The sequence below is a fragment of the Acinetobacter terrae genome (assembly GCF_013004375.1).
In the GTDB taxonomy this organism is placed as follows: domain Bacteria; phylum Pseudomonadota; class Gammaproteobacteria; order Pseudomonadales; family Moraxellaceae; genus Acinetobacter; species Acinetobacter terrae.
The window spans coordinates 115,343-170,242 of the sequence record NZ_JABERI010000025.1; the positions used below are offsets into that span (position 1 = coordinate 115,343).

The following is a 54,900-nucleotide window of genomic DNA, read 5'->3' on the forward strand; positions in this document are numbered from 1 at the left end:
CACATTACCGAAGGTCATCCTGTTGCAGATGACACCCGTGAATGGTTATAAGCTAAGGTTTTAAGGCTTCATCTAAAACCGTTAAAATTTGTTTCTTGGTCTGGAAATAGCGACTAAACAAACTCGAAACCGAACCCATAATGGAAACATGTCCTGTACCCGGAATGGTAATTATCTGGCTATGATTGCCCTTTTCCTGCAAAATACGATGCAAATCTTCTGAATTATTATGACCCACCACTTGATCATTCGATGCCAAGAACAGGTAATGCTTCACCGTATTCGATTCAATAAAATAATATGGCATCACATGTTGATAAGGGACGCTCTGATCAAATGCATCGGCACATAATGGATCATCTTTATAATCAAAATGATAAGGTCCAGATAATCCAATAATCGCTTGAATTTGGGCACGGCAGTTTAAGGTATACGGCTTCGGATGATACAAAGCCGACATGACATTAAATGCACCGGCCGAATGCCCCATCAACACGATTTTTTCAGTGCGTATATTCAGTCTAGATTGATGCTGGGTCAGATAGTTTAAGGCCAGGCTCAGGTCATCAATATAACTGGGAAATACATGTTCGGGTGCAAGATGATAATTGATCACCGCAACGTCATAACCCTCTTTAGCAAAGGCTTCACCGACAAAGCGATAATCTTTTTTATCTCCATGTAACCACGCCCCGCCATGTACAAATACAATTAAGGGACGCTGTTCACGTGGAGTTTCGGCAGTAAAAATATCCAGGCGTTGCCGTGCTCTTAAGCCATAAGCAATGTTTTCAACGACTGAATAACCTTTTTTAGGGGTTAAACGATTCAGGGCATAACTACCAAAATCGTAAAGGCGAAAATCCTTGTAAAACATTTTCACCAATGCGACATTTTGTTGCAGTTTCTTTTTGACCACTTGAGTTACATTATTGAGCATTCGTAGGTTCAGCTTGGTCAGGATCAATGGCTACAGGCGTTTGTTCAATCGGTTGTGCATACACCACAGGACTGCTAAAACTTGAAGTCACTGCACGTGATTGTTCAACATTATCAATCAGGGTAATGATTTTAGTGACATTACCGACTTGCTCAAGCACCTGATTCAGATCTTTAATCTCGGCACTATTTAAACGCCCCATCACATATAAAATGCCATCTTCAGTATGAATGCGGACTTTACTATCTGATACTACGACGGCTTTCATCACCAGCCCACGCGTGTTCGCTGTGACCGTGGTATCTTGCATAATGGTGGCATAACCGATTTGGTTACCCACTTTAATATAATTATGTACAGTTTTGACATCGCTCATGGCACGCACATTATCTTCAGCCAATTGCTTTAAATGTGCATCTGGCACTTGGCCGGTCAATAAGACATTGCCATGAAAACTTTCAATATTGACACGAGATTGTTTAAATCGTGTATCTAATTTATATAAATTAATTTTAGCGGTACGTTCTATAGAAGAGTCAATAAACACCTGTCCAAGTGAACGAGCACCACTCTCTGTTCCTACTGGGGCTGATCCTGTGCCACCAGAGATGAAACTTGCACAACCAGATAAACTTGCTACACACAGTAACGTCATTGCAATACGGTTAAACACTCAGCAAGACTCCTAATCGTTAATTTCAATTCTATTTTATTTCAGCATTTATGCTCTGATTTTGTTCAAAGATTAATAAACTCTTGCTCAAAAGTAAAAGCATTTTCAATCCATTGTTGATCATAAGTGAATTTAGAAAAATCTTGCTGTATTGTTTTTGCAAATTGTTGAAAAAAATCAAAACAAATCACATCAAAACGACAATAAAACTGTTGGAATTGTGGATGAGTATTTAAAAAGCATAAAGCAGATTTCATAATCTTCTTTTGTTTAGATAATGAAATCGTTTCACATGATTGTGCATATTGAGTCGCAGAGCGTGCTTTCACCTCCACAAATATCAATTCTTGATCCTTTTGGACAATCAGATCAATTTCCCCATATCGACAATGATAATTCGTGACAATAAGCGCAAAATCTTGAGCTTGTAAAAGTGCTAAGGCCTGTTGTTCTGCCCATTGTCCTAAATTTAAATTTGCTTGCATATTCTTTTCCATTACAAGCTCTTAATGCCTTTTCTAGTATTTTCATAGCAATGTGGAATACGCTGAATATGATTATTGCTGATTTTAATCAACCCTGTACGCCCCTCAAATTCAATACTTTTTAAATTCGGTTCATCTAAATATTGTTGAGCAATATGCCAGGTATCACCGCCAAAGGCCAATAGTCGTTGATACGGCATGGAAACAGGATTGTGTTGATAGGCTTTAATCACATCTGACCATCCCGGATCATATAAAGCGGGTGCATCACAAAACCTCGCACCTTTGGGAATCGGTTGATGCTGTTCAATGGCATTCGCTAATACATAAACATTTTTACTCGGCAGCTTAGCCAGACTATTGAGCCATTCGTTATTTCCAAGCAGTAATAAACTGCTTTGTTTATTCAACTTTTCAGGTATTTCCTCGACAAGAATTAAGGGATAATCAATTTGTGAAACTAAAGACATGAGAAAAAGTTCACTGTCGACTTCTGTTCCCGGTTGGCGAAAAACATAAAGTTGTTTAATTTTGTCTTTCTGCAAAATTTGATTCAGCGCATAAGCATCATCTTTCTTGGATAGACTGAATTGCCAGACATTATCCGATTGATCAGTCACTTCATTTAAAGCCAAAACACGAACTTTGGGTTTGCTTTTAATTAACCCTTCTACCTCATTGCGTGCTAAAGGCCCAATCACCATTTGGGTTTTTTTATTTACATTTATTTTTAGTAGCTGGGAAATTTGTTTTTTATCCGAGTTTACAAATTTAATCGGAGTTTTCTGACCTGATGCTTGATAAGCACTCATAAAACCCTGTTTGACACTCAATCCGGCTCGCGCCATAGGACCCGATTCAGGTAAAATGACCAATACTTCGGCTTGTGCTTGGTTAAAAATGCAATACAGGATGAAGCCCATCAAATTATTTTTATTATTCAACATTGGAGAAACCTTATGAGTGCTCAGTTATTTGTTGTAGCGACCCCAATTGGGCACTTAGATGACATCACTTATCGTGCAATTAATGTTTTGAAGTCTGTAAGTATTATCGCGGCAGAAGATACGCGTACTTCCGCTCAATTATTAAAGCACCATAATATATCAACTCCCCTGACTGCGTGTCATGAGCATAATGAAAGTAACAAAATTGATATATTGATCCAAAGATTGCTGAATGGCGAAAATATGGCCTTGATTAGTGATGCAGGTACGCCGCTGATTAGTGACCCGGGTTTTAAACTGGTTCGTGCTGCACAAGAGCATAATATTCGCGTGGTTCCTGTACCAGGTGCTTGTGCTGCGATTGCCGCACTCAGTTCTGTCGGTTTGCCGAGCGACCGTTTTAGCTTTCAAGGCTTTTTGCCTTCGCGTCAATCTCAGCGTCGAATTCAGTTAGAAAAATTAAAAGATGAAACTCAAACTTTAATTTTTTATGAAGCACCGCATCGTATTTTAGAGTCAGTTAAAGATATGGCTGATATTTTTGGTGCAGACCGTCCGGTTGGTTTTGCCCGTGAAATCACTAAAACTTTTGAAACCATCAAAAAAATGACTTTGGCAGAGTTGATTCAATTGATTGAATCTGACCATAACCAGCAAAAAGGTGAAATTGTTTTAGTCATTGGTGGTGCAACGGTAGAAAAGGATTTAGATCAAGAAAAACTGGATCAGTTATTGACTCGTTTATTGCAAGATCTCTCGGTAAAAGCAGCTTCGCAATTGGCAGCCGATTTGACTGGCATCAAAAAGAAAGTGGCCTATCAACGTGCTTTGGAACTCAGCAATCAAGATTAAAAATGAGCCAGTAAAAACTAAAAAAGCATCACTTCTGTGATGCTTTTTTATATCCCTTACAAAAAACAAGCAAAGGCAGGATTAGTCTTTTGCAGATTCATCCGCAGGGACTTCAACAATGCGACCACCACGTGCAAGGAACGCAGCAACTTCATCTTCCAAGGCTTGACGCTGTTTCAGTTTAGCAGTCACGGTTAAAGTTTCTGCTTCAGCCAAATCGCTATCAGTTAGCGCAGGTTCACTGGCAGATGCCCCTTTTTCAGCAGCCTTCGCTTCATCCTCATCTACCGCAGTTTCTTCTACTTCATCGTAGTCATTCATATCTGTCATCTCTATTTCTCCCCACAAATGACTTCTATAGTTCCAATGTGAATTGGTTTTGAATTAGGAAGAAATTTAGCAATCTCTGATCGTTTCGCATAGAGTTAAATGCAAAAAAAACGTATCTTTTTTAATCAAAAAAGTAAACTTATATGAATATTTGTACAAAAATCAGCTTTTCAGTCTCAAACTGCATAACAAGTGTCTTTTAAGACCTGTAATCCGTTGGCTTGAGACATAAAGGCATCTTTTAAGGCTGCGTGTTGCTCCACTTGTTTTAAGCCGAAATTTCGCGCCCAGACTACAGGGAAAAGTTGTGTGGTTTCCATCCAGCCAATCGCAGACATGCTATGCATCATGGCATCATTCTGTCCTTTGCGATGGTGTTCATAGCGCAGTAAAGTTTGTTCATGTGCCCATACGCCACGCTTTTTGTCATGCAATAATGCATCACATAAAATGGCAGCATCTAAACAGCCAATATTTACCCCTTGCCCAGCAAGCGGATGAATTACATGTGCAGCATCGCCAATCAGGGCTAAGCCCGCTTTCACATATTGCTGTGCAGCACGTGCTTTAAGCGGGAATTGTGCCCGTGGTGTAGCTTCTAATACCTCACCTAGCATGTGATGACTCTCACGCGTTAAAAGTGCAGTAAAAGCGGTATCATCAAGAGCTGCATATTGTTCTGCATAATCGTCAGGCAATGTCCAGACAATCGATTGCCAATAGCCGTCTTGTTCCGGCTTTAAACTGGCCATGGGTAAAAATGCCAATGGTCCGGTTTCAAGGAAAATCTGACGTGCCACATGCTGATGCGGCTGTGCAGTTCGAATGGCGCAAGTCAAACCTGCCTGCTTGTAATCAAGGATATCCAGATCAATAAAGGCTTGTTCCCGAACAAATGAGTTTGCGCCATCGGCACCAATCACCAGTTTGGTTTTAAGCGCTGTACCATCCGCCAAGTGAATGTGCCAAACGCCGACACCTTGTTCTACGCGTATGACTTTGACTTGAGTGCGGTAATCTTGCAGCTGTTGCAGCATTTTTTGCTGAATGGCTAAATTCAAAACACTCGGCTCAACCATCGAACCTAACGTATGTTCAGCACTGGGTGTGTTTTGGCTAGATTGTCCAAAATTAATTTCACCGTAACCATTTTTATTCCACACCTGCATGCCGCTATAGGGCATCTGACGGGCAAGATTTTCCCAGACATTCACCGTTTTAAGCAAATGAATGGTGGCTTGGCTCAGTGCCAAAACACGCGGATTTGCAACAGAAAGAACTTTTTGTTCATCTAAAATAGGTGCAGCATCGAGTACAGTCGCCTGAACACCACCTTGCGCAAGCAGCAATGCGGTTAAACCACCCACCAAGCCACCGCCAATAACAACAACATCTAGAACATCACTCATGCTTTTAGCCCCATTGCGTAATTTGCCACCAATGGCTTCCCGCCCGGAATCATGTCAAAAGCAAGTAATCCAGTATTACGGATCAGTTTGAGCACAGGGTTTTGGTTACTAAAGCCACGTACCACAGTGTCACAGAACTTGATCACACGTTGTTGATCGGTTAATCGTGCCTGCTCGTAAGCAAGCAACATGCTTGGTTCACCAATATCTTCAGATTTAGATAATTGCTCTGTCAGAGTACGAACCAGCACATAAGCATCACGCATACACAGGTTAAAGCCCTGCCCGGCAACGGGGTGAATGGTATGTGCAGCATTACCCATCAATACCACACGCCCGACTGCCTGTTTTTCGGCAAGGACTTGGGACAATGGGAAACTAAAACGGCGACCGGTTTTTTGGAACTTGCCTGCTCGGTCACCGTAAGTTTCTTGTAAGGCATCCAGGAAATGTTGATCGTTTTCTTCACCGAGCCATTCATACTCTGTCCCTTTTTTCACAGGCCAAACTACTGAACGACGATATTCACCCGGTAAAGGTAAAAGTGCCAAAGGCCCAAGCGGACTAAAACGTTCAAAACCGACGTGATGATGTGGCTTCGATGTTTGTACTGTGGTCACAATCGCGACTTGATCATAATCATGTTCATCTGCCCCAATGCCTAAAGCTTTACGGCAGAATGAATCACGACCATCGGCAGCGATCACCAGTTTGGATTTTAAAGATAAGATTTCTTCACCGCGTACAGCTTCAATATGGGCTTGATCAGCATCTTGCGTGAGTGAAGTGACTTGTACACCATCAATCAATTCAATCAGCGGCTGTTTTCTAACTTCCGTTAGAAGTACACGACCGAGCCAGGCATTTTCAATGACTTGACCAAAGCTTTCGACTTTTTCTTGTTCAGCTTTTAGTCGAGCCTTACCAAAGCTGCCTTGCTCTGTAATATGGACTTCAAGAATTGGCGTTGCGTGTTCTTGCAACGCATTCCACAAACCGAGTTCTTGATAGATTTGAACACTGCGACGTGATAACGCACTATTTCGCGCATCAAAACTGGAGTGATATGGGGCAAGATTGGCATCATCATAATTTGGGTATTTGATGGCTTCGAGCAGTTTGACTGCAATATTTGCTTTGGCTAACATCAAAGCGAGGCTTAGCCCCACCATACCACCACCAACAATGATGACTTCTTGCTGCATGTTTTGATCCTTTCTATGCGATATCTAAAACGTCTAGATATTTATAATCTTGATTGATTTTATATTAGCTCAAAAATTTTCATTTTTATAATGAATTAGAGCTTGGCTTATAAATGATATGAAAGTTCGGGTAAATTTCGATTCTACAACTTTCTATTGATGAAAAACTTTCAACAAGAATACATATGAACTGCAATGTCTCATCATAAAAAAACGGAGCTTAAGCTCCGTTTTTTATAAGATCAATGAGGTCAGCAAAATAAGCCGATAATATAAATTACGGAAAAATCGGCTTAATGAGGATTGAAGTTGATGTATTCCGATCGTTGTCTGTTAACGCACAATTCTTGTCTGAGGCTCATGATGTACTGATTTACTTAATTTAGTTCCTGTATAGATCAAATAAAGTGCAGACAAACCAACCAAGACATAAACAATTCGAGATAGAGTGCTCATTTCACCAAAGATTGCAGCGACCAAATTGAAGTCAAACGCACCAATTAAGCCCCAGTTGATGCCACCAATAATGGTTAAAGCATAAGCAATCCAGTCTAGAGTATTTAATCTCATAATTTTTCTCCCGCTCTTCTTTAAGTTTATTTGAGGATCAGAGAAAGTATGAGAAGAAAAGCAGGTTTAATATGTTGCTTTGATGCTAAAAACCGATTTTCTATGTTGAATTAGTGTGATGTTATAGAATTTAAATTTTAACTTGGTTAGTTTTATTTGAGTTATTCGCGATCAACGTAAATTAAATCACCTCTCGTCTTCAATGAGTATCAATTCGAGTTGCATTAAATATTTGCAATTCTTCCTTAATCTCGTCGCAGAAGAATTAAAACGTCTCAAATGACCATATCTATTAGGAAAATCGTTATGACGAGTAACACGTGCATCCTATCCATTCACTGCATGAATTAGGTTGATTTCTAATGAAACATCTAAAAGCCTTGCCCCAAGGATATTACATCTTTAATAAAAAAGCCGGTCATCTGACCGGCTTTTAATACTAAAAAATCGCTTAGGCTACTTTCGCTTTCGCCATCAACGCTTCAATATCTTCTACTGTTTTGACAACATCTTTGGTGAGTACCAGTGGGCCGTTTTCAGTGGCTACCACATCATCTTCAATACGGATACCAATACCACGCCATTTCGCATCTACAGTTTCATCATCTGGTGCAATGTACAGACCTGGCTCAACGGTGACAACCATACCTTCTTCATAGGCGCGCCATTCACCATCAATTTTATATGAACCAACATCATGCACGTCCATACCCAACCAGTGACCAGTGCCATGCATATAGAACTGACGGAAAGATTCAGTACGGATAATTTCTTCAATGTCGCCTTTCATTAAGCCAAGCTCAACCAGACCTTCAACCATAATACGAACAGCAACATGATGCGGTTCCTTGTATGAATTGCCGATACGTACAGCATCAATCGCTGCAAGTTGAGCTTTTAAAATAAGTTCATATAACGCTTTTTGTTCAGGACTAAATTTGCCATTGACTGGAAAAGTACGGGTGATATCCGATGCATACAATTGATATTCACATGCTGCATCAATCAGGACTAAATCCCCATCGTTTAGCGCTTTGTCATTTTCCACATAATGCAGAATGCAGGCATTTGCTCCGCCACCAACAATGCTGTTATAGGCAGGCACACAACCATTTTTACCGAAGATATAATTGATTTCTGCTTCAAGTGCATATTCCATCATGCCCGGACGCACAGTTTGCATGGCACGGGTATGGGCTTCGCTACTGATGTTCGATGCAAGTTGCATCAACTTAATTTCTTTTTCGGATTTGTGCAAACGCATTTCATCTAAAATACGATCCAGCTGAATCACATTTGCAGGTGCAGAGGTACCTCGACGTGATTCACCATTTGCTTCAGCAATCCACTTTGCCACACGCGCATCAAAATCAGCGTGCTGACCAATACGATAGAACAATTTCTGTTTATCGAGCAATTTCTCGATAATTTCTTCATCTAACAGATCGATCGCGTAAGCTTCATCTGCCTCATAATCATCTACTGCACCATCTACACCGGCACGGTAACCGTTCCATATTTCCATTTCACGGTTACGCTCGCGGCAAAACAAGCTATAGGTATAACCTTCATCAATCGACTCAAACGTCTCAATGACAGCCACTGCTTCAGGTTCAGCAAATCCCGTCAGGTAGAAAAAGCTGCTGTCCGCACGAAATTTATAATCTGCATCACGGTTACGCATAGCCACCGGACTGGTGGCAATAATCGCAATACTGTGCGGACCCATTTCTTCTGCCAGGCGGTCGCGACGTTCCTGAAAATCTGCTTGAGTCAGTTTCATCATTAAGTTTACTTTTGTCTTTTATGAGTGGAGGTTATAACTTTTTAAATAGCCTGTTGTTGAACCAGAATCGCCCGAATTAGCTCGGACGATGTGGTGTAAACATTTCTACAACACTGCTTGCATCTGGTGAAGATGTATTTTTCAATTGAGGTTGAAGTTTTTTCAGCAATGGGGTTTCTGCAATTTCTACTTTCTTGCGTCCCAATGACAGGCTAACAGGAATCAAGCGCACAAATTCATACAGTTCCTGATAGCTTGCTTCGCCCTCTTCATCATCGTCAGATTCTTCAAACTCGACTGCTGCAACATCTTGAAGATGTTCAATCCATTCGACTTCATCTGGACGGATATGACCTGAAGCCAAACCGAAACCAAGTACAACCCCGGCACACCAATCTGCCAATGCTTGTACACGATCCGCAAGAACGTGTTCGTCATCGGGAAGCAGTGGTAAATAGTCCAGTTCATCGTCTGATAAAGCATGAGAAATATCTTCTGCTTCATCTGCGAGCAAATTCAGCACTTGTTCATCCAATGCCGGAATTTCAAGGGTTGCTAAAATTTGTTGCCATTCATCGCTGGTGGGTGCCTGAGTAACACAAACAATACCCGTAAGTAATCCATGTAACTCACTTGGGCTTGAAATCTCTTCAATTTTTGAAAAATTGTGGTGCCATTCCGACCAACCTGAAATATCGTCTTGCATTCGTTTATCCAATCTCTATACTTCGTATATATTACCTTTGTTTGCAATACTGTGCGACTACCATATGTTAGAAGAATTACAGCGTCTACAGGCGCATATTGGCGTTTTAAAAACGCGACTTACGCATTATGAAAGTGAAAATAGTGCACTCACCGCGGCAAAAGAAAATTCTGCCGAGCATCATCATGCCCAAATTGTGCAAAAGAACGGCATCATCACCAAGAAACAAGAAGAAATAGATGATCTTAGCGAGCAATTAAGCGATGCACGCTCCCAGTTCAAGCAATTGAACACGGATGCGACTTCTTTGGCTGATCGTTATAGTCGTTTGGAAAAAAGTTGTACCGATCTTAAAAATCGTTTTCAGGAAATTCTGGCTGAACGTAATGAATTACGTGTCATTAAAGAAAAAATGCAAAATGAACAGCGTCTTGCTCAACAGGAAATTCAAGCTTTGCAGCAGGAACGAGAAAGATTGTTACAAAAAAATGAGCATGCCAAGGCCAAGGTTGAAGCGATTATTCAGCGCTTGTCTATTTTAGGGACTGCTCAAGATCAGCACGCGCAAGAAATTCAACAACTTGCTCACCCAACAGAAGCCAATGAGGACATTTAAGCATGAGTGAACAAATTGCTGTTGAATTGCGTGTATTGGGACATAATTTTCGTTTAGCCACCACCGAAACTGAAAAAGCTGATTTGGAACGTGCAGCTGAATTATTAAATGAAAAATATGATGATTTCCGTCGTAAAGCCCCACGTCTAGAGCCGACTAAACTGATTATTATGGTCGCTTTGGAGCTGATGCAAGAAGTACTGGCAATGAATAAATCATTACAAGAGTATGCTCACTGCGAACGCTTACTCGCGACCATTTTAGAAGATGTGGATGATTTGGCTTAATTTTTGTTAAAATTGGGTAAAGTATCGGCAGTTGAAATCTAAGTTTACAGTTCCTGCACACGGATGATTTGCCAATACGTGATTATTGGTTATACTTACTGCATCTCTGAGATGTTCGCCAGCGAGTCAGATTCCCCTGAGCCGATATCTACACCCCCGGATGCGTTCTGTATATTTAGAGTGTATGCCTGCCTTCGAGTAGGAAACCCAGCAAGTATACGCCGCGTCCACCTTGAACTTCAGGGTTCAAGGGTAATGACATGCAGCGGCATCTTCGGAGTGTTTATTTAATTTAAAAATAATAACTTAAAAAAATACAGCTAAATTCAAAGCCATCTATCTTTATTCTTAATTAGCACATTCAAAATAAATCATTCCCTAATTTTCTAAATGCTCTTTATTTCACTCACTTTATTGGGATATTTTTAAATTTTTTATGATTTTTTGCCTTTAAAAACCATTTCATGATTTAAGCTCAAAAGATTACTGTACAGATTGGGTATCGAGAAAATATAAAATAATTATGCTGAATTTTCACATAATGAGGTAGATCACTTACCTGCAGACTAATAATAAAAAATCTTGAAATATAAATAAGATATAAAATTTTTAATCGTACATATTCCTACATAGCTCGCTCCAATCTATCTCATTGTAACTAGATTAATGTGTCACTCTTACCAAGTCGAATCTTCGGCAATTAAACAGAGAATAACTATGTTTGTTAACAATACAGCACCTACTAAAAAAGCTTCTTTTAATCAATTTTCAAATAAAGTTAATGAAACTGCTCAGCATTCTAATACCAATGAACAGTCTCCTAAGCCTGCTCAAGAAGAGCAAACAAAGCCTAAAGACCAGCCAGATCAAAAAGAACAATCAGAGAAAAAATAGCCAACTGCGAAATAATTTAATTTCTGAATCAAAAAAACCCACTTGATGTGGGTTTTTATCATGCATTTGAAACAATATAATTGAGTTAAATTAAGTCAAATCATTAACATTAAAAGATATTTTTTAAGCAATAATATTTAATCTTGCAACGACCCAATTTAGAAATAATTTTTTATTGTTGAAATCTGGAGCTGCCACAGCATCCATTAATATCCATGATTTATTAAAATTAAGTGTAAATTTAAATGGTTTATAAGATTCAAAATCACCAATGTTATGATCATTAAGTTCGAAGAAAAAATCTTTCAACTTATCAAATTGGTTATTCATCTTATAATCAGGAGTTACTTTTAAAAAATTATAAATTTGTTCTATCGCTACCAGTGAATTTGTATTGGGCATTTTAACCTTTGAGTATTTTTTGAGCCTGCAGTATGGCACATATCTAATCAAAAGCTTGAACTTTCAACACAATAGATGAAAAATACCCAAGATTTTCATCTTGGGTACGCTATATAAATAAATGCCTAGCTTTTCAGTCCTATTCAGACTTTTGCAAACGTAAGGCATTAAGCACGACTGACAAAGAACTGAGTGACATCGCTACAGCTGCAAGCATCGGTGTCAATAACAGACCAGTTAACGGATAAAAAATTCCCGCAGCCACTGGCACGCCTAACCCATTATAGACAAAAGAAAATGCCAAGTTCTGCTTCATGTTTTTCACGCCCAGTTTCGCCATATGAATGGCATCAGCCACACCGCGAATATCCCCTTTAACCAAGGTGACTTGGGCTGTTTGCTTGGCAATATCGGTACCATTCCCCATTGCAATCCCGACATTGGCTTGTGCAAGCGCAGGTGCGTCGTTAATACCGTCGCCTGCCATTGCCACAACTTTCCCTTGAGCCTGATATTTTTTCACAATGTCTAATTTTTCGGTTGGTGTACAGTTGCCATAAACATGCTGAATCCCCAGTTCTGCAGCGATTAGTTTTGCATTTTGTTCATGATCACCTGTCGCCATGACTACTTCTATGCCATCGGAAATCAGTTGATCAATCACTTGATGCGCATTGTGTTTAATCGCGTCATGAATCGAGATATAGGCCAAAACTTCTTGCTCATTGGCCAAGAAACTAATTACGTTGCCTTTAGAGCGTTGCTGATCAAGTTGTGCTTGAATAGTTTCATTTAACTTTAAGCCCAGTTGATCGATCAGTTTTTGGCTACCCACATACAATATTTGATTTTCAATCTGCCCTTTCACCCCAAAGCCGGTGACATCTTCAAAATCATTGACCTTAATCAGTTGATTATTCGGAACAAGCTTTGTCAAAGTTTGTGCAATTGGATGGGTTGAATATTGTTCAATCGATGCAATCCATTGTTCCACCTGAGCTTGCTGAACATGCTCTGAAAGCAATTTAATCTCTTTCAAGCTCGGTTTACCTTCGGTCAAAGTTCCGGTTTTATCGATAATTAAGGTAGTGACTTTGCTTAAGGCTTCAATCGCTTCAGCATCCTTAAACAACACCCCTTTTTGTGCCGCACGACCTGTCGTTGCCATGACCGACATTGGCGTTGCCAGACCTAAAGCACATGGACAAGCAATAATCAGTACAGCCACGGCGCACATGAGTGCCAAATCAAACTGTGCTTCGCCAAACACCATCCAGGCAATAAAGGTCAACACACTAATTGCAAGGACGATCATGACAAAATACTTGGCAAATACATCAGCCAAACGTTGCAACGGCGCTTTTGAACGCTGTGCTTCTGCTACGGTTTGAATCATTTTCGCTAAAGTGGTATTTGCACCCACTGCTGTGGTTTGAATGCGAATACTACCCTGCTGATTCACTGTGCCACCAATCACCCGATCATCGACTTCTTTTTTAACGGGTACAGGTTCACCCGTCATCATCGCTTCATCGACATAGGTTTTACCTTCCACCACAACACCATCCAGTGGAATTTGATCACCTGAAGAAATCTGCAGGATATCGCCCTGTTTTACCATACCAATATCCACTTCAACCACCCGATCATGCTGTACCAGTTTTGCAGTATGCGGTTGCAGTTTCAGCAGTGATTTTAACGCATCTGCGGTTTTGGCACGCGCTTTTAACTCCATGATTTGCCCAAGCAAACTCAAGGACACAATCATACAAGCCGCTTCATAATACACGGCAACACCATGACCTGTTTTTGCCTGCATAGGAATCAGGGATGGAAAAACGGTTGCGATTACACTGTAAATAAAGGCTGCCAGCACCCCGACACCAATTAAACTCCACATGTTCAGGTTGCGGGTTTTATAAGAGATCCAGCAACGCTCGATAAAAGGTTTCCCTGCCCAAAGGATGACGGGAATAGAAAGCACCAGTTCAATCCACGGCTGAATATGCTGTGGAATAAAGGCATGAATATGCGAACCCATGGCCATTACAAATACAATTAAAGTAAGCGGCAACGTCATCCAGAAACGATGACTAAAATCGACCAGTTCAGGGTTCGGTGCATCATTTAAAGTCGGTTGCATCGGCTCTAAAGCCATACCACAGATCGGACAGGTACCTGGTCCCTTCTGCACAATTTCAGGATCCATGGGACAGGTATAATCCATATCCGCTGCACCCTCAGGTATAGGTCGCTGATCAACAGGAATCAAATAAAATTCAGGATCGGCTTTAAATTTTTCCAGGCAGGATGGATTACAGAAATAGTAAGTTTCGCCCTGATAATCTGTTTTTAAATCGGTTGAAGTATCTACCGACATGCCACACACAGGGTCAATTTCCGAACTATGTGATGATGAAGGGTGAGTTCCGCCACAACAGCTGGATTTCTTTTCTTCAACTGCCGCTTTTGCTGTTGAAGCACAACAGGATGATGCTTTCTGACTTATTTGTAGATATTGTTCAGGCTGCTGATTAAATTTATTCAGGCAACTCTCAGAACAGAAATAATAGTCCTGTGATTTAAACTGCGCATGAAATTTAGAGTCTGTTTTAACCTGCATGCCACAGACTGGATCTGTGAGCGTTTGTGTATTTTCATACACATTTTTTTGATCTGCTCCATCACAACACGATTTTTTTTCATCTGCTTTGGATTTAGATGCACAACCGCAGCCCGAAGTTTTCGCAGCTTCTTTTTCTAAATACTGCTCAGGATTTGCCTGAAATTTATTTAAACAGCCCTGACCGCAAAAGTAATAAGTTTGCCCCAAATAGTCAGTATGCGGCTTTGATAAATCTGTCACTGTCATGCCGCAGACGGGATCGATATATTGCTGCTGTTGTGCTTTTTGACTACCACAACATGAAGATGATGGCGCTGCCACTTTGGCTTTACTTGCACAGCCACAACCTGAAGTTGATTTATTTTCTTTAGCCAGATATTTTTCAGGATTACTAACAAAACTCAGTTTGCAGCTATCGCAACAGAATAAATATTTCTTCCCCTGATATTCAAAATAATGCGCTGTATTTTCAGATACATTCATCCCACATACTGGATCAACTTTAACCCATTCAAGTGCTGAATCCTGTTTTTTACAGCAAGGAGATTTTTGTTGCTCATTCATCAGACTCACCTGTTTTATTCTTCAATTGTGCTAGCATAAAGTCTGTACCTAGGTACAGAGTCAAGTCATATTGAGGATGTTTTATGCTCACCATAGGAAAACTTGCCAAACAGTGTCATGTAAATGTCGAAACCATTCGCTATTATCAACGCATCGGTTTAATGCGGGTGCCTGAAACCATGCAGAGTTATCGTTATTACAATGACAAAGACATTGAAACTTTAAGCTTTATTCAAAAAGGTAAAGATGCAGGACTACAACTCAGTGAAATACAGGAATTACTGCAACTTCAACTGAATGATCGGGAACAAGTTCGGCATGTCATTGAACAACGATTAGAAAAAATCGATCAAAGAATTCAGGAATTACAAGCGCTAAAGACCCGTTTAAGCAGTTGGGTGGATGAATGCAAAACCACAAATGAAAGCGGTTGTCCGATTTTGAAAGAACTCAAAAACAGGTAAACTCTATTTTCGATGAATATTTTTGTATTTTTTGGGAACAAATAAGTAATGTCAGCGGATTTAAAAATTTTACGTAAACAACTTCGCCATCAACGTAGAGCCGTTTCCAGCTTTAAACAAAAACAATCTCAACAAAAAATACTCCAGCAACTCATCCGTCTAAAATCTTTTCAGCATGCAAAAAAAATTGGCGTTTATCTGCATGCCTTTGGTGAAATTCAGACCAGACAAATCATTGAATATTGTTTTAAACAGCATAAAGATGTTTATCTGCCGATGATTTGCACTATGAATAAGCAATTGCACTGGGTCAAAATCACACAACAACAATACCGAAACAATCGATTTTCATATCATCCCCTTGGCATGAAAGAACCGGTGGCTGGTCGTGGCTTACATGTATCTAAACTCGACCTGTTAATCATCCCTTTACTCGCATGTGACATTTATGGCACACGTATAGGCATGGGTGGCGGCTTCTACGACAGAACCTTGGCCAGTGCAGGAAAAACCCCTTTTCGTTTAGGGATTGCCCATGACTTTCAGCTCATTCAACAACGCTTAACCCGGGAAACCTGGGATCAACCGCTGGATGCTTTAATTACACCCTCAAAATATTTACATTTCAAACGCTAAACTGGTATTTTTGACCACTAGGAACACTTTAAAATCACACATTTACTCATTTTTTATACATTTTCATTGCCCCTACCCTTGTAATTTTTGAAATACACTTCACTATAAAAATATGGCAACACCGTTGTTACTCATTAGGAGTGCCCATGTCTGAAATTATTATGAATCAAGAAACCTTAGCTACACAGGTTCCAAGCGTATTACCGCTTTTAGCGCTACGAGATGTGGTGGTTTATCCTCACATGCAAATTGCGTTATTTGTAGGTCGTGAAAAATCGATCAAAGCAGTTGACGTGGCTCGTAACAGTGACAATCTCGTATTTGTAGTTGCACAACAAGATTCTCTTACAGAAGAAATTGATCACGACAACTTATATCAATACGGTACTGTCGCGAAGATCGTACAAGTTGTGAATCATGAAAATGATGAAAACTGTATAAAAGTACTCATTGAGGGTTTGCAGCGTTCTAAACTGGTAAAAATCATCGACAACGATGAATATTTATCAGCCGAACATGCGATTAGCCCGATGACAGTTAATGTTGAAGCTGCATCTCAAGAAACACGTGTGCAAGAACTGCGCGCTTTATTTGCACAATATGCAGAAGCAAAATTACGTAATGCACGTGAATTGATTACTGCTGCAAATAAAATCGATGATTTATTGCAACTGTTGTTCTTCGTGGCCACTCGTGTCCCGTTGAACATCGATGTAAAACAAAAGTTCCTGGAACACGATGACTTTGAAGCACATTTGACTGAGCTCATGACTTATTTGTTACAACAGTCTGAAGAACAACAGATTGAACAAACCTTGCATGACTCGGTAAAACGCCAAATGGAGAAAAACCAGCGCGAATATTTCCTGAATGAAAAAATGAAGGTAATTCAGCGTGAACTTTCCGACATGAACGGCGGTGCTGAAGATGATGTTGCTGAAATTGAACGTCGTCTTGAAGAAGCTGATTTACCTGAACACGTGCGTAAAAAAGCGGAATCTGAATTCCGTAAGTTAAAAGCAATGCAACCTGCTTCAAGTGAAGCTGCTGTGGTGCGCAATTATATCGAAGCGATTTTAGATACGCCTTGGAATAAAGCCAGCAAAGTCAGCATTAACCTGAACAAAGCACAAGAGATCTTGGATGCTGACCACTATGGTCTAGATGAAGTTAAACAACGTATTGTTGAATACCTGGCTGTTCAATCACGCGTTAAAAAACTTAAAGGTCCAATTCTTTGCCTGGTTGGTCCTCCAGGGGTAGGTAAAACTTCACTGGGTGAATCGATTGCCAAAGCCACAGGTCGTGAATTTGTGCGTATGGCTTTAGGTGGCGTGCGTGACGAAGCGGAAATCCGGGGTCACCGTCGTACCTATATCGGTGCGATGCCAGGTAAAATTGTACAGTCTTTGACAAAAGTAGGCGTAAAGAACCCTCTGTTCTTGCTCGACGAAATTGACAAGATGGCACAAGACTACCGTGGCGACCCTGCTTCTGCCTTGCTTGAAGTGCTTGATCCATCACAAAACAGCAAGTTTAACGATCACTATTTAGATCTTGATCTTGACCTTTCTGAAGTGATGTTCATCTGTACTGCAAATAGCATGAATATTCCTGAAGCTTTGCTTGACCGTATGGAAGTGATTCGTCTACCGGGTTATACCGAAGAGGAAAAAGTCAATATTGCTGAACGTTACCTGGTTCCGAAAGCCATTAAGGACAACGGTTTACGTGCTAAAGAATTGACCATTCATGAAGAAGCGATTCGTGACATCGTGCGTCGCTATACTCGTGAAGCGGGTGTACGTAGCCTTGAACGTGAAGTGTCAAAAATTGCGCGTAAAGTCGTGAAAGAAGCTGTAAGCAAAAAAGCCAAGAACTTGCATATCGATGTGACTGCTGAAAACCTGTCTGATTACCTGGGCGTACACAAGTTCGACTTCGGTATGGCAGAGGAAGAAGCTCAAGTGGGTCGTGTAAATGGCTTGGCGTGGACATCAGTCGGTGGTGAATTGCTTTCCATTGAAGTTGCAGCCGTAAAAGGTAAAGGTAAATTCATTACCACCGGTTCACTCGGTGATGTCATGAAAGAATCCATTACCGCTGCAATGACTGTGGTTCGTACCCGTGCAGATGCACTCGGTATTGAGGCTTCAAGATTTGAAGAAACCGATGTCCATGTGCATTTACCTGAAGGTGCAACCCCGAAAGATGGTCCATCTGCAGGTTTGGCATTAACCACTGCATTGATTTCTGCCTTCACTGGCATTCCAGTTCGCGCTGATATCGCCATGACGGGTGAAACCAACCTGAGTGGTCGTGCAATGCGTATTGGTGGCTTAAAAGAGAAACTTTTAGCTGCACATCGCGGTGGCATTAAAATGGTGTTTATCCCTCAAGAAAACGTCCGTGACTTGGTGGAAATTCCAGATAACGTGAAAGCAGGTCTTGAAATTAAAGCAGTGAAAAGTATCGATGAGATCTTGCCATTTGCCTTAATCGAAACACCGAAACCTTTGCCAAAAAATCCGATTGTAAAACCGGTTGAAGAAAGCAAAGCTGCACGTCATTAATCGTATTTAGATACAAAAAAGAGAGCTTCGGCTCTCTTTTTTTATGATGAAAAGTTTTACTATATTAATAAAGCATACGCTTGAAAAATGTACATCCGACCCTCATTTATTATTATAGAGACACAGATGCGCTGTAAGTTTCTGATTAACAAGTTATGTGAATGGTCATCTACATCTCCACAAGTTATGTGAATGGTCATCTACATCTCCAGGTGGATGACCTTTTGATCGCAGTCCCAGTATCCATTCAGGGGCTGCGTTTTTTATTGTTCAGATTGAACCATTAAACTATAAGCCAGCCCGTCTACCACATTGGCCATTTTTCCAATATTCAGTGTTTTCAAACTATCACCATGAGTGTGGTAATGCTTGTTTCGAAAAGAAGCGGTATCGGTAATCATCATTGCGGGAATCCCGAATTTCCAATAATTCACATGATCAGAAAATTCCATTGCTGATACAAAAGACGGTGCAGCCACTCTCTGACACTCTAAACGATTAAGTGTCTGCATCGATTCACAGTAATTCGTCCCCAACTCATAAGACTGTAGATTACTCACTGCCGCAATAAAATTACCATGCCTTGGATAAACCCACTTCAAACCCACCGGATATTGCTGTACAAGATTTTCATCATAGTAGCCAATCATCTCTAAAATATAGACACCTTGAATTTGATCCTTTTGTGCCTGTACTGATTTGGCATGAACATAACTTCCCATCTGCTCGGTTTTAAAAAATGGCGGTTCTTGCAAGGTATAAAATACAAATTCGACATTATTTGCGAGCTGCGATTTTTGCTGCGCCAAAATACGTGCCGTTTCAATCACCCCTGCAACACCGGAAGCATTGTCATCTGCGCCCTGTTGCTCCCCAAACACATCATAATGCGCACCGACAATCACTTTGTCAGCATGACCGGCCGTTAACGTGCACACGACATTTCGATAACCCAAACCATTCACCGAATAATTTTGATACTGGCATGGAACACCAAACAAACGCATTTGTTCTTTAATCCATGCAGAAACGCGTTGTAATTCTGCTGTATTTTTATAATGACGATGTCCCTGCTCGCCTATAATTTGCTCCATATAGACCTTTAAATTATCGGTACTGGCTGGTGTTACGCTAGGCAATGCCCATGTCGAAGTCGTAAAAAAAAGAGTGCCAAGAAAAGTGCTCAACCATAAGCTTAAATTTAGATCATTTTTCAATCTCATTTAATTATCTATTCCTCTTTTATTATTTGTGTTTAATCCCTTGTTGAAGATTAAAGCAGCATCTCGCACGACTTTTCAATTTCAATTTGTTGCTCAAAATAAGTAAAACCAGTTTTAGTGTTTATAATAAAGATGACTTTCAAATCATCGAATCTTATGAAAATCCGTATTATTACCATCGGTCAAAAAATGCCAGCCTGGGTACTCACTGGTTTTGAAGATTACTTCAAACGTATTCAACCTTTTGTGCAAACTCAGATTATTGAATTACCCATGGCAAAACGCGGGAAAAATGATTCGGAAGCAGATATTTTAAAATATCGCCAGATTGAAGGTGACAGCATTCTGAATGCACTGAAGCACAATGAAACCCTGATTGCACTTGAAGTCGGTGGCAAAGAGTTCAGTACTGAAAAGCTGGCTGAAACTATGAAAGGATGGATGCTTGAAGGCAATGATGTGGTTTTAGCGATTGGTGGTCCAGACGGTCACTCTGAAGCGGTGCGTAAAGCCGCTGCATGGCACTGGTCACTGTCCAAGCTGACCTTGCCACACCCGATGGTTCGAGTGATGCTGATCGAGCAGCTATACCGTGCAATGAGTATTAACAATAATCATCCTTACCATCGTGCAGGTTAAATCAACAGATGGAATGATTCATTTTAGTTTTTTAGAAAGCTGAAATAGCGTAATTGTTAACTTTTTGTCTTGATGAGAAAATCATATAGCTCATTTTCTCATCGTTGCATTTATGCAACAACATGTTGAAATAAACTCTATTTATTCCATATCTTGTTTTTGGCATTATAACCATCACAACCCCAGTCGATATTATTTGAATTAGGCGCATCGTCATGAATTTACAAACTTTACCCGGTTTATTTATTTCACATGGATCACCCATGCTTGCGCTTAATCCAGAGCAAGTTGGGCCGGCTTTAGAGCGCTTGAGTTTAAACTTACCTAAACCAGAAGCGATTATTGTGATGTCGGCACACTGGGAAAGTAATGCGCTAGAAGTCAGTAGCAGTGTACGTCCTGAAACCTGGCATGACTTTCGTGGCTTTCCCGCTGAACTTTATGAAATGCGCTACCCTGCGCCAGGTCAGCCAGAACTCGCTGAAGAAATTTTACATCTATTAGCAGATGCAGGCTTGGCTGCGCATGCCAATAGCACCCGCCCTCGTGATCATGGGGTATGGATGCCATTGCTGCATATGTATCCTGAGGCAGATATCCCAGTGGTTGAAATTTCATTGCCAATGAACATGTCTGCTGAAGATATTTATAAAATTGGTCAAACACTGGCTCCACTTCGTGAAAAACAGGTGTTGATTATTGGTTCGGGTAGCATTACCCATAACTTGGCTGAGTTGGCTTGGCGGGGTGAACCGGCCGATGTACCCGAATGGGCATCGACTTTCCGTAATTATGTGGTCAACAAACTGAACCATGACGATTATGAGGCAGTACTGGATTGGCAAACTATTCCCTATGTGCAACGCAATCATCCGACCTTAGAACACTTTGCACCACTCTTTTTTGCAATGGGAACAGGTCATCGATTTAGCATTGTGCATAGTAGTTTCAGTATGGGTTCACTCGGTATGGATATCTATCGTTTTGATTAATTCATAAATTTTTATTAATAAACAACAAAAATTTAGTTATGGATACATTTTGATACTTAACTCATCAGAATGTATCCATATTTTTTGAATAACAATACGATATCCTCATAAAAATTCTTCAAAACCAAGTACTTTTAACATGAAACTTAAATTTTTAGCGATTGCCCTTTTCCCTCTCACGCTCGCAGCTTGTCAATCTGGTGATATTCAAAAAGTTGGAGATGTTGCCGTGTCAGTACTGCAACAACAAAATGCAGATAAGACCTTGGCTTCTTATCAATGGAGCACCACTACAGGGAGTGCACCTAAGCCTCTCATACTAAATTTTGATGACAAAGGTCGTCTTGGTATTTCCACCAGCTGTAATGGCATGGGAAGCAGCTGGAAAGTGGAAAATAATCAGATTGTAACGGGGCATTTAATGGCCACCCAAATGGCTTGTCCAGCAGCATCCATGCAACAGGAAAGCGTAGCATCAGATTTGTTTAGTAACCGCAAAGCACCTTTCGTTTTAGATTTAAAAGATCCGCAAAATCCAACTTTAACGGTCATTTCCGCGACAGGTCAAAAATACGTTTTTACTGGAAAAATGACACCTGAAACAAAATATAACGCTCAGGCTGAAATCATTTTTCTGGAAATTTCACCTGAAACTAAACCCTGTACCGGCGTAGCCCCGCAAACCTGTCTACAAGTCCGTGAACTCAAATACAATGACAGTGGCGTAAAAACCCAGGTCGATAAAGACTGGACTTTATTTTACGACCAGATTGAAGGTTTTGAGCATAATCCTGCGGAGCGCCAAGTGATTCGCGTGAAGCGTTATGAAATTAAAAATCCTGCAGCCGATCAGTCTAAATATGCGTATGTGCATGATATGACCGTAGAACGTGCAACTGTAAAATAATTCTGCTTATTTCAGATATAAAAAAACCGATGCCTAAGCATCGGTTTTTTTCATATTCAAGACAATATATTCTTAGAATACGCCTTGAGCCAACATCGCATCGGCAACTTTTACGAAGCCAGCAATGTTTGCACCATCAACATAGTTTACAGAACCATCTTCTTTAGTACCGTATTTAACGCAGTTACGGTGAATTTCTTTCATGATTGCATGTAGACGTTCGTCAACTTCTTCGAAAGTCCAACCCAAACGAATCGCGTTTTGAGACATTTCAAGGCCAGAAGTTGCAACACCACCAGCATTCGATGCTTTACCTGGCGCATAAAGAATTTTTGCTTCGATGAATTTTTCAACAGCCTCTAAAGTAGATGGCATGTTTGCACCTTCAGCAACAGAGATCACGCCGTTTGCAATCAATTGAGCTGCATCATCAGCATCCAACTCGTTTTGAGTTGCACATGGAAGCGCGATATCACATTTGATTGACCAAGGACGCTTGCCTTCAAGATACTCAAAACCGTGTTTAGACGCGAATTCTGAAATACGACCACGTTTAACGTTTTTAAGTTCCATCACTTCTGCAAGTAATTCGTCAGTGAAACCATCTTTAACGTATACAGTGCCCGCAGAGTCAGAAAGTGAAACCACTTTCGCACCCAAATACATTGCTTTTTCAGCAGCATATTGTGCAACGTTACCAGAACCTGAAATCGTTACCACTTTATCTTTGAAGCAGTCGCCACGAGTTTTCAGCATTTCCTCAGCGAAATAAACTGTACCGTAACCTGTTGCTTCTGGACGAGCCAATGAACCACCGAAAGTCAGACCTTTACCTGTGAATACGCAAGCAGTGTCATTACTCAATTTCTTCATCATGCCGGCCATGTAGCCAACTTCACGACCGCCCACACCGATATCACCGGCAGGAATGTCAGTATTTGAACCTAAGTAACGATAAAGCTCGATCATCAATGCCTGGCAGAAACGCATGATTTCACCTTCAGACTTACCTTTAGGGTCGAAATCTGAACCACCTTTACCACCACCCATCGGGAGTGTAGTCAAAGCATTTTTAAAGGTTTGTTCAAAACCTAAGAATTTAAGAATTGATAGGTTCACAGATGGGTGGAAACGCATCCCCCCCTTGAATGGACCGATTGCTGAATTATATTGTACACGGAATGCACGGTTAACATGTGTTTGACCTTTGTCATCAACCCAAGAAACACGGAATTGAATCGCACGTTCTGGCTCAACCAAGCGTTCAAGTAGACCATGATCAGCATACTCTGGGTTCTTTTCAATGAACGGCCAAAGGCTAGTCATTACTTCTTCTACAGCTTGTAGAAATTCAGGTTGATGTGCATCACGTGATTTAACGTAATCTAGGAAGTCGTTAAGGCTGTTATATTTCAACACTTAATCCTCAGCAGAAAGATGGATCAAAATTGGTCAAATTTTCAAAAAATGATAATTTTTGGCGCAAAATATTAAATAGCTTTTGTAACAATAGCACAATACTTTTTTTTAAAAAAACTTAAATAATATTTAATAACATATATTTATTTTAATTATAACCATTTTTTATCTTACCACTAAAGCGGTGCTGTCTTACTGTTTTTGTTATCTTTTCGCTCGATAATAATGCGCTTATGGCGCCATTTTCGCGCATAAGATTAAAGGCTGAAATCATGCTAAAATCATCCAACTCGTTTTAATCTTCTTTCGGTATGCTGCTATTTCTTCAGCAGTCGTGGTTTATACATGAATTCGCAACTTGCTCTCATCCAAAATATTGATGCCCTCCTTCCTCAAACCCAATGTGGCTTATGTGGTCATCGGGATGGATGTTTACCGTATGCAAAAGCAATCATTGAGGGTGAAGAAGCCAATAAATGTGTCCCAGGCGGTCAACCTGTTGCTGATGCCCTAGCTAATTTACTCGGTCGTGCGCAACTGAAAGCCGAGGAAAGTGTTTGGCCGATTCAAAGTGATGGTCGTCCGCAACGCATGAAAGCCATTATTCGTGAAGATGAATGTATTGGTTGTACCAAATGTATTAGTGCCTGCCCTGTGGATGCCATTATCGGCTCGGGTAAACTCATGCACACCATTTTGACTGACCTCTGTACAGGCTGCGAACTTTGTATTCCACCTTGCCCTGTCGACTGTATTGATTTGATTGCAGATCATCACCCAGTACCCGATGAAACCATGCGGATTGCGGAACAAAATGATTTGCGAAATCGCTATTACTCACATATTCAACGTGAGGAAAAACGACGCGTAAACCGTAAAGGCCCGGTGGTACGTGACAATATTGATACTGCATTATTTGCTCAATTTTCAGCACAAAATGACAGTGTCCCAGATATTGTGATTACCCAAACTGAAGCTAAACCAGCAGTCCATTTAGATGCCAAATCTACCATCGAACTTGCAAAAATTCGTACACAAATCAAGAAATTAGAAAAACAACTCAGTGTTCGTGATGATGCAAAAAAACGTCTGCAACTAGATGAACTCAATCAACAACTCAATGCTTTGCAAGGAGCATAAAGAATGCCTGTAAAGAATATGACTAAAAAACAAATTCAGGTATTTTTTGAGCGATTGCGTAAGCAAAGGCCCCACCCAAAAACCGAACTTAATTACTCTAGTCCTTTTGAACTTTTAGTTGCCGTTACCCTTTCTGCGCAAGCAACCGATGTCAGCGTCAATAAAGCCACGGACAAATTGTTTCCTGTTGCCAATACACCTGAAGCCATTTATGCACTCGGCGTGGATGGCCTGAAGGAATATATTAAAACCATTGGCCTATATAATGCTAAAGCCGAAAATGTCATCAAGGCTTGTAAAATACTAATAGAGAAGCATAACAGCGTCGTACCAAACAACCGTGCCGATCTGGAAGCACTACCCGGTGTTGGGCGTAAAACAGCGAATGTGGTGCTGAATACCGCCTTTGGTCATCCGACTATGGCGGTTGATACCCATATTTTCCGCGTAGGTAACCGAACTGGTCTGGCGGTTGGAAAAAATGTGTTAGAGGTTGAACATCGACTGGTTAAAGTCATTCCTAAAGAATTTATCATTGACTCGCACCACTGGCTGATTTTACATGGTCGTTATTGTTGTATTGCCCGTAAGCCGAAATGTCATGAATGCGTGGTCTCGGATGTCTGTCAGTGGCCAGACCGTTTTGAATTTGGCGCAGCAAAAAGTATTCCGGTGAAAATGATTGAAGATAAAATCTAAATTCAGTGTTTATCTTTATTTTTCTGTTGCAATTTAGGATGTAGCTGACGCTCAGGTTGGCTATTTTTCTTTTCTGCCGCTTCTTGTTTTTCCACGCGACGCAAGAATTTGAAACTTTGAACCATTAAAGCCAATACCCCAATACCCAAAAAAATCATCAATACAATTAAGCCAATTTTTAGCAAGGGATCATCCTCAAAATAGCGTACAAATTAAAAGAGCCCTAATATGACTTAGGACTCTTTTAATGTCAAAACATTCACCGCACTAGGGCAGGTGAATTATTTTGATTGATCTAAAATCGCGAACAAATCGGTTTGAACTTCTTCAATCGGACGAAGACCATTCAATTTGTTATAAGTCGGTGCATTTTCGCCAGAAGCTGCACGACCTTGATAGAAACCGACCAATTGTTCAGTTTCAGTATGATATGAACCCAAACGTTTACGAATCGTTTCTTCCTGGTCATCTGGACGCTGAACTAAATCTTCGCCAGTTTCGTCATCTTTACCTTCCACTTTAGGTGGATTGTAAACAACATGATAAACACGGCCAGAAGCTGCGTGCTGACGACGACCTGAAAGACGTTGAACAATTTCTTCATCAGGCACATCAATTTCGATTACGTGATCGATATTAATGCCTTCACTCTCTAAAGCTTCTGCTTGAGGAATTGTGCGTGGGAAACCATCAAAAATGCAACCGTTTACACAATCAGGTTGAGCAATACGTTCTTTAACAAGACCGATGATGAGCTCGTCAGATACGAGACCACCGCTTTCCATCACGCTTTTAGCTTTAAGACCTAATTCTGTTCCTTCACGAATTGCAGCACGGAGCATATCACCGGTTGAAATTTGTGGGACATTGTAGCGCTTACAGATCAACTGAGCCTGTGTACCTTTACCTGCTCCAGGTGGTCCGAGTAATATAATGCGCATAAAAAAACATCCTCATTTAACAATGTATATGACGCCTTGTTCATATCGAATCTGTTGATTCAACATGCAGTCCAGCATCTAATTATAAGAAAGCCACAAACAAATGGATTGTACCCGCTATAAATCCAGTTACACCACCGAGGAGAATCAAAATCCATTCATCTTCCTGAAAAGCAGGACGTAATAAATTCTGAAACTCTCTTGGGGTCAGCTCTAGAATACGGTCTCTAAACATTTGATAGATTTTCTGTGCACGGCTCGCATTAAAAGCAGGGTCGCATACAGGCACCATCGTAATTTCAATCGAGCGATCGATCAAGTCCGTCTTGAGTTTTGCGTACTCTTTTGGCCCTAATGAGAGCTGTAAAGACGTTCTAACCAGGGGTGTTTCCATAATTTCATTAATATGGCGTTTAACGATACGGCGAGTTTTGTTTTTCTTCCCGCCATACATCATCTCGGTCATGATCGATTTTAACGTAATTAAGTCTTCTGTGACTACTCGAGCAAAAACTTCTGACACTTCTTCCTGGCGTTTCATAAACGCGCCCTGAATATTGTAGGTGCCAATACGTGGAATCACAGGTTTTACCCAAGGAAACTTACGATTTTTAGTTAATTCAAAGAATTGCGGATAACGAACATAATGCGGTTCAAGCGGATTAAACACCATCCAGATCGCAATCCAGTTGGTCAGAAAGCCCCAAATCGCAGCCCAAAATGGTACAGTCCAGTGCCAGGGTACAACAAACCAGACAATCATTTGGAATACACCAAAGAACATCCCGATTAATGCACTAATATGCCAAATAAAATTGATTTCTTTCTGACCAACCTTGAGAAACATATTGACCATTAAACGGCGATCACCTTCCATTTGGCGAACCACCATTTCACGCATATCCACAAGTGACTCGACGTTCATGGTCAGTTCGGTCACAAGTTCTCTTAAGATTCCTGGCAACTGTTTCTGTGCCTGAGCATAAATACGGCGCTTGATCGAATAAGGCAAGTTTTCCCAAAGCACCGCATTCCGTTCAATCATCATCTCATCAATGATATGTTCAAGTTCAAAACCAACCTGTTCACCAATAATGCGCGCCATATCCTCAGGATCCATCGCATCCAGGAATTCGTGCAATGACCCCAATTTTGATAGCGTGTTATCGGTAATAATCCCTGAAATACGGCCGGCTTTACGTGGCACAATGCCCTGCCAACCAACCGGTAATGAACCTAAATGGAATCCCCAAAATGTAATGGGATAAAAGACCATTTTAAGCGCCATCCACACATGTGCCCAAGTGACAAAAGCAGTTACAGGAATAATGCTAAGTACTGCCCAGAAATCTGGGCGTTTCAAGAAGGTTTGCCACAATTCGTTGACGTACTCAAGCATGCATAATATCCATTTTAATTTTTAATCACCAAATACTAAATCGTATAAAACTGAACATTTTCACTATAAACCGATACTTAGAGTATAGGAGAATTGTATTCTCGGCTCTATTTCAACCACAACATTGCCATTTCTATCTTTTAACTCTTCACCAGCACCAATACCGATACTAAAACTACTAATCCGTTCATTGCTTAGCAAAACATAGGCCAGATCTACACCTGCACCCAATCTTTCTTCATATTCATTGTCTACGCGTTTACTTTCAATATGCCCAGCATAAACCCCGACATAATAACCATTTTTATCCTTACCAGTGAGATGGTAAGGATAACGAAAGCCCAACTGCGCCCCTGGATTATTATCATCATTAAGAAACACCCCAGCTTTTGCATAGGCGATTCCATAAGGATTAACCCATTCGGCATTCACATGCACTAATTTGTGGGTAAAACCGGCTCCTACATTCCATGTTTTTGCACTTTCGGGTGTTAATTTCGCTTCAGGTAAATATGGATTGTCTTGTGCATGAGCTACATTTGCTAGCGCAAAAAATGCCAGCAAAGAATACGCCTTTGTGATTATTTTCATCGTTGTCCCTAATTTTATTTTTTAATACAGTCCTTTTTTTCAATTTTGACTTTAGCAGAATTATCAGAACTCTTATATACTGCACTCTACAATTTTAATGTCTGTAAAGTCAAAGTTTAAGCGAAACAAACCCAACGTTTCGCCTGAACAAATATCAAAAAATGATGACATGCGTTAGAATACCACACCGGTTTTTCCCACTCTCCTGTATGTAAGTCGATCGCGTATGAAGCAGCACTTTCCTTTAAAAAATGTCCAACAAGAAAAGCGCATTTATCGCAATCGAGTGTTTATATCGGTCGGGATTGTTGTATTCTTTCTTTTATTACTGGTTACCCGTTATGCATATTTGCAAATTGCAAATTACGATGAGTTTTCAACTGCCTCAGATCAGAACCGAATTCGACTGCAACCCTTAGCGCCTGCACGTGGTTATATCTATGACCGTAATGGCGTTTTACTTGCAGACAATTATCCGGTGTTTTCAGCGACCATTTCACGTGCTGATGTTAAAGATATTGATGATACGGTTAAACGTTTAATCCCAATTTTAGCGTTAACTGAAGAAGATATAGACCGCTTTAGCAGCCGAATTAAAACCTCAAAAAAAACCGAACGCGTTGCACTTAAATTAAATTTAACTGAAACCGATATCGCCAAATTTAGTGAAGTGAAGTTTCAGTTCCCTGGGGTCAATATAGAAACTCAAATGACCCGCTATTACCCACATGGTGAATTGTTTGCGCATGTCATTGGTTATGTCGGTCGAATTAATGACAAAGAATTAAAATCGATTGATAAAGATTTATATGCAGGCACCAACCTCATTGGGAAAATTGGGGTTGAAAAATCCTATGAAGACCTTTTACACGGTGTACCCGGCAATGAATCTGTTGAAGCCGATGCACACGGTAATGTGCTGCGTAATTTAGGCCGTAAAGATCCTGTTCGAGGCAATGACTTATACCTGTCGATTGACTATGGCTTACAAGTTATTGCGACAGAACAGCTTGCTGGACGCCGTGGTGCAATTGTTGCACTGAATCCCAAAACCGGGGAAATTTTAGCGCTGGTTTCAAGTCCAAGTTTCAATCCGAATCTGTTTGTGACCGGGATTAGCAATACCGACTATAGTGCGCTACGGGACAATCTTGACCAACCGCTTTACAACCGTGCAGTTCAGGGGGCTTATCCTCCGGGCTCAACCATTAAACCGATGTTTGGTTTAGGTGGCATTCATTATGGTTATGTCGACTGGGCGACTGCTATCTCTGACCCTGGCTATTTCACCTTGCCGGGTGACAGCCACCGTTTCCGTGACCATAAAAAATCCGGCCATGGTGCTGTAAATATGCATAAAGCCCAAGTGGTATCTTGTGATACTTACTTTTATGTCCTGTCTTACCGTATGGGCATTGAGAAAATGAATGCCTGGATGCGCCAATTTGGTTTCAGTGAAAAAACTGGCGTGGATTTACCGAGTGAAAGTACCGGTTTATATCCAAATCCGGACTGGAAAATGCGCACCCGTAAAAGCAAATGGATGAAAGGTGAAACCATTTCGGTGAGTATTGGCCAAGGTGCCTTTACTGCAACGCCCTTACAACTGGCGATGGCCACCGCGATTACGGCAAATCAAGGCTCGCATATTACTCCCCACGTATTGCGTGAAAGTCACGGTGCCAAGCCTTATAAAGTGCATAATGCACCCGATGGAAAAATTCAGTTTAACGGTCAGCCTGAAGACTGGATCAAAATGCGCGATGCCATGGTGGATGTGATTCAAACGGGTACTGGTCGCGGTATTCGTACCCCAATGTATCAAATTGCAGGAAAAACAGGTACAGCGCAGGTTAAAAGTATTGCTCAAGGTAAAAAGTATAACGAAGCATTATTAACCGAGCGTCAACTTGACCACGGTTTATTTGTCGGTTTTGCTCCTGCTGAAAATCCTGAAATTGCCGTTGCAGTAGTTTGGGAAAATGGTAAACACGGTGGTTCAGCAGCACAATTGGCTCGTCCTATGTTTGATTATTGGCTGCTCAAACGTAAAAAAGACCCAATCCGTCCAGCCGATCATCAAATTAGTGGCGGCTTAATGACTGCAGGCATTAAACCGGGTGAATTGCCAAGTGGTATCACTCCAGTGACAGCTGATGCTAACGCGACCAATCCACCTCAATCAGCACAGCCTGCAACTCAAACTGTACCAGGTACAGCACCATCAACAAGCTCACAACCAGTAGAGAATGACTGATCTATGAAAAATCAACTCCGCATTATTGGTGGTGAATGGAAACGCCGCCAACTTGCTTTTGCCAGTATTGATGGTTTACGCCCTACACCGGATCGTGTGCGTGAAACTTTGTTCAACTGGTTGATGTGGGACATTCAAAATTCGAATGTCTTAGATCTGTGTACTGGTTCGGGTGCCTTAAGTTTTGAGGCTTTGTCACGTGGCGCGTCACAAGTGGTGATGATTGAACCGAATCGAACTCAAGCTGCATTTTTAACTGATAATTTGCAGTTGCTTAAAGTGACCAGTCAACATGCAAAATTAAAAGTCGCCACAGCTCAACAAGTCTTGCCGACGCTCAAAGAACAATTTGATCTAGTGTTTTTAGATCCACCTTACAGCTTGGATTTATGGGAAGAACTGGCTCAACTTGCCGATCCTTTAATTAAGGACAAGGCTTTTATCTATGTTGAAGCCGATCGTGACTTAAATCAGCTCAAACTTCCATCTTCATGGCAACAGATTAAACAGACCAAAGCAGGAACCGTTCGCGCAGGGCTGTATCAAAAAAATGCAACTTAATTAAAAATAAAAAAGGATTCCCAAATGGAATCCTTTTTTTCAAATGTCGTCTGCCAATTTAAGGTCAGGTTATAAACCTGTTAGCGATTGTAGTGTCGACCACGATCACTTCTGTCATGATGCCAGTCTTTGTTGTTCCAATCTCGGTCACCATGTTGTCGATCATAATGTCCGTTGCGATCTCGATGACCACGATAATCGTCATCCCAAGGATCAACAACACAGCCAGTTAATGACACTGCCAATACAGAAAGTAATATCACTTTTTTCATCATGTCCATCACCTCTTTACTGCACCATGCCAGTATTAAAGGATTTAATGGAGAGTGAACGGAGTCATTGTTACTCTCTTGTAGTGATTTATTTATTTTTTATTCATAGTCAAAATATCCAATACGTATCTTATTAAATCCTTTTATTCAAAGTTCTACTTAGATTTGCAGAAATACAGATAAATATAAGCTTGGTTTTTTCACTGATCTTTAGAATACTGCTGCCTTTCCTTATGACCTTACCCCTATGACTTGGCTATTATTTATTCTTGGTGCAATGGTCGCAGGTTTTGTACAGGGACTCACAGGTTTTGCTTTCGCCTTAATTGCCATGTCTTTCTGGGTGTGGGTACTATCTCCGCAAATTGCTGCACCTTTGGTCGTGTTTGCCTCGGTATGGAGCCACATCATTTCCTTATCCAATGAGCAAAAGCATCCTCATCTCAATAAATCACTGGTTTTCCCCTATTTAATTGCAGGATTGATTGGTGTACCTTTAGGCACGTATTTACTGCATATTATTCAGCCAGAAACCTTTAAATTGATTCTAGGCTTATTTTTAGTGTTGTGGTGTCCGATCATGTTCTTCAATCCGCAATTTCCTCGACTGCAACAATCAGGCAAATTTGCGGATAGTTTGGTGGGATTTATGGGAGGAATACTAGGTGGTTTAGGCGGATTTTGTGGTTCACTGCCTTCTGCTTGGGTCATGCTGAAAAACTTATCCAAACAAGAACAACGCTATATTTTGCGGCATTTTAATTTTGGTATTCAGGTGTTCACCTTAGTTGCCTATTTGCTCCAAGGTACACTCAAAATACAACTGCTGCCTTATATGGCCATCTTGCTGGTCAGTGTCAGTTTTCCTGCAATATTGGGAGCAAAATTATTTTATAAAATTTCAGAGCGACAATTTAAACATACCGTATTAAGTCTGTTATTTGCATCTGGTGGCTTTTTAATTTTCAGCACCCTGCTGTAAATTTGTCGATGATGAAAATATTTAAAACTCATTTAAAAAATCAGATGCCGAGAGTTGGAATAATCTCCCCCTGAAAGATAGTCCAAAAAGTGAGATAAACCTCATTTAATCAAAAAACATGCAATTGATATTCTACATTCCATGAATGTTAGAGAAAACTTTATACAATAACTTATCCCCTTCACTAGTTTTTCTAAAAATGAAAACCTTGATTTTGTTAGCAGGGATTATTCTGCTAACAGGCTGTACTTTAGGCTCATCTCGCGATGTCAAACATGCCGAAAAAATGCTTGCATACTTTCAATGCAATAAAATTGAAAGTGCACAAATGACGCATAGTTCCATTACCTCATTTCACGAACAATCACTGGCTTCTAGCCGGCAAAAAGCAGAATCTTATGTGCAAAGTTATAAAGAGGGTGAAGAGTTATTTGATGTTCCCTTAACTGATGTAATTAAGGATCAATATCTGATTTATCAGGAAGCCTGTCAGCATTTAGGTGGAATCAGTCCAGCACCAAACAAATAAATAAACTTATTTGATTTGGTTAAGTTAATGCCCTACGGATTTGATCGTCACTAAAAAGTGCTCAATCACATGCTGACTGGCGAATGCCGAAACCTCGAGGCAAGGTTTTTGTCATTTCTAAATCTAGCTCATATTTTAAAGCAAGACAGGGATAAATCTCCCTGCCTTTTAAAAACTACGCTTCTTAAAAACTATGCTTCAGTGTAATAACGCTGATCAACGCTAAAGTTTTCTGGGAATTTAGCGTTGATTTGTGAATAGAAATCCATAATTTCAGCCATATCTTTTTCATAATCCCCTGTAGGATATACAATTTTTCCTACACCGGTTTTTTTCTTGGCATAATCCATATAAGCCAAAGCAATAGGAACACCTGCACCCGTTGCCACATGATAAAACCCGGTTTTCCATTGTTCTTGTTTTGCACGTGTGGCTTCAGGTGTCACCAACATCACTAACTTTGGATGGTCTTTGAATAAATCGGTCATGACCTGAACCATACTTGGGCGCGGCTCCCCTTCTGCTTTTGGTGTACGGTCAATACCAATGCCACCCAAAGCACGTACAAATGGCCCAAATGGAAACTTCATATAACTGTCTTTAATGGTTAAACGAACATTCACCCCTAAAGCTTTCAGCGCTAAACGGGCATATAAAGCATCCCAATTACTGGTATGTGGTGCAGCAATCATCACGCACTGATCCAAATCAAGTGGCCAATGATTATCAATTTCCCAGCCCATCATTTTTAAACTTTGTTCAGCTAACTTTTCGAACACAAAAACACCGCAACCTAATAAAGTGCGCAGATTTTAACAAGGTCACTGAAATAAGATAGCTTGATTCGAACAATTAATAATCAATTAATATATAAATGTATAACTTAGAATTTAAATGAAATAGGTATTTATTTTTCAACCTTTATACCTCGTAGAAATCATTCTATTTTTAAAGAAGAATCAAATTTACACAGCAAAAGTTAAACAAAAACATCAATATCTTTCTTCAAAACCAAGGCAAGCAATAACAAAGCACGAACAATATAACTCTTTAATAAACATCCTTTTCTATGTAGTTTTAAAAGTTGCGTTGTCATATAAAAGGAACTAATTCGTGAAAAAAACAATATTAATCCTATCCCTTAGCACAATCGCTTTAGCTGCCTGCAGCAAACCGAATACCGATACGCATGAAAGTAATCAAGCACCTGAAAACACGGTGACTCAAACTCAATCTATACAGCCTAACAATACTCAACCTGCAACCCCGATGGGTGATACTGCAGAAACTTCACTGGATTGGGCGGGTGAATATAAAGGTGTTTTCCCCTGCGCTGATTGTCAAGGCATTGAAACAGAACTTGATTTAAAAGCAGATAAAACTTATGAATTAACGGAAGAATATTTGGGTAAAGGAAAAGGCAATGAGTTTAAAGTGAAAGGTACTTTTAGCTTCGATCCCGATAATCCTTCCATCATTCGCTTAGATAAAGCAGGTGAAAATCGTAAATTTTTTGTAGGTGAAAATTTTGTAGAAGCGCGCGATATGAACACAGGAAAAGCTATTGATTCAAAGCTTAATTATAAATTACAAAAAGATCTTAATTAGTTTAGCTCCTTTACTCCCCTGCATAAAAAGCCTGAAATATGGCTTTTTTAACCCCTCCTTTTTGTATACTCGTCACGATTTGCTACAAATAAATCATTTATTTAATGGCTTAATACTAGCGAGATCATCCAGTTATGCTTATGGTTAGAAAAATATCTTTCTAATTAAATGATCATTATGAAACAAACGATGATTACACTTAGTTTTTTTGCCATGTTACTTTCAAGTGGCTGCGATAATACAAGTACATCATCCCTGAATGAAAAAGTTAATCTCCCTGAGCAGCCTTCAAAACCGATACAGGCTCAAATTCCCGATTGGGTTGGCCATTACAAAGCATTTATTCCCTGTGATGCTTGTGAAAAGAAACTCATTTCACTCCGACTTCATCAAAACAAGACTTATACCCTAAAGGAAATTAGTTTCTTTAAGCAAAAGATTAAACAAAAAGAGTCTTCGGGTACATTCACTTTCGATGAGCAAAATTCAAATTTATTGCAATTAATGGACAATAAAACCAAGCAAAATCGTTATTTTTCTTTGCATGATCATTCAATAGAACCCCTTGATCAAAATAAAAACCAATTCAAAGATTTTGAAAAATACCAAATTCCACAAGTGCAAAATATTGAAGTGAATAATGCACTCAAATACGTAGATATTCAGGCAGATTTATTTAAATCAGAAAAAATAGAATCGAATGGCATTGAAAGTACAAAATTGACGTATTTTTTTGAAATTAATAATAATTCAGATCGACCGCTTAAATTACGCGACAGCGATATTGTTTTAGTGGATGCGAAGAATAACGAACATATTTCTACGATTGAAAATAATCCAATCTCACCTATTAAGCCTCATAAAACCCAACATGAGCTTGTATCGTTTATCTATGCTGAATCACATCAACCTGCTTATATCAACATCAAGTAATTTGAATATTGATAAAAAAATCCCCGCATAAAGCGGGGATTTTTTTAGATCGGGATGATCAGTATGAATTACATCATACCGCCCATACCGCCCATGCCGCCCATATCAGGCATAGCAGGTTTATCTTCTGGGAGATCAGTGATCATGCATTCTGTTGTAAGCATCAATGCAGCAACAGAAGCAGCATGCTCAAGTGCAGAACGCGTTACTTTTGCAGGGTCAAGGATACCCATTTCAAGCATGTCGCCATATTCGCCAGTCGCAGCGTTATAACCGAAGTTACCTTCGCCATTTTTAACAGCGTTGATCACTACAGATGGTTCATCACCTGCGTTTGCAACGATTTGACGAAGTGGTGCTTCAATCGCACGACGTAAAATATTGATACCTACATTTTGATCATCGTTTGCACCAACAATACCATCAAGTGCTTTAGCTGCACGTACTAGCGCAACACCACCACCTGCAACAACACCTTCTTCAACTGCAGCGCGAGTCGCGTGAAGTGCATCGTCAACACGGTCTTTTTTCTCTTTCATTTCAATTTCAGTTGCAGCACCGATTTTAATCACTGCAACACCGCCTGCTAATTTAGCAACACGTTCTTGAAGTTTTTCTTTATCGTATTCAGACGTAGATTCTTCAATTTGAGCACGAATTTGTTGAACGCGATCTGCGATTTGAGCCGCATCACCTGCACCATCAACAAGAACAGTATTTTCTTTAGAAACAGTTACTTTATGCGCTGTACCTAAATGTTCTAAAGTTGTTTGCTCAAGTGACATGCCAATTTCTTCAGAAATTACAGTACCGCCAGTCAAGATTGCGATATCTTGTAGCATAGCTTTACGACGGTCACCAAAACCAGGTGCTTTAACCGCACATACTTTGATAATACCGCGCATGTTGTTTACTACAAGAGTAGCCAACGCTTCGCCTTCAACATCTTCAGCGATGATAAGCAGTGGTTTACCTGTTTTAGCAACCGCTTCTAATACACTGATCAATTCACGAATGTTGCCAATTTTCTTATCAACAAGAAGAATGAACGGGTTTTCAAGTTCAGCAGTTAAAGTGTCTTGTTTGTTTGCAAAGTACGGGCTGATATAACCACGATCAAACTGCATACCTTCAACAACGTCAAGCGAATCTTCGAAGCCTGAACCTTCTTCAACAGTGATTACGCCTTCTTTACCCACGCGTTCCATTGCTTGCGCAATAAGTTTACCCACAGTGGTGTCAGAGTTAGCAGAGATCGAACCAACTTGTTCAATCGCTTTAGTATCAGAAGCAGGTTTAGCCGTTGCTTTAATATTTTCAACTACAGCGCGAACTGCAAGGTCGATACCGCGTTTCAAATCCATTGGGTTCATACCCGCAGTAACTGATTTGATCCCTTCGTTCAAAATTGCTTGAGCAAGTACAGTTGCAGTTGTTGTACCGTCACCTGCGATGTCATTGGTTTTTGAAGATACTTCACGAACCAGTTGCGCGCCCATGTTTTCGAATTTATCTTTTAGATAAATTTCTTTAGCAACCGTTACACCATCTTTAGTGATGTGTGGTGAACCGAAAGAACGGTCAATCACCACGTTACGACCTTTAGGGCCTAAAGTTACTTTTACCGCATCTGCAAGTACGTTTACGCCTGCAATCATTTTGCTGCGAGCTGAATCACCAAATTTTACTTCTTTAGCTGACATGCTTTACTCCAAATATTTTAATTTTCAAAAAATTTGATTAACTGAAAAGGTCTGAATTAGTCTTCTAAAACGGCTAAAATGTCAGACTCTTTCATGATAAGAAGTTCTTCGCCTTGTACTTTTACAGTTGTACCTGCGTAAGTACCGAACAAAACTTTATCGCCTACTTTAACGTCTAAAGCACGTACGCCATTGTCAGTAACCTGACCATTACCTACTGCAATGACTTCACCTTGAGCCGGTTTTTCAGCAGCAGAACCTGGAAGTAAAATACCGCCAGCAGTTTTAGTTTCTTCTTCAACACGACGAATAACTACGCGATCATGTAATGGACGAATATTGCTCATTGGAAACTCCATCAGACTAAGTCTTTTATTAGTGAAGTAATGATGACTTTGTTATTCCATCGGTCATCATCAAAAATAATTTCGATGTCACTTTTGTGGGGATGGAAAAAAACGCTTCAAGGGGCAAACGAAAAAAAAGTGCTGTTTTTGTATTTTTTTTAATCAACCCTCACCGTTTCTTTATTTATTCAGCATTTTGTTCATCTAATACAAATTCTTTTTGTTGTTCATCAAAATAATAATGCTGCACGTCGGCATTTGCCTGAATGACATTGAAACTATTTGGTAAGCCACGATGTAAGCGGTAAGAAGTCGCCGTACCTGCATGAATATCCAGTACAGGATGTGCTGCACCTAAACGATAAATATTATTTAAGTCATACACCGCCGATTGATGCAGATGTCCATGCAATAAGCCATTTAAACCGCTTTGGCTCCAGGACTCTAAAGCCATACGTCCCAACATGGGACAGTCTTTTACCCCATGCGGATCATTCGGTGGCGTATAAAAAGGCTGATGCGCCACGATCAGTTTGATTTTATCTGTAGGTGCGATCATTAATGACTGGTCAATCTGCTGGATTTGTTGCAAAGAGATATGTCCGCGGGTGTGATAACGTCTTCGAATACTGTTCACCCCAATCATATAAAAATGTGCAGTTTCTAAAGTATTTTCCATGTGGCCAAAGAATAACTTATAGCGGGTAAATGGACTAAAGATGCGGTTCCATAGATGATACAGCGGAATATCGTGATTGCCGGGCACCACCAAATAGGGAAGATCCAAACTTTCCAAAAACTGTTTGCAATCATAAAACTGCGTATAGCGCGCTCTCTGGGTTAAATCGCCACTCACCACGACAGCTTCAAGAGGTTGCTCTTGGCAAAAGAGACGGATTGCAGCCATACAGGCTGGTTTTTCCGTCCCAAAATGTAAATCAGACAGATGCAGAATCATGAGGAACCATTATTTTTAATGCATTTTTACGCACTGAAATTTTAAGCGGCGGCTGCATTTCAACAATTTCACCATCTAAAGCCACAGTTAATTTTTTTCGTTTTGAATAAATTTTGACTTCATCCGCAGAAAAGCTATACACATCTGGTGCTTGATCCAAGTTCCCCCTCATCAATTGCCATAACATTTTAAACAAGGTACGTTTATCACTTTTGGCGACGACGATTCCTGCTACCTTGCCGTTTGCAGCAGATTCCGCAATACGCAGATTCATCTCTGCCAGTTGCAACTGATTATTGCCGAAAAAAATCAGTGGCGTTTTCACCGGATATTTTTTTCCATCGACTTCTATTTCAAGTTTCAGTTCTTTACGATCACGAATCAGCACATCCAAACCCGAGGTATAGGCATTTAAAGCAAAACGACCAAAACGCCGGTTGTATAATTCACGTCTTTGAATAAATAAAGGATATAAACCCAAACTGGCATTATTTAAATAAATATGATCATTGATTTGTGCAACATGAACTTCGCGGATCTTGCCTTTAGCAATGGTTTCAGCCGCCTTTAATAGATCCAGAGGGATATTGAGTAATCGCGCCACATAATTAAAGGTTCCCAGTGGAAAAATTCCCATGGGTATATCCGTTCCCATGAGCTGTGCCGCGACAGCATTTAAGGTTCCATCACCACCCGCAGCAACCACAACACCTACTTCACTCGCCTGTTGATGACGTAAAATAATTTTTTTCATTAAATTAACAAAATTTGCTTCTGCACCAATTTCAAAAGCCTGAATTTCATAACCATAAGCCGTTAAACACATTATAAGTTGTTCATAGACCTCATCTTTATCCACAGCATGAAATCCTGACTTTTTATTATAAATAAGAGACAGTGGCTTTAAAGGTTCTGACATTTTCTATACTTTTTTGAAGCAATTGCTCTAATTGTGTCCAATTTATCGGCAATTAAAAGGCTGTTTATGTAAAATTCGAATTACCGCCATTTATTTAATCAATAATAACTCTCATAAAAAAAATAATACTAAGTTATTGTTTTTAAAATACATAGTTAAAATAAATAATGCTCATAACAATTAAAAATACCTAAAGCAAGGAAATAAAAAATTCGTAAGCTATTGTTTTAATGAAAATTAAATAAGAACAAACATAATCTATCAACCTATTTCCCATACTTCTTTAGTCTTATTTTTTTTATGATTTTATGCTTTAATACAGCCACTTTTTTTTATACTTAAATTGGAATGTTGTATCCCTTCATTCTAATTATTATTTGTACACACAATTGTACACATTTGAGATAGGCCTCACCATGACCCAAGTGAACGCACCAGAATTCGTTCGTCACCCTAAGCTTATTGCATGGGTTGAAGAAATTGCAAAATTAACGAAGCCAGCGAAAATTGAATGGTGTGACGGTAGCGCAGAAGAATATCAACGTTATATCGACTTGATGATCGCTAACGGCACTATGCAAGAGCTTAACCAAGAAAAGCACCCTGGTTCTTACTTAGCTAATTCTGATCCTTCTGACGTTGCTCGTGTTGAAGGTCGCACATATATCTGCTCAGAAAAACAAGAAGATGCAGGTGCGACAAACAACTGGGAAGCTCCAGCTGAAATGCGTGCTCGCCTTAACGGTTTATTTGATGGCTCAATGAAAGGACGTACTTTATACGTTGTACCTTTCTCTATGGGTCCTTTAGGTAGCCATATTGCACACATCGGTATCGAATTAACTGACTCTCCTTACGTTGCAGTAAGCATGTCTAAAATGGCTCGCATGGGTAAAGCTGTTTATGACGTTCTTGGTACTGACGGTGAATACGTTCCTTGCGTACACACTGTGGGTGCTCCGCTAGAAGAAGGTCAAAAAGACGTTGCATGGCCTTGCAACCCTGAAAAATACATCGTGCATTACCCAGAAACTCGTGAAATCTGGTCTTACGGTTCTGGTTACGGCGGTAATGCATTGCTTGGTAAAAAATGCCTCGCTTTACGTATTGCATCTTCAATGGGTCGTCAACAAGGCTGGTTAGCTGAACACATGCTGATCCTTGGTGTGACTAATCCACAAGGTGAAAAACATTACATCGCAGCTGCATTCCCTTCTGCTTGTGGTAAAACCAACTTTGCAATGTTGATTCCACCAGCAGGTTATGAAGGCTGGAAAATTGAAACTGTAGGTGACGATATTGCCTGGATCAAACCAGGTGAAGACGGTCGCTTATATGCAATCAACCCTGAAGCTGGTTTCTTCGGTGTAGCGCCTGGTACAAATACCAAGACCAACCCGAACTGTATGGCTACGCTGAGTAAAGACGTAATTTATACCAACGTTGCTGTGACTGACAACGGTGAAGTTTGGTGGGAAGGTCTGACTAAAGAAGCTCCTGCTAACCTGACTAACTGGAAAGGCCAACCACACGTTGCTGGTGAAAAAGCTGCACATCCAAATGCGCGTTTCACAGTTGCTGCTGGTCAATGCCCTTCTATTGATGCTGACTGGGAAAATCCAGCTGGTGTGCCAATTTCTGCGTTCATCTTCGGTGGTCGTCGTGCAGATACAGTGCCTTTAGTTTCTGAAGCTTTCGACTGGGTTGATGGCGTTTATAAAGCTGCAACTATGGGTTCTGAAACTACTGCTGCTGCTGTTGGTCAACAAGGTGTTGTTCGTCGCGACCCGTTTGCGATGCTTCCATTTGCTGGCTACAACATGGCTGACTACTTCTCTCACTGGTTAGAAATGGGTGAACAAGTAGCGGTTAAAGCTGAAGCTGCTGGCAACAAACTTCCTAAGATCTTTAACGTAAACTGGTTCCGCCGTGATGCTGAAGGCAACTTCGTATGGCCTGGTTTCGGTCAAAACATGCGTGTTCTTGAGTGGATGATTGATCGTTGTGAAGGCCGCGCGGAAGCGACTGAAACTCCAATCGGCCTGGTTCCTACTTATGAACAATTGAACTGGACGGGTATCGACTTCTCTAAAGAGCAATTCGAAACTGTTACAGCGCAAGACAAAGATCAATGGATCAAAGAATTGGAAAGCCACACTGAATTGTTCGCTAAATTGGGTGAACGTTTACCAGCTGCGCTTAAAGCACGTCAAAACGAGCTTTTAGAAGCTGTTAAAAAATCTGCTTAATTTCTTGAATTAATTGATAAAAGGTCACTTCGGTGGCCTTTTTTTATATTAATATAGCCACGCAAATAATTTCATAATGAATAAAAAGAGAAAATTTCATGTTAAAAACATTCACACTGACAGCTTGCCTGCTCGGCTTGTCCAGTCTAGCTATGGCTCAAGCAGCGACTGCAGAACATCCAGCTCTTCACGTCTGTGCAATTAAAGGCACTCCAGACTCTAGCCAATTTCAGGTCCAAAAGCGCATTAAAGTTGCCAAAGGTACTTACGGCAGTGTAGAAGAACTATATTCACGCTTTGCCGAGCGTGCACATCAAGTCGGTGGCAATGTGGTAATCAATTATAATGCTAGCCAAAGATTCGGTTTCTGGCCTTGGCGCATGGTACGTCCAGTAGTTTCGGGCACTGCAGTTAAATGGAATACGCCTGTAGATTGTACAAGGTTGGGCGGCGTTGTAATTTAAAACAATTTAAAACAGAAAGTTAAACGCAGTCTGAGCTAAAAATTTAATTAAAGATCAATACTGCAATTTGACTCAAATAAAAGACCGTCTTAACGGTCTTTTATTTCATGTTTAAAAACTTAAGCTGCAGTATCTTGCGATCTCTTCACCAGCAACTTCGAAAGATATTGATCCAATACCTGAATCTCGTCATCCCTAAATTGATAGCCTAGCTTGGTTCTGCGCCATAAAATATCCTGACTGGTTCTGGCCCACTCTTGATCTACAAGATAATCAACCTCTTTGGCAAATAAGCCATGTCCAAAGTCTTCACCAAGTTCATCAGTGGTTGAAATACTATTTATAAATTTCCATACCCGAGAACCATAGACATGCGCCCAGCGCGAAGCCAATTGAAATGGTACATTTTCGATATTTTGCATAATTTCCTGAATTAACCATTCAACTGAAACCAGGTTTTCTGCGCCAGGTAATAACGCTTTTTCAGTCCAGGGCTTTTTCATTGTCGGAAAAAAAGGTTGCAAATGTACCATTGCAGATTCAGCCAGCTTTCTATAAGTCGTCAGCTTTCCACCAAACACCGAAAGCAACGGCGCATCGTTTTTCTGCTCATGAGATACAGCCAAAGTATAGTCGCGGGTGATCGCAGATGGATTATCAGACTCATCATCACATAAAGACCGGACACCCGAATAGGTATATAAAATATCTTCAGGAGTTAACTGATGCTTAAAATGATCATTATAAACATCCAGCAAATAATCAATTTCAGGTTGGGTAATATTGACCCGATCTAAATCACCTTGGTATTCATGATCAGTGGTACCAATTAAGGTGTATTGATCTAAATAAGGGATCGCAAAAACAATCCGCTGATCATCATTTTGAAGAATAAAAGCTTTATCGCCTTCATATATTTTTGGCACAATAATATGACTGCCTTGAACCAGTCGAAGCCCATGTGGTGATTTTTGTTTTAAATTCTGTTGAATAAATTGCGCGACCCACGGCCCTGCAGCATTCACCAATGCTTTAGCTTGAACTTGATAAGAACCTTGTGCATTTTCCAAATGCACCACCCACAAACCATTTTCATGGTATGCAGATGTACATCGCGTTTGAGTGACGATATGCGCACCTAGTTCATGTGCTTGCATCGCATTTAAAACCACCAAACGCGCATCATCCACAGCACAGTCTGAATATTCAAAACCCTGCGTTATTTCTTCTTTTAAAGGGCTTGTTGCTGCATCAAAATGAATATGCTTTGAGCCTGCTAATTTTTCTCGCTTACCCAGATGATCATAAACAAATAAACCGGTCCGAATTAACCATGCAGGCCTTAAATGCGGCTGATGAGGCATGATAAAACGCAAGGGACGAATAATATGCGGTGCTTTGGCCAGTAAAATTTCGCGTTCAACTAGCGCTTCATGAACCAAACGAAACTCTTTATGTTCAAGATAACGCAAACCACCATGTATAAGCTTGCTGCTTGCAGAAGAAGTGTGGCTGGCTAAATCATCCTTTTCACATAAAAATACAGACAACCCTCGCCCTGCAGCATCCACTGCAATACCAACACCATTAATGCCTCCACCAACCACCACCACATCATAGACCGGATGACTCACTTGCATGTTCACCTCCTATAATTTTATTAAAACAGCTGACTTAAATTTCTTATTGTTCTAGGAAACTTAACACCATTTAAACTGAAATGACACTTGGAAATCATGAGTCAATAAGATGAATATAAAATAATAATGGGGCTGTCGCATCAAAAATAAACAATGCATATAAATTGTCAATCTAATATGTCTTTCAACCACTTCACTTTCAGGCACTTAGACCATGAACATTTTTCATACAAAACTAGAAACTGCTACACGTATACCATTAAAACAATAGGTTTAACATCTAAAAAACAATACCAAAATGGACTTGAACACATGATTGAACAAAACGTTCCTCAAGTAAATTTGGATACCAAAACACGGGTCAAATCCATTCTGGGTGGCTCAGCAGGTAACCTGGTGGAGTGGTATGACTGGTATGTCTATGCCGCATTTACATTATATTTTGCCCATTCATTCTTCCCCAAAGGCAGTCAAACTGCACAATTGCTTCAAGCTGCCGCCATTTTTGCAGTTGGCTTTTTAATGCGTCCGATTGGTGCCTGGATCATGGGTATTTACTCGGACAAAAAAGGACGCAAATCGGGTCTCACTCTTTCTGTGACCTTGATGTGTATTGGTTCTCTGATGATTGCAGTAGCCCCAACGCATGATCAAATCGGGATATTTTCACCCATTATTTTAGTGGTTGCCCGACTCATTCAGGGCTTAAGTGTCGGTGGAGAATATGGTGCCAGTGCCACCTATTTAAGTGAAATGGCAGAAAGAAACCGACGCGGGTTCTTTTCCAGTTTTCAGTACGTCACTTTAATTGCAGGTCAGCTTACCGCACTCTGCGTTCTACTCATTTTGCAGTTTGTACTGACTGAAGAACAACTACATGAGTGGGGTTGGCGCATTCCGTTCTTTATTGGCGCATGCTTGGCCATAGTCGTATTCTATATTCGTCGTGGTCTGCTCGAGACCCAATCTTTTAAAAATGCCCAACAAGATAAAACCCAGCCTCAATCGAGTATGTTTGCGCTGTTTAAGCATTATCCTAAACAGGCATTTACAGTGTTGTTTTTAACTGCTGGTGGTACGGTAGCCTTCTATACCTATACCACCTATCTGCAAAAATACTTAGTCAATACCTCTGGATTTAGCAAACCTGAAGCCACGCAAATCACTACCTTGGCGCTGTTTATTTTCATGTGTTTACAGCCGTTTGCTGGTGCTTTGTCGGATAAAATTGGACGCAAACCGCTGATGATTTCCTTTGGGGTACTCGGTGTTTTATTTACCTATTTCCTATTTGATAAATTAGGCCAGACCCAAGATTACTGGTCCGCATTCTGGATCTGTTTAGCCGGTTTAGTAATTGTCACAGGCTATACCTCAATTAATGCCGTGGTGAAAGCCGAGCTGTTCCCTGCGCATATCCGTGCATTAGGTGTCGCATTTCCCTACGCGCTTGCCAATACACTATTTGGTGGCACAGCAGAGTTTTTCGCGCTAAGCTTTAAAGAAGCCGGACATGAGTCTTGGTTCTTTATTTATGTCACCATCTTAATTTCTATCTCATTGATTGTTTATATCTTTATGAAAGATACCAAGCACCACTCAGAAATTAAAGAACATTAATCCAAAGTCATTTTTAAAAGCCTTTCTATATGAGAGGCTTTTAATTTTTCCATTCTATTTAATAAAAATAATGAGTTAAATGTACTAAACGTTCAAAATCAAGACAATGCCTAGACTAAAGTCGAATGAAGAAGCAAAAACATGAGCGTATAACGTACCTGTAAAAAATTATTTCAAACTCCCACAACAAAATATATGTTTTTAAATTTTTTCGTCTCGAAGAATTTAAAAGGATGTGTTTTGCCAACATTCTTTTGGAGAATTGTTGTGACAGATTCATCTCCCCAGGTTGCGGCTCCGCAACTTGATAGAAAAACTCGTTTCAAATCTATCCTTGGCGGCTCTGCGGGTAATTTAGTTGAATGGTATGACTGGTATGTGTATGCCGCATTTACCTTGTACTTTGCTTCGCAATTTTTCCCGGAAGGCGATGACACGGTCAAACTGCTTCAAGCAGCAGCGGTATTTGCCCTGGGTTTCCTGATGCGTCCGATCGGCGCATGGATTATGGGGGTTTATGCTGACCGTAAAGGCCGTAAAGCTGGTTTAACCCTATCGGTTTCACTGATGTGTGTCGGTTCACTGATTATTGCCTGTGCGCCAACTTATTCATCTGTGGGTATGCTTGCACCTGCCTTATTATTGTTTGCCCGTTTACTGCAAGGCCTCAGTGTCGGTGGTGAATATGGTTCTAGTGCAACCTATTTGACTGAAATGGCGGGTAAAAAACATCGTGGTTTCTTCTCAAGTTTCCAGTATGTCACCTTAATTTCAGGTCAGTTACTTGCGCTTTGTGTGCTGATCATTTTACAACGCACACTTACTGAAGGTCAGCTTTCTGAATGGGGATGGCGTATTCCCTTCGCGATTGGTGCCTTACTTGCCATTGTCGTATTCTGGATTCGTCGTGGTTTGGTGGAAACACAATCATCTAAAGAAGCTCAGGAACAAGCAAAAAATGGTGGTCCTAAATCAGGTGCACTGGCTTTATTCACCAAATATCCTAAACAAGCCTTTACTGTGATCATGTTGACTGCCGGCGGTACCCTTGCTTTCAATACATTTACAACATATTTGCAAAAATATCTGGTCAATACTTCAGGCTTTGAAAAAACCACTGCAACCGAAATCACCACTGCTGCCATCTTTATCTTCATGTTGCTTCAACCTGCTGTTGGTGCGCTATCCGATAAAATTGGTCGTAAACCGATTATGATTACCTTTGGTGTATTAGGTGTATTGTTTACAATTCCAATTTTTAATGGCTTGGGCTCAACTACTAATCCAACTACTGCATTCATGCTTTGTATGAGTGGCATGGTGATTGTCACTGGCTATACTGCCATTAATGCAGTGGTTAAAGCCGAACTATTCCCTGCACATATTCGTGCATTGGGTGTTGCTTTACCCTATGCCATTGCCAATACTTTGTTTGGTGGTACAGCAGAACTGGTTGCTCTTAGCTTTAAAAATGCAGGTCATGAAAACTACTTCTTCTACTACATTACCTTCATGATTGGCTTGTCTCTCATTACTTACATCTTTATGAAAGACACCAAAAAGCACAGCATGATTACTGACGACTAAACCCAGCGTATTTAGTTGATTAATCATCTAAAAAAAGCTTTCCAAGTTGTCACAATTGGAAAGCTTTTTTATTGGATATCCGTCTTGATCACATCGTTAAAAAACTAGGCTTATGGCATACTAAATATAATAACAACGCTTGGAACTTTTGAAGATGAACAATACATATAAATTGCTTGGCTTAGGTTTTATGGCGCTTGGACTTGCTGCGTGTCAAAGCACACCACGTCCATATAATGGGAATGTCGGATATCAGATTGAAAGTCAGTCCAATGGCCGTGCAACCTTGGCTTATACTTTGGCAGGTCGCAAAAGCCAGCAAGTGGATGAGAGAAAATTACAACGTGCTTGTCAAAAAGTATTGGGTTCAAATAAACAATACAAAATAGATATTTTAAGCATTAGTGAAATTGCCAATCCCGCAATACAAACCCCACAATATGGTCGTCAACTTGGTCAAAGCCGCACCAGTGTGAGCTTAAGCAACACCCCTGACCTACACAATAGTGAAGACATGGCGACTCGCGAATCTTTAGATGCTACGCGTCCAAGCACATTGAGTGTCGTTCGTTATACTTGTTCTTAATCGCTTTAAATGACTTATTAATTTAAAAAGACGCTGTTTACAGCGTCTTATAAAAACTGACATTTCGGAATTCTTTAGATTCATCCAGATCTGGCCAAGTCGTGGCACTTCGTTCATCTAGTTTTTGATACTTTGGATGACTAAAGTTTTTCACCCGACTGTCTGCAACCCGCACCTCAGATGCAAATTTTAAAAATTCATCCAGAAAAAAACGATTACATTGATCATATAAAACATCCGCTGCCAAAAGCACATCGACTTGTTCTGCTTTATACAAATCATCCAGATATTCAAGCTCTACATCATTCAATTCTGCATTGGCACGACATGAATCCAAACTGATTGGATCAATATCACAACAAATGACACGTTTAGCCCCTGCCATTTTCGCTGCAATCGCCACTACGCCCGATCCCGCACCAAAGTCGAGTATGACCTTGTCTTTAACATGATGTGGCTCTGCAAGCAACCACTGCGCCATCGCAAGTCCGGATGCCCAGCAGAAGATCCAATACGGTGTATCGTTCCAGATCCGGCGAATCACTTCATCATCCAAGCGATCAGTTGGAAATACCGGTGGAATCAGCCACAGTGAAATCGGTGTTTCAGGCAATTGCTGTGCCATCAGCTCACAACCGGGAATTACCTCATGTAAGGCTTGAATTAAATGTTCTGGGGCTTTAGGAAATTGAAATGTACAGCTCATTAGATTTGTTATTCGTTTTAGATTTAAGAAATGAATACTTGTCTAGACAAGAAGTTCCCTCTCCTTTTAGGAGAGGGTTAGGGAGAGGTTTTAATTTACTTTAAATCCCCTCATCCTAACCTTCTCCCTGAGGGAGAAGGAACATTTCATTATGAGTCACGATGTTCCCTCTCCTGAGCAAGATTTAAAGCACTGCTTTTAAATCGAAGCGCAAGTGGAGAGGATTATAAAAATCAACCTAAAGCTTTTTCAGCAGCTTCAACAGTTTGACGAATCAACGTGGTAATGGTCATTGGACCCACACCACCTGGAACCGGTGTATACGCAGAAGCAACTTCTTCAATCCCTGCAAGTTGGATGTCACCTACACCACCACCATCACGTGGATGGAAGCCAGCGTCTACAACCACTGCGCCTGGTTTAATCCAGTCTTTCTGGATCAATTCAGCTTTACCTACCGCACCAACGATAATGTCCGCTTGTTTAACAAAGTCAGCTAAGTTTTGCGTACGTGAATGGCAAATCGTTACGGTCGCATTTGCTTCAAGAAGCATCGCAGCCATGGGTTTACCCAAAATCGCAGAACGACCGACAACTACTGCATGTTTACCCGCAATTTCAATGTTGTTTTCTTTCAGAATGGTCATGATGCCTGCTGGTGTTGCAGAACCATAAGCTGCTTCACCCATCGCCATACGACCAAAGCCAAGGCAAGTTACGCCGTCGACATCCTTCGCCAATGAAATGGCATCGAAACATGCGCGTTCATCAATTTGTTCAGGAACTGGATGTTGCAACAAAATACCGTGAACATCTGGATTTGCGTTTAATTTTTCAATTTCAGCAAGCAATTGCTCAGTTGTGGTTTCTTTGCCTAATTCGACTTTTAACGAATCCATACCGACACGGCGGCAAGCATTGCCTTTCATACGCACATAAGTTGCAGATGCACCATCGTCACCGACCAAAATAGTCGCAAGAATAGGGGTACGATTTGTTTTCGCTTTTAATGCTTCAACGCGAGTTAACAAGTCTGCTTCAATTTGCTTCGCCAATGCACGACCATCTAAAACTAATGCCACGGCACATCTCCAAGTGTTGATATGAATCAATTTTGCAAATAATACATGATTATTTCGCCAATTTTATTCTATATGCTGATTTTATGTGCATATACACTATTTATAGTATTGTTTTTTTTTCAAAGATTGCTAATATGTGCATCACCAAGAGATGGCGGGGTGGCAGAGTGGTCATGCAGCGGACTGCAACTCCGTGTACGCCGGTTCGATTCCGACCTCCGCCTCCAATCTTGTAAAATGCCCGAGTGGTGAAATCGGTAGACACAGGGGATTTAAAATCCCCCGCCCACAAAGCGTGCCAGTTCGAGTCTGGCCTCGGGCACCATTTTAATACTTCTTAAAATGGTGCAATAAAAAATCCAGCTTAATGCTGGTTTTTTTATGTCTGGAATTTCTTCCAGACTTCTCGCTATTTCATTTTTGCAGTTATTACTGAGCTTCTTTCAAATAACCCTGCAAGCTATCATCCAGCTCTTGCTGTAAATGTGCCGGCTTGATGATTTTCAGATAAGGAATCCAGTAACGTACCAATGGATTCAACTCCTTCTGATGCCGAATATGACAGCTAATCAATAATCCCCCTGTTTCCGATTCATCTAAAATCGTCTGTTCCGGAAAAATTCTGCGTTGCTTAAAATAAATTGCGACATCAGGATGTACAGATAAAATCACTTCCTGTTTTTCGTGCTGAAACCAGATACCATCTTCATCTATTAATTGCTGCAGAACAGCCTGATCATGTTCAAACGGTGAAAGCCTATTGCTACAGATAATTCTCTCAATACGGCCAAGACGGTAAACACGCAGTTCCTGCTTACGTACAGCAGCCAAATACCAGTTACCCATGTGATGAATCAAGCGATAAGGCTTTACAACCCGAATTTGACCTCTGTAAAACAACGCGATTTGCTGTCTTTTTTGAATACTGCCCGTCAGCGCCTTAAAGTGTTCGGCATACTGCGTCGCATCTTCAAAGTTATAGCCTTTGGCAGAAAAGACCAGATTGGCACGGTTATCAAATAACTCTCTTAAAAACGAGATATCCAAAGACGGATAAAGGTCATTAATTCCCGACAATTGTGCGAAATTTTTAATATCCTGTAATTTAAAACGCCCGAGATAAGAAGATTCCAAATAGAATTTTTTGGTTTGTGCATCCTGTATTAAAGGGAGATAAGAATTGAGTCGATCAAAATCACGTTCAATGGTTCGGGTACTGACCTGAAACTCACGCGCCAGCTCCTGCACACTCAACTGATGCCCTATATTTAGTTTGGTTAAAATACCTGCCAAACGTTCCGCAAGGCGCTCATGCGTTGACGCATTGCCCTTCATAGATACCCTCTTTGTGCTTTTACAGCACAGTGCATAAAATGCTTAAAATTTTTAAATTATAGGAAAAATTATACAGCCAAATAAAAACTAGATTTCAAATATTCACTTCAACTTAAGGCTAATAGGCAATGCTCAAATCACGCTTTAATGCGACTTGCAGCACGGTTTTTAGAACGTTTACGATTGAGCCGTTCGACATAACGCTCCAAATGAAGCATGGCTTGATAAAGCTTATGCAGATTACAAGGTAATACCTGATTACGAATAATCGCTTTATGCAGACGCTTTAATGCACGGAAGCTGTGGGCATGAGTATATGGAGCTGACACTATTTTCATAATACATTCCCTCTATTGCATGAATTTTCAACTAAAACCAAACAATTTGGTCAGATTAAATCTAAGTGCTAATTTACTCCTTCGTTTTGACAGGTTGTGTCGAAGATTCGACATTTTTTACCATTTTTTAAAATTTCTTCACTGTTTTTCAATCAATTAATTTGAACTACTTATCATTATTTATGCAAAATAAAAGCCAACATTTGTTGGCTTTTTATTATTTAAAGATGGAATAGTTAGATGATTTCCACCACGATCTTCCCGATATGCTCACCGGTATCCATAGCAGCATGTGCTTCCTGAATCTGATCGAACTTAAATGTTTTATAGATCATCGGTAAGCATTCACCTTTTGCCCATAATGGTGCGACGGTTTCTTGCAAGCCTTGAGCGATCTCTGCTTTTTCAGCCGTGGTACGTGCACGCATGGTTGAACCGGTAATGATCAAGCGTTTCATCATGATTTGACCGAGTTTCACCTCTTTGGCTTTTGCACCACCTAAGAAAGCGATATAGACCAGACGCCCATCACGACGTAACAAATTCAAATTACGTTCCAAATATGGCGCACCGACCATATCCAAAATAACATCTACACCACCATTCTCAGTTTGCTCATTGATGACTTGTTCAAAGTCTTGAGTCTTATAGTTGATTGCAGTGGTTAAATCTGCAATAGCCGCAACTTTGTCGTCCGAACCCACAGTTGCAAAAGTTTTAATACCCAATGATTTGCACAGCATCAACGCAGTCGTACCAATACCGCTTGCACCACCATGAACCAATACAGTTTCCCCTGCTTTGGCTTTACCCATTTGGAACACATTTGCCCACACGGTAAAGAATGTTTCAGGAATGGCTGCGGCTTGAGTAAAGCTTACGCCTTCAGGAATCGTTAAAGCTTGGCTTTCAGGCACAACGCAATATTCCGCATAACCGCCCCCATTGGTTAAGCCACAAACTTTGTCACCAACTTTAAATTTAGTAACATCGCTACCTACAGATTCAACAATACCTGCAACTTCCAAGCCCGGTACAGGTGTTACACCTTTAGGCATTGGATATAAGCCTTGACGTTGCAAGATGTCTGGACGGTTAATACCAAAAGCATGGACTTTTACTAATACTTCATCTGCTTTTGCTGTGGGTACTGCAACAGTTTCATAGGCAAGTTTTTCCACACCACCCGGTTCTGTGATGATGACTTGCTGCATGTTGGCTTGTGACATGATTTCTTCCTGATCTATTCAATACTTTTCAAGTTTCATGTATTTGAACATAGTTAGGGATGGGTTTGAAGCCACGTCTGACTTATGTCTTAGGCATTACCATCACATATGAAAATACCCTTTTAAATGAACTTCGATATCATTTGATCGTTTGGGCCTTTCTTTCTGTTTTTATGTGCTTTATGGTATGGGTCAGATCAACAATAAAAATCATAAATACTCATCGATTTAAAAGTCATCTTTCTGTTTTTTGTGCTTCCCTGTTTAAGCGTTATTTTCCTGACCTGGATTTTACGCTTCCCATGGACTTGGTTTTTATATTTGAGCATTGCTCTGGAGATCATTGTTGTTTTTGCCATTGAGCTTGATGCAAGGAAGACTCCGGGAAATAGCGGTTGGATTATGATGTCTGCGGCTGTTTTTCAGATTTATTTAGGTGTGTTGTTAATGGTGTTTAGATTAGGAATTTGGGTTTATTATTATATAAAGCAGAGTTCTTAATTTTTTGCGCTTACAGCTAAAGAAGACAACAGGTTCTAATCCGTTACATAATTTGCGACACGGCTTCATTCCCCATCGTTACTTTTCAAGTTTATGGTTCTATTTTAATATAGATAAGGAAAGGAATGAAGAGGATTAACTTCTTTATATAGGTAAAGTATTTATTAAATTAATTGACTTTCACCCATGTAATAATCACTTTGACATAATTTACATATAATCACTTCATCTATTTTCGACTCAATAGCAAAATACGAATCTTTTAAAACTCTACCAATTTGAGATTCACATAAAAGACACTTATGCATTTTTACGCTTTCTTGTATTGCCAAAATTTTAAAAGCCTTTTTCTTACCTATAGCTTTTTGGTAAAAACTATAAAAGAAAATAATTTTACTATGATCATCCATTATTTCACCGGCTTTTGCTTCACTCTCCTCCTCAATTTCTAAATGGCCATGTTCTAAAAATTTTTGAAAAATTGATATTTTTTGGTTATCAACTATCTCACTCCACAACTCAGTTAAAAACAAATAACTAACTTCTATTATTTTATAAGGTGTCGTTTTAGCAGCTTTTGTACCATGTATATAAAGATTTCTTGAAACCCTTAATTCTTCAAATATCTGTTTAACATGAGCACTTGGCTCAACATTTGTAACTGCAAAGATTTTTAACAATGAATCAAATGGATGAATATAAAATTCATGGAAAGCCTTATTCGACCATTTCCAATCTTTAGGAGGTGTTTCAATTAATAAATACGGAGTTATAACCGAAATCTTATATTTCAAATAATTTTCAATTGAGTTAAATAACAATAAAATAATATTCCCTAACTCAATATCTAAAGATTCCCAGTGCTCAGATTCTGGATCTGATAACTCACACTCCAGATCTTCAAACTCCATATACTCAAATTTACATAAAATATTTAATAAGTTATTCAATGCAAGAAAATGATAGTTCACACACCTATCTAAAAAAAACTCAGAATCAGGAATATCTGTAATCATTTTTTATTTTTTAATCAACTATGTTACGTTCATCTTAAAGCAACTATTCAAAAATTAATATTCAGTATTAACCTCTATTTTTATAATTCTTAATCATTTGGGCAGTTACATCTTCAGGATAACAAATTGGCGTATATCCACCTGCTCGATTATATGCACTACGTTTACCACAACGACTACCATTTCTTGCAGAGTTATAAGGACAGGGACAATTTCCTGGATAGCTTTCAATCGACTGCTTAATAATTTTTTGCTTAATAGCCTCTGTACTTTCATTACTTTGTTTAGCCTCAACACTAAAAGCCAAACACAACCCCATAAAAATTAATATTTTTTTCATAAACATCCCCTCAATATTTATATTGTATCGAGAAGTAATTTAAGTGAAAGTTCAACTTTCAAATGACTGTATATTATTCACACACTTAAAACTTACCCAAATAAAAAACCCGCCATTATGATCTGACCCCCAAAAGTTAGACAGTAAGTTAGGCAATTTCTAAGGACTGATTTCTGTATTCTACAGGGGTCAGTCCTTTCAATTTAACCTTGATTCTTTCATG

Annotated in this window: 57 protein-coding genes, 2 tRNA genes and 1 other RNA gene (1 of these 60 running past the window's edge); 27 read left to right on the forward strand and 33 right to left on the reverse strand. The window is 40.1% G+C overall.

Annotated features, from left to right (window positions below; translation table 11 throughout):
- Nucleotides 1-51: the end of an NAD(+) diphosphatase gene (gene nudC, locus HLH14_RS10880; protein ID WP_067724085.1), read on the forward strand. Its footprint begins 723 nt before the window's first position; only the last 51 of its 774 coding nucleotides appear in the window; the start codon falls outside the window, past its left edge; its stop codon occupies nucleotides 49-51.
- A 1-nt stretch (nucleotide 52) separates the two neighbouring features.
- Here the strand turns inward: nudC and HLH14_RS10885 are convergent, their stop codons facing one another.
- From HLH14_RS10885 to HLH14_RS10900, 4 genes are all read right to left on the reverse strand, one after another.
- The gene (locus tag HLH14_RS10885; protein ID WP_067724084.1) at nucleotides 53-940 is read right to left on the reverse strand and encodes an alpha/beta hydrolase; all 888 of its coding nucleotides are present in this window, start codon (nucleotides 938-940) and stop codon (nucleotides 53-55) included.
- A complete protein-coding gene (locus tag HLH14_RS10890; protein WP_067724083.1) occupies nucleotides 930-1,613 on the reverse strand; it encodes a BON domain-containing protein in 684 nt (227 codons plus the stop codon). The genes HLH14_RS10885 and HLH14_RS10890 overlap by 11 nt, the downstream gene beginning before the upstream one ends.
- Before the next feature lie 65 nt (nucleotides 1,614-1,678).
- On the reverse strand, nucleotides 1,679-2,098 hold the full coding sequence (locus tag HLH14_RS10895) for a YraN family protein (protein ID WP_067724206.1): 420 nt from the start codon (nucleotides 2,096-2,098) through the stop codon (nucleotides 1,679-1,681).
- Between the two features lie 11 nt (nucleotides 2,099-2,109).
- Nucleotides 2,110-3,045 carry a penicillin-binding protein activator gene (locus tag HLH14_RS10900; protein ID WP_067724082.1) on the reverse strand — a complete coding sequence of 312 codons (936 nt, stop codon included), beginning with the start codon at nucleotides 3,043-3,045 and terminating at the stop codon, nucleotides 2,110-2,112.
- Between the two features lie 12 nt (nucleotides 3,046-3,057).
- On the opposite strand from HLH14_RS10900, the gene rsmI reads away from it, so the two are divergent.
- Entirely contained in the window at nucleotides 3,058-3,897 is an 840-nt protein-coding gene (gene rsmI, locus HLH14_RS10905) for a 16S rRNA (cytidine(1402)-2'-O)-methyltransferase (RefSeq protein WP_067724081.1), read from the forward strand.
- 81 nt (nucleotides 3,898-3,978) lie between these two features.
- Here the strand turns inward: rsmI and HLH14_RS10910 are convergent, their stop codons facing one another.
- The 6 genes from HLH14_RS10910 to HLH14_RS10935 all read right to left on the reverse strand — a co-directional run bounded on the left by HLH14_RS10910 (nucleotide 3,979) and on the right by HLH14_RS10935 (nucleotide 9,903).
- A complete protein-coding gene (locus HLH14_RS10910; protein WP_067724080.1) occupies nucleotides 3,979-4,227 on the reverse strand; it encodes a hypothetical protein in 249 nt (82 codons plus the stop codon).
- Between the two features lie 176 nt (nucleotides 4,228-4,403).
- Nucleotides 4,404-5,636: an FAD-dependent monooxygenase gene (locus HLH14_RS10915; protein WP_067724079.1), complete on the reverse strand. Its 1,233-nt coding sequence runs from the start codon at nucleotides 5,634-5,636 to the stop codon at nucleotides 4,404-4,406.
- Nucleotides 5,633-6,841 (reverse strand): 2-octaprenyl-6-methoxyphenyl hydroxylase, encoded by a 1,209-nt coding sequence (gene ubiH / locus HLH14_RS10920; RefSeq protein WP_171533078.1) that lies wholly within the window; start codon nucleotides 6,839-6,841, stop codon nucleotides 5,633-5,635. Before ubiH ends, HLH14_RS10915 begins: the two co-directional genes overlap by 4 nt.
- A gap of 333 nt (nucleotides 6,842-7,174) precedes the next feature.
- A complete protein-coding gene (locus tag HLH14_RS10925) occupies nucleotides 7,175-7,411 on the reverse strand; it encodes a DUF378 domain-containing protein (RefSeq protein WP_067724077.1) in 237 nt (78 codons plus the stop codon).
- 451 nt (nucleotides 7,412-7,862) lie between these two features.
- The gene (gene pepP, locus HLH14_RS10930; RefSeq protein ID WP_171255178.1) at nucleotides 7,863-9,194 is read right to left on the reverse strand and encodes a Xaa-Pro aminopeptidase; all 1,332 of its coding nucleotides are present in this window, start codon (nucleotides 9,192-9,194) and stop codon (nucleotides 7,863-7,865) included.
- A 79-nt stretch (nucleotides 9,195-9,273) separates the two neighbouring features.
- Complete coding sequence (locus tag HLH14_RS10935; RefSeq protein WP_067724075.1) at nucleotides 9,274-9,903, reverse strand: UPF0149 family protein; 630 nt, start codon at nucleotides 9,901-9,903, stop codon at nucleotides 9,274-9,276.
- Between the two features lie 64 nt (nucleotides 9,904-9,967).
- Here HLH14_RS10935 and HLH14_RS10940 point away from each other — a divergent pair, with 64 nt between their 5' ends.
- The 4 genes from HLH14_RS10940 to HLH14_RS10955 all read left to right on the forward strand — a co-directional run bounded on the left by HLH14_RS10940 (nucleotide 9,968) and on the right by HLH14_RS10955 (nucleotide 11,700).
- Complete coding sequence (locus HLH14_RS10940; protein ID WP_067724074.1) at nucleotides 9,968-10,519, forward strand: hypothetical protein; 552 nt, start codon at nucleotides 9,968-9,970, stop codon at nucleotides 10,517-10,519.
- 2 nt (nucleotides 10,520-10,521) lie between these two features.
- Nucleotides 10,522-10,806 carry a cell division protein ZapA gene (locus HLH14_RS10945; RefSeq protein ID WP_067724073.1) on the forward strand — a complete coding sequence of 95 codons (285 nt, stop codon included), beginning with the start codon at nucleotides 10,522-10,524 and terminating at the stop codon, nucleotides 10,804-10,806.
- Between the two features lie 100 nt (nucleotides 10,807-10,906).
- Nucleotides 10,907-11,090: non-coding RNA, 6S RNA (ssrS, locus tag HLH14_RS10950), on the forward strand.
- Between the two features lie 433 nt (nucleotides 11,091-11,523).
- On the forward strand, nucleotides 11,524-11,700 hold the full coding sequence (locus HLH14_RS10955) for a hypothetical protein (RefSeq protein ID WP_155859807.1): 177 nt from the start codon (nucleotides 11,524-11,526) through the stop codon (nucleotides 11,698-11,700).
- A gap of 123 nt (nucleotides 11,701-11,823) precedes the next feature.
- Here the strand turns inward: HLH14_RS10955 and HLH14_RS10960 are convergent, their stop codons facing one another.
- Nucleotides 11,824-12,102: a hypothetical protein gene (locus HLH14_RS10960; protein ID WP_067724072.1), complete on the reverse strand. Its 279-nt coding sequence runs from the start codon at nucleotides 12,100-12,102 to the stop codon at nucleotides 11,824-11,826.
- Nucleotides 12,103-12,241: 139 nt separating this feature from the next.
- Entirely contained in the window at nucleotides 12,242-15,292 is a 3,051-nt protein-coding gene (locus tag HLH14_RS10965) for a heavy metal translocating P-type ATPase (protein ID WP_228139731.1), read from the reverse strand.
- A gap of 83 nt (nucleotides 15,293-15,375) precedes the next feature.
- Between HLH14_RS10965 and HLH14_RS10970 the strand changes: the two genes are divergently transcribed.
- From HLH14_RS10970 to lon, 3 genes are all read left to right on the forward strand, one after another.
- Nucleotides 15,376-15,756, forward strand: a complete 381-nt coding sequence (locus HLH14_RS10970) for a MerR family transcriptional regulator (protein ID WP_067724071.1) — start codon at nucleotides 15,376-15,378, stop codon at nucleotides 15,754-15,756.
- Nucleotides 15,757-15,804: 48 nt separating this feature from the next.
- A complete protein-coding gene (locus HLH14_RS10975; RefSeq protein WP_067724070.1) occupies nucleotides 15,805-16,392 on the forward strand; it encodes a 5-formyltetrahydrofolate cyclo-ligase in 588 nt (195 codons plus the stop codon).
- Nucleotides 16,393-16,538: 146 nt separating this feature from the next.
- Nucleotides 16,539-18,965 (forward strand): endopeptidase La, encoded by a 2,427-nt coding sequence (gene lon / locus HLH14_RS10980; RefSeq protein WP_067724069.1) that lies wholly within the window; start codon nucleotides 16,539-16,541, stop codon nucleotides 18,963-18,965.
- 263 nt (nucleotides 18,966-19,228) lie between these two features.
- On the opposite strand, the gene HLH14_RS10985 is transcribed toward lon, so the two are convergent.
- Nucleotides 19,229-20,188 carry a M28 family peptidase gene (locus HLH14_RS10985; RefSeq protein ID WP_067724068.1) on the reverse strand — a complete coding sequence of 320 codons (960 nt, stop codon included), beginning with the start codon at nucleotides 20,186-20,188 and terminating at the stop codon, nucleotides 19,229-19,231.
- Between the two features lie 156 nt (nucleotides 20,189-20,344).
- Here HLH14_RS10985 and rlmH point away from each other — a divergent pair, with 156 nt between their 5' ends.
- The 3 genes from rlmH (at nucleotide 20,345) to HLH14_RS11000 (ending at nucleotide 22,726) form a co-directional block, all read left to right on the forward strand.
- Nucleotides 20,345-20,827 (forward strand): 23S rRNA (pseudouridine(1915)-N(3))-methyltransferase RlmH, encoded by a 483-nt coding sequence (gene rlmH / locus HLH14_RS10990; RefSeq protein WP_067724067.1) that lies wholly within the window; start codon nucleotides 20,345-20,347, stop codon nucleotides 20,825-20,827.
- Nucleotides 20,828-21,042: 215 nt separating this feature from the next.
- Nucleotides 21,043-21,819, forward strand: coding sequence for a dioxygenase family protein (locus tag HLH14_RS10995; protein WP_067724066.1), 777 nt, complete (start codon nucleotides 21,043-21,045; stop codon nucleotides 21,817-21,819).
- Nucleotides 21,820-21,958: 139 nt separating this feature from the next.
- Nucleotides 21,959-22,726: a DUF4377 domain-containing protein gene (locus tag HLH14_RS11000; RefSeq protein ID WP_067724065.1), complete on the forward strand. Its 768-nt coding sequence runs from the start codon at nucleotides 21,959-21,961 to the stop codon at nucleotides 22,724-22,726.
- A gap of 72 nt (nucleotides 22,727-22,798) precedes the next feature.
- Here the strand turns inward: HLH14_RS11000 and gdhA are convergent, their stop codons facing one another.
- The gene (gdhA, locus tag HLH14_RS11005) at nucleotides 22,799-24,145 is read right to left on the reverse strand and encodes an NADP-specific glutamate dehydrogenase (protein WP_228139729.1); all 1,347 of its coding nucleotides are present in this window, start codon (nucleotides 24,143-24,145) and stop codon (nucleotides 22,799-22,801) included.
- Between the two features lie 345 nt (nucleotides 24,146-24,490).
- On the opposite strand from gdhA, the gene HLH14_RS11010 reads away from it, so the two are divergent.
- Both HLH14_RS11010 and nth read left to right on the forward strand, forming a co-directional pair.
- Nucleotides 24,491-25,285, forward strand: coding sequence for an RnfABCDGE type electron transport complex subunit B (locus HLH14_RS11010; protein WP_067724064.1), 795 nt, complete (start codon nucleotides 24,491-24,493; stop codon nucleotides 25,283-25,285).
- A 3-nt stretch (nucleotides 25,286-25,288) separates the two neighbouring features.
- Nucleotides 25,289-25,984: an endonuclease III gene (gene nth / locus HLH14_RS11015; protein WP_067724063.1), complete on the forward strand. Its 696-nt coding sequence runs from the start codon at nucleotides 25,289-25,291 to the stop codon at nucleotides 25,982-25,984.
- A 2-nt stretch (nucleotides 25,985-25,986) separates the two neighbouring features.
- Here the strand turns inward: nth and HLH14_RS11020 are convergent, their stop codons facing one another.
- From HLH14_RS11020 to HLH14_RS11035, 4 genes are all read right to left on the reverse strand, one after another.
- Nucleotides 25,987-26,169, reverse strand: coding sequence for a hypothetical protein (locus HLH14_RS11020; protein WP_067724062.1), 183 nt, complete (start codon nucleotides 26,167-26,169; stop codon nucleotides 25,987-25,989).
- 96 nt (nucleotides 26,170-26,265) lie between these two features.
- Nucleotides 26,266-26,925, reverse strand: a complete 660-nt coding sequence (adk, locus tag HLH14_RS11025) for an adenylate kinase (RefSeq protein ID WP_067724061.1) — start codon at nucleotides 26,923-26,925, stop codon at nucleotides 26,266-26,268.
- An 82-nt stretch (nucleotides 26,926-27,007) separates the two neighbouring features.
- Nucleotides 27,008-28,324: a DUF445 domain-containing protein gene (locus HLH14_RS11030; RefSeq protein WP_067724060.1), complete on the reverse strand. Its 1,317-nt coding sequence runs from the start codon at nucleotides 28,322-28,324 to the stop codon at nucleotides 27,008-27,010.
- A gap of 63 nt (nucleotides 28,325-28,387) precedes the next feature.
- Nucleotides 28,388-28,906, reverse strand: a complete 519-nt coding sequence (locus tag HLH14_RS11035; protein WP_067724203.1) for a hypothetical protein — start codon at nucleotides 28,904-28,906, stop codon at nucleotides 28,388-28,390.
- Nucleotides 28,907-29,141: 235 nt separating this feature from the next.
- Between HLH14_RS11035 and mrdA the strand changes: the two genes are divergently transcribed.
- Entirely contained in the window at nucleotides 29,142-31,172 is a 2,031-nt protein-coding gene (mrdA, locus tag HLH14_RS11040) for a penicillin-binding protein 2 (RefSeq protein ID WP_067724059.1), read from the forward strand.
- A gap of 3 nt (nucleotides 31,173-31,175) precedes the next feature.
- The gene (gene rsmD / locus HLH14_RS11045; protein ID WP_067724058.1) at nucleotides 31,176-31,733 is read left to right on the forward strand and encodes a 16S rRNA (guanine(966)-N(2))-methyltransferase RsmD; all 558 of its coding nucleotides are present in this window, start codon (nucleotides 31,176-31,178) and stop codon (nucleotides 31,731-31,733) included.
- A gap of 80 nt (nucleotides 31,734-31,813) precedes the next feature.
- Here rsmD and HLH14_RS11050 read toward each other — a convergent pair whose 3' ends face one another.
- Nucleotides 31,814-32,008: a hypothetical protein gene (locus HLH14_RS11050; protein WP_067724057.1), complete on the reverse strand. Its 195-nt coding sequence runs from the start codon at nucleotides 32,006-32,008 to the stop codon at nucleotides 31,814-31,816.
- Nucleotides 32,009-32,252: 244 nt separating this feature from the next.
- On the opposite strand from HLH14_RS11050, the gene HLH14_RS11055 reads away from it, so the two are divergent.
- Nucleotides 32,253-32,987: a sulfite exporter TauE/SafE family protein gene (locus HLH14_RS11055; protein ID WP_067724056.1), complete on the forward strand. Its 735-nt coding sequence runs from the start codon at nucleotides 32,253-32,255 to the stop codon at nucleotides 32,985-32,987.
- Between the two features lie 199 nt (nucleotides 32,988-33,186).
- Nucleotides 33,187-33,516 carry a hypothetical protein gene (locus HLH14_RS11060; protein ID WP_067724055.1) on the forward strand — a complete coding sequence of 110 codons (330 nt, stop codon included), beginning with the start codon at nucleotides 33,187-33,189 and terminating at the stop codon, nucleotides 33,514-33,516.
- A gap of 191 nt (nucleotides 33,517-33,707) precedes the next feature.
- On the opposite strand, the gene HLH14_RS11070 is transcribed toward HLH14_RS11060, so the two are convergent.
- A complete protein-coding gene (locus HLH14_RS11070) occupies nucleotides 33,708-34,295 on the reverse strand; it encodes a 1-acyl-sn-glycerol-3-phosphate acyltransferase (protein WP_067724054.1) in 588 nt (195 codons plus the stop codon).
- Nucleotides 34,296-34,629: 334 nt separating this feature from the next.
- Between HLH14_RS11070 and HLH14_RS11075 the strand changes: the two genes are divergently transcribed.
- Together HLH14_RS11075 and HLH14_RS11080 are read left to right on the forward strand one after the other, a co-directional pair.
- Complete coding sequence (locus HLH14_RS11075; protein WP_067724053.1) at nucleotides 34,630-35,124, forward strand: copper resistance protein NlpE; 495 nt, start codon at nucleotides 34,630-34,632, stop codon at nucleotides 35,122-35,124.
- A 177-nt stretch (nucleotides 35,125-35,301) separates the two neighbouring features.
- Nucleotides 35,302-36,057 carry a copper resistance protein NlpE N-terminal domain-containing protein gene (locus tag HLH14_RS11080; protein WP_067724052.1) on the forward strand — a complete coding sequence of 252 codons (756 nt, stop codon included), beginning with the start codon at nucleotides 35,302-35,304 and terminating at the stop codon, nucleotides 36,055-36,057.
- 68 nt (nucleotides 36,058-36,125) lie between these two features.
- Here HLH14_RS11080 and groL read toward each other — a convergent pair whose 3' ends face one another.
- From groL to HLH14_RS11100, 4 genes are all read right to left on the reverse strand, one after another.
- Nucleotides 36,126-37,760, reverse strand: coding sequence for a chaperonin GroEL (gene groL / locus HLH14_RS11085; protein ID WP_067724051.1), 1,635 nt, complete (start codon nucleotides 37,758-37,760; stop codon nucleotides 36,126-36,128).
- A 56-nt stretch (nucleotides 37,761-37,816) separates the two neighbouring features.
- Nucleotides 37,817-38,107: a co-chaperone GroES gene (locus tag HLH14_RS11090; protein ID WP_067724050.1), complete on the reverse strand. Its 291-nt coding sequence runs from the start codon at nucleotides 38,105-38,107 to the stop codon at nucleotides 37,817-37,819.
- Between the two features lie 184 nt (nucleotides 38,108-38,291).
- Nucleotides 38,292-39,065, reverse strand: a complete 774-nt coding sequence (locus tag HLH14_RS11095; RefSeq protein ID WP_067724049.1) for a metallophosphoesterase family protein — start codon at nucleotides 39,063-39,065, stop codon at nucleotides 38,292-38,294.
- Nucleotides 39,046-39,984, reverse strand: a complete 939-nt coding sequence (locus HLH14_RS11100) for a diacylglycerol/lipid kinase family protein (protein ID WP_067724048.1) — start codon at nucleotides 39,982-39,984, stop codon at nucleotides 39,046-39,048. Before HLH14_RS11100 ends, HLH14_RS11095 begins: the two co-directional genes overlap by 20 nt.
- A 416-nt stretch (nucleotides 39,985-40,400) precedes the next feature.
- Between HLH14_RS11100 and HLH14_RS11105 the strand changes: the two genes are divergently transcribed.
- Nucleotides 40,401-42,233 carry a phosphoenolpyruvate carboxykinase (GTP) gene (locus tag HLH14_RS11105; protein ID WP_067724047.1) on the forward strand — a complete coding sequence of 611 codons (1,833 nt, stop codon included), beginning with the start codon at nucleotides 40,401-40,403 and terminating at the stop codon, nucleotides 42,231-42,233.
- Nucleotides 42,234-42,331: 98 nt separating this feature from the next.
- Nucleotides 42,332-42,697, forward strand: a complete 366-nt coding sequence (locus tag HLH14_RS11110) for a hypothetical protein (RefSeq protein WP_067724046.1) — start codon at nucleotides 42,332-42,334, stop codon at nucleotides 42,695-42,697.
- Between the two features lie 119 nt (nucleotides 42,698-42,816).
- On the opposite strand, the gene glpD is transcribed toward HLH14_RS11110, so the two are convergent.
- On the reverse strand, nucleotides 42,817-44,337 hold the full coding sequence (glpD, locus tag HLH14_RS11115) for a glycerol-3-phosphate dehydrogenase (protein ID WP_067724045.1): 1,521 nt from the start codon (nucleotides 44,335-44,337) through the stop codon (nucleotides 42,817-42,819).
- A 312-nt stretch (nucleotides 44,338-44,649) separates the two neighbouring features.
- On the opposite strand from glpD, the gene HLH14_RS11120 reads away from it, so the two are divergent.
- The 3 genes from HLH14_RS11120 (at nucleotide 44,650) to HLH14_RS11130 (ending at nucleotide 48,130) form a co-directional block, all read left to right on the forward strand.
- On the forward strand, nucleotides 44,650-45,957 hold the full coding sequence (locus tag HLH14_RS11120; protein WP_067724044.1) for an MFS transporter: 1,308 nt from the start codon (nucleotides 44,650-44,652) through the stop codon (nucleotides 45,955-45,957).
- A gap of 267 nt (nucleotides 45,958-46,224) precedes the next feature.
- Entirely contained in the window at nucleotides 46,225-47,544 is a 1,320-nt protein-coding gene (locus tag HLH14_RS11125; RefSeq protein ID WP_067724043.1) for an MFS transporter, read from the forward strand.
- Between the two features lie 154 nt (nucleotides 47,545-47,698).
- Nucleotides 47,699-48,130 (forward strand): hypothetical protein, encoded by a 432-nt coding sequence (locus HLH14_RS11130; protein ID WP_067724042.1) that lies wholly within the window; start codon nucleotides 47,699-47,701, stop codon nucleotides 48,128-48,130.
- A gap of 37 nt (nucleotides 48,131-48,167) precedes the next feature.
- Here HLH14_RS11130 and HLH14_RS11135 read toward each other — a convergent pair whose 3' ends face one another.
- Nucleotides 48,168-48,836, reverse strand: a complete 669-nt coding sequence (locus HLH14_RS11135) for a class I SAM-dependent methyltransferase (RefSeq protein WP_171533079.1) — start codon at nucleotides 48,834-48,836, stop codon at nucleotides 48,168-48,170.
- A 233-nt stretch (nucleotides 48,837-49,069) separates the two neighbouring features.
- Nucleotides 49,070-49,918 carry a bifunctional methylenetetrahydrofolate dehydrogenase/methenyltetrahydrofolate cyclohydrolase FolD gene (gene folD / locus HLH14_RS11140; protein ID WP_067724040.1) on the reverse strand — a complete coding sequence of 283 codons (849 nt, stop codon included), beginning with the start codon at nucleotides 49,916-49,918 and terminating at the stop codon, nucleotides 49,070-49,072.
- A gap of 153 nt (nucleotides 49,919-50,071) precedes the next feature.
- Here folD and HLH14_RS11145 point away from each other — a divergent pair.
- Nucleotides 50,072-50,145, forward strand: a tRNA-Cys gene (locus tag HLH14_RS11145).
- Nucleotides 50,146-50,157: 12 nt separating this feature from the next.
- A tRNA-Leu gene (locus HLH14_RS11150) sits at nucleotides 50,158-50,243 on the forward strand.
- 104 nt (nucleotides 50,244-50,347) lie between these two features.
- On the opposite strand, the gene HLH14_RS11155 is transcribed toward HLH14_RS11150, so the two are convergent.
- The 6 genes from HLH14_RS11155 to HLH14_RS16210 form a co-directional block, all read right to left on the reverse strand.
- On the reverse strand, nucleotides 50,348-51,253 hold the full coding sequence (locus HLH14_RS11155; protein WP_171533080.1) for a helix-turn-helix transcriptional regulator: 906 nt from the start codon (nucleotides 51,251-51,253) through the stop codon (nucleotides 50,348-50,350).
- A gap of 137 nt (nucleotides 51,254-51,390) precedes the next feature.
- Complete coding sequence (locus tag HLH14_RS11160; RefSeq protein ID WP_067724038.1) at nucleotides 51,391-51,591, reverse strand: hypothetical protein; 201 nt, start codon at nucleotides 51,589-51,591, stop codon at nucleotides 51,391-51,393.
- A gap of 236 nt (nucleotides 51,592-51,827) precedes the next feature.
- The gene (locus HLH14_RS11165) at nucleotides 51,828-52,820 is read right to left on the reverse strand and encodes an NAD(P)H-quinone oxidoreductase (protein WP_067724037.1); all 993 of its coding nucleotides are present in this window, start codon (nucleotides 52,818-52,820) and stop codon (nucleotides 51,828-51,830) included.
- A gap of 665 nt (nucleotides 52,821-53,485) precedes the next feature.
- On the reverse strand, nucleotides 53,486-54,337 hold the full coding sequence (locus HLH14_RS11170) for a hypothetical protein (protein WP_067724035.1): 852 nt from the start codon (nucleotides 54,335-54,337) through the stop codon (nucleotides 53,486-53,488).
- A 67-nt stretch (nucleotides 54,338-54,404) separates the two neighbouring features.
- The gene (locus HLH14_RS11175) at nucleotides 54,405-54,677 is read right to left on the reverse strand and encodes a hypothetical protein (RefSeq protein ID WP_067724034.1); all 273 of its coding nucleotides are present in this window, start codon (nucleotides 54,675-54,677) and stop codon (nucleotides 54,405-54,407) included.
- Nucleotides 54,678-54,825: 148 nt separating this feature from the next.
- A partial coding sequence (locus tag HLH14_RS16210) for an IS3 family transposase (protein ID WP_171533083.1) occupies nucleotides 54,826-54,900 on the reverse strand: 75 nt, incomplete at its 5' end.

Bases quoted from the DNA above. Each gene is read 5' to 3' on its own strand.
- HLH14_RS10970 (WP_067724071.1), top strand. From the start codon at position 15,376: ATGCTCACCATAGGAAAACTTGCCAAACAGTGTCATGTAAATGTCGAA.
- HLH14_RS10995 (WP_067724066.1), top strand. From the start codon at position 21,043: ATGAATTTACAAACTTTACCCGGTTTATTTATTTCACATGGATCACCC.
- HLH14_RS11010 (WP_067724064.1), top strand. From the start codon at position 24,491: ATGAATTCGCAACTTGCTCTCATCCAAAATATTGATGCCCTCCTTCCT.
- nth (WP_067724063.1), top strand. From the start codon at position 25,289: ATGCCTGTAAAGAATATGACTAAAAAACAAATTCAGGTATTTTTTGAG.
- HLH14_RS11080 (WP_067724052.1), top strand. From the start codon at position 35,302: ATGAAACAAACGATGATTACACTTAGTTTTTTTGCCATGTTACTTTCA.
- rsmD (WP_067724058.1), top strand. From the start codon at position 31,176: ATGAAAAATCAACTCCGCATTATTGGTGGTGAATGGAAACGCCGCCAA.
- HLH14_RS10975 (WP_067724070.1), top strand. From the start codon at position 15,805: ATGTCAGCGGATTTAAAAATTTTACGTAAACAACTTCGCCATCAACGT.
- HLH14_RS11135 (WP_171533079.1), bottom strand. From the start codon at position 48,836: ATGAGCTGTACATTTCAATTTCCTAAAGCCCCAGAACATTTAATTCAA.
- HLH14_RS11165 (WP_067724037.1), bottom strand. From the start codon at position 52,820: ATGTCACAAGCCAACATGCAGCAAGTCATCATCACAGAACCGGGTGGT.
- glpD (WP_067724045.1), bottom strand. From the start codon at position 44,337: ATGCAAGTGAGTCATCCGGTCTATGATGTGGTGGTGGTTGGTGGAGGC.
- HLH14_RS10960 (WP_067724072.1), bottom strand. From the start codon at position 12,102: ATGCCCAATACAAATTCACTGGTAGCGATAGAACAAATTTATAATTTT.
- rlmH (WP_067724067.1), top strand. From the start codon at position 20,345: ATGAAAATCCGTATTATTACCATCGGTCAAAAAATGCCAGCCTGGGTA.
- HLH14_RS11100 (WP_067724048.1), bottom strand. From the start codon at position 39,984: ATGTCAGAACCTTTAAAGCCACTGTCTCTTATTTATAATAAAAAGTCA.
- HLH14_RS10915 (WP_067724079.1), bottom strand. From the start codon at position 5,636: ATGAGTGATGTTCTAGATGTTGTTGTTATTGGCGGTGGCTTGGTGGGT.
- HLH14_RS10965 (WP_228139731.1), bottom strand. From the start codon at position 15,292: ATGAATGAGCAACAAAAATCTCCTTGCTGTAAAAAACAGGATTCAGCA.
- HLH14_RS10935 (WP_067724075.1), bottom strand. From the start codon at position 9,903: ATGCAAGACGATATTTCAGGTTGGTCGGAATGGCACCACAATTTTTCA.
- HLH14_RS11055 (WP_067724056.1), top strand. From the start codon at position 32,253: ATGACTTGGCTATTATTTATTCTTGGTGCAATGGTCGCAGGTTTTGTA.
- rsmI (WP_067724081.1), top strand. From the start codon at position 3,058: ATGAGTGCTCAGTTATTTGTTGTAGCGACCCCAATTGGGCACTTAGAT.
- HLH14_RS11095 (WP_067724049.1), bottom strand. From the start codon at position 39,065: ATGATTCTGCATCTGTCTGATTTACATTTTGGGACGGAAAAACCAGCC.
- HLH14_RS11090 (WP_067724050.1), bottom strand. From the start codon at position 38,107: ATGAGCAATATTCGTCCATTACATGATCGCGTAGTTATTCGTCGTGTT.
- ubiH (WP_171533078.1), bottom strand. From the start codon at position 6,841: ATGCAGCAAGAAGTCATCATTGTTGGTGGTGGTATGGTGGGGCTAAGC.
- HLH14_RS11050 (WP_067724057.1), bottom strand. From the start codon at position 32,008: ATGATGAAAAAAGTGATATTACTTTCTGTATTGGCAGTGTCATTAACT.
- HLH14_RS10940 (WP_067724074.1), top strand. From the start codon at position 9,968: ATGTTAGAAGAATTACAGCGTCTACAGGCGCATATTGGCGTTTTAAAA.
- adk (WP_067724061.1), bottom strand. From the start codon at position 26,925: ATGCGCATTATATTACTCGGACCACCTGGAGCAGGTAAAGGTACACAG.
- HLH14_RS11130 (WP_067724042.1), top strand. From the start codon at position 47,699: ATGAACAATACATATAAATTGCTTGGCTTAGGTTTTATGGCGCTTGGA.
- HLH14_RS11110 (WP_067724046.1), top strand. From the start codon at position 42,332: ATGTTAAAAACATTCACACTGACAGCTTGCCTGCTCGGCTTGTCCAGT.
- HLH14_RS11120 (WP_067724044.1), top strand. From the start codon at position 44,650: ATGATTGAACAAAACGTTCCTCAAGTAAATTTGGATACCAAAACACGG.
- HLH14_RS11030 (WP_067724060.1), bottom strand. From the start codon at position 28,324: ATGCTTGAGTACGTCAACGAATTGTGGCAAACCTTCTTGAAACGCCCA.
- HLH14_RS10885 (WP_067724084.1), bottom strand. From the start codon at position 940: ATGCTCAATAATGTAACTCAAGTGGTCAAAAAGAAACTGCAACAAAAT.
- HLH14_RS11105 (WP_067724047.1), top strand. From the start codon at position 40,401: ATGACCCAAGTGAACGCACCAGAATTCGTTCGTCACCCTAAGCTTATT.
- HLH14_RS10900 (WP_067724082.1), bottom strand. From the start codon at position 3,045: ATGTTGAATAATAAAAATAATTTGATGGGCTTCATCCTGTATTGCATT.
- HLH14_RS10910 (WP_067724080.1), bottom strand. From the start codon at position 4,227: ATGACAGATATGAATGACTACGATGAAGTAGAAGAAACTGCGGTAGAT.
- HLH14_RS11170 (WP_067724035.1), bottom strand. From the start codon at position 54,337: ATGATTACAGATATTCCTGATTCTGAGTTTTTTTTAGATAGGTGTGTG.
- HLH14_RS10895 (WP_067724206.1), bottom strand. From the start codon at position 2,098: ATGCAAGCAAATTTAAATTTAGGACAATGGGCAGAACAACAGGCCTTA.
- mrdA (WP_067724059.1), top strand. From the start codon at position 29,142: ATGAAGCAGCACTTTCCTTTAAAAAATGTCCAACAAGAAAAGCGCATT.
- HLH14_RS10945 (WP_067724073.1), top strand. From the start codon at position 10,522: ATGAGTGAACAAATTGCTGTTGAATTGCGTGTATTGGGACATAATTTT.
- groL (WP_067724051.1), bottom strand. From the start codon at position 37,760: ATGTCAGCTAAAGAAGTAAAATTTGGTGATTCAGCTCGCAGCAAAATG.
- HLH14_RS11175 (WP_067724034.1), bottom strand. From the start codon at position 54,677: ATGAAAAAAATATTAATTTTTATGGGGTTGTGTTTGGCTTTTAGTGTT.
- HLH14_RS11060 (WP_067724055.1), top strand. From the start codon at position 33,187: ATGAAAACCTTGATTTTGTTAGCAGGGATTATTCTGCTAACAGGCTGT.
- HLH14_RS11160 (WP_067724038.1), bottom strand. From the start codon at position 51,591: ATGAAAATAGTGTCAGCTCCATATACTCATGCCCACAGCTTCCGTGCA.
- HLH14_RS11000 (WP_067724065.1), top strand. From the start codon at position 21,959: ATGAAACTTAAATTTTTAGCGATTGCCCTTTTCCCTCTCACGCTCGCA.
- HLH14_RS10985 (WP_067724068.1), bottom strand. From the start codon at position 20,188: ATGAGATTGAAAAATGATCTAAATTTAAGCTTATGGTTGAGCACTTTT.
- HLH14_RS10955 (WP_155859807.1), top strand. From the start codon at position 11,524: ATGTTTGTTAACAATACAGCACCTACTAAAAAAGCTTCTTTTAATCAA.
- HLH14_RS11155 (WP_171533080.1), bottom strand. From the start codon at position 51,253: ATGAAGGGCAATGCGTCAACGCATGAGCGCCTTGCGGAACGTTTGGCA.
- HLH14_RS10925 (WP_067724077.1), bottom strand. From the start codon at position 7,411: ATGAGATTAAATACTCTAGACTGGATTGCTTATGCTTTAACCATTATT.
- lon (WP_067724069.1), top strand. From the start codon at position 16,539: ATGTCTGAAATTATTATGAATCAAGAAACCTTAGCTACACAGGTTCCA.
- pepP (WP_171255178.1), bottom strand. From the start codon at position 9,194: ATGAAACTGACTCAAGCAGATTTTCAGGAACGTCGCGACCGCCTGGCA.